The organism is Enterococcus sp. DIV1368f, from assembly GCF_051712245.1.
Lineage (GTDB): Bacteria > Bacillota > Bacilli > Lactobacillales > Enterococcaceae > Enterococcus > Enterococcus faecalis.
In genome coordinates this window covers 1-57,671 of the sequence record NZ_JBIOON010000001.1, presented here as the reverse complement: position 1 = coordinate 57,671, position 57,671 = coordinate 1, and the positions used below count along the sequence as shown (strand labels likewise).

The following is a 57,671-nucleotide window of genomic DNA, read 5'->3' as shown; positions in this document are numbered from 1 at the left end:
AGAAAAAAAGAACCTGAAAATGGAATGGACCATTTTCAGGTTCTTTTTCAAATTATTTCTCTGTGAAATAGTTTCCTGGGACTACGCTAATCGTTTTTGTTTGTGTATCCACATCTTCCACGTACAATAGCGAAGTATAGTCATCGATTGCACGACGGCCATTGAATTTTGACTCAGCAAAAACGGTAATGCCCACAAGTTCTGCTTCAAATTCTTCAATCATACTCTTCATACCATTGACGGTGCCGCCGCCTTTCATGAAGTCATCCACGACTAAAACTTTTGATCCGCGTTTTAAGCTGCGTTTTGAAAGTTCCATTTTTTCGATACGTTCTGAAGACCCTGATACATAGTTCACGCTCACCGTTGAACCTTCAGTAATCTTAGAATCGCGACGAACAATCACAAACGGAACATTTAAGTAATAAGACACAGCTTGCGCAATTGGCACTCCTTTAGTCGCAACGGTCATTACCGCATCAATTTGTTTGCCTAAATATTTAGAAGCAATAATCCGGCCCACTTGTCTTAATAAATTCGGTTCCCCAAGTAAATCTGAAAGATAAACATAGCCCCCAGGTAATAAGCGATCTTGTTCTGACAAACGATCACACAAATCCATAATCAACTGCTCCGCTTCCTCATAAGGAATTTCAGGGATAAAGCGGACACCGCCTGCAGCGCCTGGAATCGTTTCTAAAATACCTGTTCCACGTTCTTTAAATGTTTTTTTAACAATTGCTAAATCTTCACTAATGGAAGACTTGGCAGATTGGTATCGGTCAGCAAAATATGTCAAAGAAACCAATGTATGGGGATGATCTAAAAGATACTGGGTCATATCGATTAATCGTTCACTTCTCCGAATTTTCAAATTCGTCACTCCTTTTCATTCTATCGTTCCTTATTATAAGGGGTTTAACCGAAAAATTCGAGGATTTTTTTCAAATAACTGAAAATAGTTCGCCATTTCTTTTAAAAAAAAGAAATAAAGGAGAAAAACTTTCGTTTTTCTCCTTAGTTTCTTTGCATTTTTTGTTTTCGTTGGACCATAACAACCACTCGGCGATAAATATTGACTAATAAGAATAAACCAATAAAAATTAGGGTAATGCTTGCACTCGGTGGTGTTTCCAAATAATACGAGCTAGTCAACCCTGTCAGCATGCCAATCAAGCCCATAAACACACTGATGATAATCACCGTGTTGAAGCCTTTACCAATTCGCATACCTATCGCAGCTGGTAAGACCATAATTGCTGAAATTAACAAGGCTCCCGCGATCGGAATCATCACAGCAATCGCCACACCAGTAATTACATTAAAAAGCATCGACATCCAATGAATAGGTAGCCCATCAACATGAGCAGTATCTTCATCAAATGTTAAAACATACATTGGACGTTTAAATAACATAAACAATAGAACTAAAACTACGAATAAAATTGCCAACATAACCACTTGATCCCACGTAATCGTGACGATGGAACCAAATAAATACGATTGAATACTAGCAGCTGAATTGCCTCCTGTTAAATTCATCAAAACTAACGCCAAAGCCAAACCTCCTGACATTAAAATAGCAATCGAAATTTCTGAATAGGTGCTATAAATCATTCGTAAATATTCTAGAATGATTGCAGCCACAATCACGACAATTAAGGTCATTAAATTAGGATTCCAATTAAAAAAGAAGCCTAGTGCCACACCGGCTAATGACACATGTGAAAGGGTATCTGCCATTAAAGATTGTCGGCGAATAACTAGAAAGACGCCGAGCATTGGGGCAATCACTGAGATAAACAGTGCTGCTAAAAAGGCCTTTTGCATAAATGCATAAGAAAGCATTTCTGCCATACGATTCACTCCTTACCGCTAAAATGAACACTACCATTGTAGCGACGTTTAAGCGAATTAATTTTTTAATTCCTGCTTATTTTTTAAATTTTTCCAGCATTTCTTTAAGCCGTTCCTTGGCTTTCGTTATGATCGAGCCAGATAACGTTTTATTGGAAAATTTACGTATACGATTCTTCACTCATATGGAAGCAACGCCATTTCGAATCTTCTTTGCGGACAAGACGAATTTGACGATCTACATAGGTTTTGATATCTTCATGATCATGCGTAATCATCAAAATAGCTTTTCCATGTTCATGCGCACTGTGTTGCAACAATTGATAAAATTCGTTGCGCGATTGTTCATCCATACCTGTTGTTGGCTCATCTAAAATAAACAAATCTGGATCGGTCGCAAACACTCGTGCTAAACTAATTCGTTGCTTTTGCCCTCCAGAAAGCTCGCCAATTCGTTTGTGGCGCATTTCCCACATGTCCACTGATTTCAAAGCTTTTTCCACATGAAGATGATCTTTTTTCGTCAACGGTTTGAACCAACGATTTCTGGGAAAACGACCTGAACGTACTAATTCAATGACGGTGCTAGGAAAGCCCGCATTGAAAGAAGCGACTTGTTGAGGAATGTAGCCAATGCTGATTTTTTCACCAGCACTATTTTTTTTAGCGACCGTAATTTTGCCACTTGTTGGTTTTAATAACCCTAAGGTACTTTTGATCAGCGTTGACTTGGCAGCGCCATTTTCTCCTGTTAAAATAACGAATTCCCCTGGATCAACATAATAAGAAACATCTTCTAAAACAGGTTCATCATCATAATAGAAGGTTAAATTTTCGACTTCAATATAATGCATAAGTAGGCTCCTTTCTGTTGCCAGATTAATGAATGCTTTTTTGTAAAGCAGCGAGGTTTTCTTTCATGACAGACACATAGTTCTCGCCTGCTTCTTGTTCTTTTTGAGTTAAACTCTCTAAAGGATTCAATACAGCTAATTCGACGCCTGTCTCGTCTGCCAATGTTTTGGCTACTTTTGTAGAAGCCGATGCTTCAAAATAGATCACAGAAACATTGTTTGTTTTAATATATTTTTTTAATTCGGCTAAACGACTTGGCGAAGGTTCTTGGTCTGGAGAAATCCCAGCAATCGGTTCTTGGGTCAAGTCATATTGTTTCGCCAAATAGCCAAATGCAGCATGCTGCGTCACAAAGGTCCGATTTTTAGCGCCTGCAAATGCAGCTTGGTATTCCTTATCTAGCGCAGTCAATTTTTCCAAATAAGCAGCGGTATTTTTTTCAAATACGGCTTTTTTCTCAGGATATTTTTTGATAAGCGCATCCCGAATCGCTGTTACTTCTTTTTGCGCTAACACGGGATCTAACCAGACATGCGGATCCAGTTCGTGGGAATGGTTATGGCCTTCATGACCTTCTTCGCCAGATTCTTCCTCTTCTGTTCCTTGCATCAATTGAATGGATTGACTGGCTTCCACGATTGAAACTTTTTTCGTGTCCAAGTTTTCAATAACATTCGGAACCCAAGTTTCTAGCTCTTTACTATTATAAACAAAGACATCCGCATCAGTAATTTTCGCTAAGTCTTTTGCGCTTGGTTCATAATCGTGTGGTTCCGTTCCAGCTGGAATCAACAGCTCAACCTCTCCCTCATCACCAACGACTTGTTTTGCGAAGTCGTACATCGGATAAAAAGTAGTCATTACCGTGAGCTCTTTCTTCTCTTTTGGCGATTGTGTGGTTTGCCCACAGCTAGCTAAAAGAAAAGCACTGATTGCTAAAGTAACGCCGATTATCAAACGGCGGTAGATTTTCGTCATGTTCTGTCCTCTTTTCGATTTACCTATTATAAACCGTAATATTTACGATTTGCCAGGAATAATGTACCAAATGGATCACGGGACGTCAAGTAATAAATTTAAAAAAACAACAGAGCGTGGGACAAAAAAACCAAAGTGATTTTTGTCCCACGCTCTGTTGTTTTTATTTATTTCAATGTCCGAACCAAATAAACTTCTTCGCAAAAGCCTTTGAGTCCATTATAAATCCGTTGTGCTCGTGTTTTCTTTTCACATAAAGCAAAGACTGTCGGTCCACTGCCGCTCATCAACGCTGCATCAGCGCCGTACTTCAGCATGCGATCCTTGATTTGTTGCACGATCGGATGTCTGGCAATCGTGACACTTTCCAACGCATTGCCGACCGTTTGGGTCATCCCAGTATAATCACCATTTTCAATAGCTATTCTTAGTCCAGCAATATCTGGATGGTGCAATTCATCTACCGCTAAATCATTAAAAACAGTACTAGTGGATACACTAATTCTTGGTTTTACTAACACAATCCAACATTGAGGCATGGTCGGTAATGTTTCAATTTTCTCCCCACGTCCGTTTGCAAAGGCTGTTCCGCCCCTTAAACAATAAGGAACATCCATACCAATTTGGCTGCCAATTTCACAGAGTTCGTCCATCGTCAACCCCAGATTCCACAGTTTGTTCAAGCCTCGTAATGCTGCGGCACAGTCACTGCTACCCCCTGCTAAACCAGCTGCCACGGGGATACGTTTTTCAATATATATTTTAATTCCTTTATGAATATTATAGGTACGCTTTAATAAGTCAACTGCTTGATAGACATGATTCCGTCGATCCACGGGTAAAAAAGAGCTGTCCGTTTCAATACGAATGATGTCTTCTTCTAGATTTTCAAAAGTTAAATGATCGGCTAAATCTACACTTGCAAAAATAGATTCAACTTCATGATAGCCATCCACACGTTTATGCAGAACATCTAACCCAAGATTAATTTTCGCAGGAGCTCGTTCGATTATTTCCATCGGTTCCCTGATTCACCTTCCTTAATCTTTTGTCTACCAACATTTTAATCTTTTAGATTCTATCATATGTCCATGAAGAAGTACACCGAAGATTGCTCTTTCTCTGACGACAGATGGCTGAAATTAAAAAGAGCTTAGGAACGAAGGGCTCTTCCTTCACTCCTAAGCGGACTTTCTAAATTATACGGCTTGACCGATGAATTCGATTTCAACGGTGCGTGTTAAAACATCTGAATAGCTGTAAGATACACGTTCAAATGAGTTCTCGTCTGGATCCAAGTCAACAACAAAAACAGATGGATAAGTCTCCGTTAAGATTCCTTTACGTTCTGTTTGGCGCTTTCTTCCAGTCTGAGCAACTAACATAATTTCACTGCCGATACGGCCTTCCAAATCTTTCTTAATTGACGATAACGTTGTTGGCATTGCATTCACCTCGAGAAACATTATATCACTTTTTTAAAAAATTTCAAGTTTATCATACTAGAAGTCTGTTTGCAACTACTTTTGCTCGACAAACCGGCTGTTTTGTCGAATTTTTATTCATTTTCTAATGTATATTTCATTTTTGCTTTGGCACGATCATAGGCACTTCGGACAGCTGAAAAAGTTCCCCCACGTACTTTAGCAATTTCTTCTAACGTGTAGCCTTTTAAGTATGCGTTTAAAATTTGTTGTTCCAACGAGGAAAGACGTGTCGGAAAAGCTGCCAATTTTTCTTGAATCATTAATTGACCTAATGGGTCGGTAGCCGCTGTCCCCAAATAGTCCACTAACTCTTCACCAGCGCTTTCTAATCGTTGTTCCAGAGAAATAGACAAGGTATCTGTTCGCCGCTTATAGGCGCATTGATGGCGAATTAAGCTATGTACGTGATTTTCAAAATTTCGTTTAAAAAACTTTCCTAATGATGCTTGTTTTTCTGAATCAAATCGTTCTAACGTCCGAAAGAAGACAATTCGCCCTTCTTGAAGCCAGTCCTCAGTATCATAATCTTTTAAATAGTATTTTTTCATGCACTTATAAATCACTGGCTGATATTGCCCATATAAGGCTTGAAATTGTTCTTGGTCTCCTGCTAATGCTTGTTGAATCTGTTCTAACATAAAAAGCCCTCCTTTTCGATAAACGTATCGAATGATTTAGGAGAGCATAGCATGTTAGAAATTTATGACTTAAGCGAACATTTGTTTAATCTTTTTTTTGAGACAATTCTTCTAGCTTCTCAGAAAGTTTTGATAACTGCTCCACGTTCCATGGAGAATTTCGACGAAATTGCTGGAAATGGATATCTGTTGCATGAATGGCAATCGTCTTTTCTGTTTTCTGGACAGCTTTGTAAAGTTCATTGGCCGAAGTCCGCAATGCACCTTGTGAAAAGACCACCCATTGTTCAGCCAAATCACTCGTTGCGACTGTTACTTGCGTTAAACGATCATTTTTTTCACCAGCTAGACGTTCAATATAACTATCTGCTGTTTCATCTTCTTTGGTGAAAACCACGGTCAAAAGATACTTTTTGTACGTTTGCTGAATACCTGGGACTAATTGGGCATCAAAGACCACAATGATTTCCAACCCTTCATATTTGGCATAATTGGACAGACGACTAAGAAGCAGTTCACGCGCATCCTCTAAACGCTCTTGCTTTTTCAACTGGACCAATTCTGGCCAAGCACCAATCATATTATAGCCATCAACGATTAACAATTGTTTTTTCATACAATCGCCTTCTTCTATAATGGGTTGCGGCCACGATAGACTTCATACATTAGCAAGCCTGCAGCCACACCAGCGTTTAAGCTTTGAACGTGTCCAGTCATTGGAATCGTTAATAATTCATCCACTTCTTTATGAAGACCTTGACTCATGCCACGACCTTCATTTCCGATGATTAAGGCAATTGCGCCTTGTGTATTCCAGCGACGATAATCCGTCCCAGACATATCTGTACCAAAAATCCAAAATTGATTCTCTTTTAGCGTTGCAATACTTTGCGCTAGATTCGTTACACGAGCCACTGGAATATGTTCCACGGCCCCTGTTGACGCTTTGGTTACGGTTGGTGTAATTCCCACTGCACGATGTTTCGGAATGATAATACCGTCCACGCCTGTCGCATCAGCTGTTCGCAAAATTGAGCCAAAGTTATGTGGGTCCTCTAGACTGTCTAAAATTAGGAAAAATGGTGTTGCTGTCTTTTCTTTTGTTTGTTCCAATAATTCTTCTAAAGTTAAATATTGATACGCCGTGATTGCTAAAACCATGCCTTGATGCACGCCGTGATCACTCATCGTATCTAATTTTGCTTTAGGCACCCATTTAACTGGAACAGCCTGTTCTTTCGCTGCTTGTTTTAATTGCTCAATTTTCTCGCCACGAGCATCTTCTTGTAAAAACAATTTATTCCCGCGTCCTTGCTGCAACGCCTCAACAGTGGCATGGAAACCAAAGACAAAGTTATCTGCTAGCTCTTCTGAGGTTCCATCAGCACCTGCTGTCGCTGGTCGTGGGTTCCGTTCTTTTGAACGCTTATCTGAACGTTCTGGACGTTTCTTACCTTTTTTAAAAGGACGAGATTTTTCATTTTTCATTGGTTTCACCTACTTTCTTGATACACCAGTTAATTAATTCTTCTAAACGTTCTTTTTGTTGTGTTAAATGTAAATAACCCATCAAGGATTCGAAACCGGTCGCTACCCGATAGGTCGTCACATCAGCATTTTTGGCAAAGGTGTGACTTTTCGCATTCCGACCGCGTTTGTACATCACTTCTTCTTCCTCCGTTAGCATTTCTCCCGCTAACATCGCTTGCATTAAGCTTGCTTGGGCTTTTGCTGACACGTAATGTGTCGCCATGCGATGCAAAACATTCGGTTTCGTTTGTCCTAAGGAAACTAAATAATCACGAATGTAAATTTCATAAATCGCATCGCCAACATAGGCCAAAGCTAAACCGTTTAATTGTTTGTAATCTCTCATTCACTTCTTCTCCATCTCGTTCCTTGCGGAGTATCTTCTAAAACAATGCCTTGTTCTTTTAATAAATCGCGGATTTCATCACTTCGGGCAAAATCACGGTCTTTCCGTGCTTGGTTCCGTTCTTCAATTAACGCATCGACTTGTGCATCCACTAATTCTTCGTTTTTAAAGAATAAACCAAAAATAGCTAACCAGCCACTGAAAAGCTTATCCATCGCCACTAGAACTGGTTCCGAAACTGTCGCTTGTTCACTGTACTGATTCATCATCTTCGCTAATTCATAAACGACCGTAATCCCGTTAGCTGCATTGAAATCATCGTCCATTTCCGTAATAAAACGTTGTTCTAATTCGTTTAATTGAGCCAAATAGTGTTCATCCTCTGGCAAACTTGCGACCGCATCTGCTTGTCTAAAACGTAAATTTTCAAACGCATTTTTCAATTTTTGATAATTGGCTGCTGCCTCTTTTAGAGTGCTTTCGCTATAACGAATCGGGCGACGGTACTGGGTGGTGGACATAAAGAAACGTAAAATTTGCGGATCCACTTTTTGAATCATTTCATGAACAGTAATGAAGTTACCTAGGGATTTGCTCATTTTTTCATCGTCTTCACCAATTGTGACATAGCCGTTATGCATCCAGTAATTGGCAAAGGTATGGCCTGTTTTGGCTTCGCTCTGTGCAATTTCATTCTCATGATGTGGAAATTCTAAATCTTGTCCACCACCGTGAATATCAATCGTCTCTCCCAAGTGTTTTGTCGCCATGACAGAGCATTCAATATGCCAGCCGGGACGTCCTTTCCCCCAAGGAGAATCCCAAGAAATTTCATCTTCTTTGGCACTTTTCCAAAGAGCAAAATCCAATGGGTCTTCTTTTAATTGTTGTTCAACGCCAGTTCGTTGACTTGCCCCCACTTCTAATTCATCAATCGATTGATGGCTTAATTTACCATAATTAGGAAATTTACGGGTGCGATAATACACATCACCTGCGACCTCATAAGCAAAACCTTTTTCAATTAAAACTTCGATGAAAGCTAAGATATCAGGCATGTGGTCCATCACCCGAGGATGTAACGTTGCTGGTTGGACATTCAATGCTTGCGTGTCTTCTTCAAAGGCTTTGATAAAACGCTCCGCCACTTCCGGCGCAGTAATTTTCAATTCTTTAGCTGCCTTGATAATTTTATCATCGACATCTGTAAAGTTCGAGACATAATTCACTTCATACCCACGATATTCAAAATAACGACGAATCGTATCAAAGGCGATCGCACTGCGCGCATTACCGATATGGATATAGTTATACACGGTTGGTCCGCAGACATACATCCGAACTTTATGCGCCTCAATTGGCGTAAATACTTCTTTTTCTCTGGTCAATGTATTATAAATTTTAATCATGCCCTTTTTCCACCTTTCTTCCATTTAGACGAACGACTTTCGCAGGAACACCCACAGCTGTAGCATCTGCTGGGATGTCTGAAATAACAACAGCACCCGCCCCAATTTTTGAACGTTCACCAATCACAACTGGCCCTAAAATTTGAGCTCGTGCCGAAATCATCGCTCCTTTTTTCACTGTTGGATGGCGTTTACCCGTATCACGACCGGTCCCACCTAACGTCACTCCGTGAAACAAAACAACATCTTCTTCTATTTCCGCGGTTTCCCCAATCACAATGCCCATGCCGTGATCGATAAAAACCCCCGCTCCAATTGTGGCTCCGGGATGAATTTCTACGCCCGTTATGAAACGCCAAAATTGTGCATGAATCTTCGCCAACAAAAACAACTGATGCCTATATAAGAAATGAGACAAGCGATGCCAAAACAGGGCGTGCAAGCCAGGATACGTTAAAAGAACTTCTAGTGTGGTCCGCGCTGCAGGATCGTTTCTTTTAACAGCTGCGACGCTACGTTTCAACCAACTCATAGGGTGAACTCCTTTCTATTATACAAAAATAAAAAACGTCTTTTAAGCAACAAAAAAACGTTGCTTAAAAGACGCCCATGCGTGGTTCCACTTTTCTTCACAAGAACTAGCTCTTGCCTCGATACAGTTAACGCCTGCCGACGTCTTCGGTTACTTTTTTCACCGAAGCCACTCATAGATGCATTTCGACAAAAGATGCTCGCTGTTCTCACCACCCACAGCGTCTCTGAAATCCATCTGATTGTCTACTTCTTCTATTCTTTGTGTTTTTATAACACTTTATTTAAATGATCTAATGCTTTTTCTTTGCCTAATAATTCGATGGTTTCGCCTAATTCAGGACCATGCATTTGTCCAGAAACAGCAATTCGAATTGGCATAAACAAGTTTTTGCCTTTAACGCCGGTTTCTTTTTGGACGGCTTTAATCGCTGCTTTAATACTTGGCACATCGAAAACGTCCAAGGCTTCTAATTGTTCTTTAAACGCCTGTAACACAGTTGGCACTGTTTCTCCTTGCAAGAATTCTTTCGCAGCATCATCTAAAACTGGATGTTCATTAAAGAACAAGTTTGATAGTTCCACAATTTCAGCTGCATAACTCATTTGTGGTTGATACAAGCTAACTAATTGTTTTAACCATTCGATTTTTTCAGGAGATGGATTTTCTTCAACACGACCGTCAGCGACTAAATAAGGAATACACATATCTGTTAGTTCACTTAAGTCCATTTGTTTCATGTATTGATTGTTAATCCATTCTAATTTTTTCGCATCAAAGGCCGCTGGTGACTTGCTTAAGCGTTGTTCATCAAACAATTTAATCAAGTCTTCTTGTGAGAAGATTTCTTCTTCGCCAACAGGAGACCATCCTAGTAAAGCAATAAAGTTGAACATGGCTTCTGGTAAGTAACCTAATTCACGGTATTGTTCAATAAATTGTAAAATTGTTTCATCACGTTTGCTCAATTTTTTGCCAGTTTCTGAATTAATGATTAAGGTCATATGGCCAAAGACAGGTGGTGTCCATTCAAACGCTTCGTAAATCATTAATTGTTTTGGTGTGTTCGCAATGTGATCATCGCCACGTAAAACGTGAGAAATTTTCATTAAGTGATCATCTACTGCAACGGCAAAGTTATACGTTGGCATCCCATCGCGTTTTTGGATGACAAAATCGCCACCAATGTTATCTGACTCAAAAGTAATTTCACCTTTCACGATGTCATCAAATTTGTATTCTGTGTTACGTGGCACACGGAAACGAATCACTGGTTCTAGACCAGCCGCTTCTTTGGCTGCTTGTTCAGAAGGTGTTAAATTCGCACAAGTGCCTGCGTAGTGAGGCATTTCCCCACGAGCTTGTTGTGCTTCACGTTCTGCTTCTAATTCTTCTGGCGTACAATAACACTTATACGCACGATTGCTACTTAATAATTGATCAATCAATGGTTGGTAAATTTCTTTACGTTCTGATTGACGATATGGACCATATTCTCCCGGATGAGCAGGTGATTCATCCCATTCCATCCCTAACCATGCTAAGTTTTCCAACTGACTTTTCTCGCCGTCTTCGATGTTCCGTTTTTGGTCGGTATCCTCGATACGAATGATAAATTCTCCGTCATTATGGCGGGCAAATAAGTAGTTAAATAATGCTGTTCTTGCATTCCCAATGTGCAAGTGTCCAGTTGGACTTGGTGCGTAACGCACACGAACTTTCGTCATGTTCATTCCTCTTTCCATTTTTTAAAAACAGACGGTTTAACGTCGTTTTCAGTTATTTTTCCAATAAAGCAACGGCAATTGCGCCGATTCCTTCTTTTTTACCAACAAAGCCCATCGTTTCCATGGTCGTTGCCTTAATGTTCACTTGTGTGACCGCTAAGTGGCAACTCGCGGCTAGATTCTTTTTCATCTCTGCCAAGTATGGGCTCATCTTTGGCTCTTCCGCTAAAATTGTACAATCAATATTGCCAATAGTAAAGCCCGACCGCCCAACTTTTTCATTTACTTTTTTTAATAAGTTTACAGAATTCGCATTTTTGAACTGCGGATCGGTTTCGGGAAACAGTTGCCCAATATCACCCAGACCAGCGGCACCAAGGATTGCATCAATAATTGCATGTGTTAAAACATCGGCATCTGAGTGACCTAACAGACCTTTTTCATAAGGAAGAGTAACCCCACCAATAATTAAAGGTCGTTGCGGAACTAATTGATGAACATCAAAACCTTGACCGATTCGAATCATACTAAGTCCTCACTTTGCTTAATTTTTATCGTTTTTAGGATGGTTATCCTTGCGATCATTAATCCCGCGACCCGCATGCGCCGGTTTGGCAAAAATCATACGCCCAGCTGCGGTTTGTAAAGCACTTGTAACGACCACTTCGATTTGCTCATTCATGTAATGCTGGCCATCTTCTACCACAACCATTGTGCCATCATCTAAGTAAGCGACCCCTTGTTGACGCTCTGTTCCGGCTTTTACAACCATCACATTCATCGTTTCACCTGGAATCACCACTGGTTTCACAGCATTAGCTAAAGCATTAATGTTTAAAACAGGCACATTTTGAAATTCAGAGACTTTGTTTAAGTTGTAGTCATTGGTCACAACCACGCCATCTAATAATTTTGCTAATTTGATTAATTTACTGTCTACTTCAGAGATATCCTCGAAATCTCCGTCATACATCTCAACGGAGATACCTTCTTCTTTTTGTAAAGCATTTAAAATATCTAAGCCACGACGACCTCTCACCCGTTTTAAACTGTCTCCAGAATCAGCAATGTATTGTAATTCATATAAAACAAAGTTAGGGATGAGCAAAACACCTTCTAAAAAGCCTGTTTTAGCGATATCGTAGATTCTGCCATCAATGATGACACTGGTGTCTAAAATTTTGTATTTATGGAAGTTGTCTTCCACTTTACGTTCCAACATTTGTCCTTCGGTGTCTTCCGTATTTGCTTTCTTTTGGCGAGGTGTAAAAACTTTTTTCCACTCCTCAATCCGTGTTGTTCCCATTCGGAAACCTAAGTAACCCAGAATAATCATAACTAGAATTGGCAGTAAACTATTCACGACAGGAATTTGTAAGTTGTACATTGGAATGGAGATAATGACGCCAATTGTTAAACCAATGATGGCACCAATACTTCCAAATAATAAATAGGTTAAACTCATTTCATTTAAAGCTGCTTCGATTTTTTTGACAGCGGAAACAATATACTTTGCTAACCCTAAAGATAAAATAAAGAAAATAATTGCACCGATTAATCCGTTCGTAAAGTTATTGTTTAACCAACTGTTATTGCCTTGCTTAGCCATTTCCCAAGCCATTGGGAAAAGAGAAATTCCTAAACTTGCACCAGCAATGATCATCAGCAACGTGATGATTCGTTTTTGCATATAGCCATCCTCCTCGTTTATTTAATAAAGACGTCTAGTGTTGTGGGGCGTACAAAAATCATACGCCACCAACAACCTAAACGGATTATTTCTACTTTCATTATTTAAAAACTTTTCTTAACGTTTCACCAATTGTTGAAACGCCAATAATTTCAATACCTTCAGGCGCTTCCCAGCCACCAAGGTTATTTTTAGGGACATAGACTTTTGTAAAGCCTAGTTTTTGCGCTTCACGCACTCGTTGTTCAATACTATTCACGCGTCGAATTTCACCAGTTAAACCAATCTCACCAATGAAACATTCCGAAGATGAGGTTCCTTTTTCTTTATAGCTAGAAGCAATACTGATTGCTAACGCTAAATCAATAGCTGGTTCATTAATTTTGACTCCACCAGCCGCTTTTAGATACGCATCCTGGTTTTGTAACAAAAGGCCTGCCCGTTTTTCTAAAACCGCCATGATTAAAGAAACGCGATTAAAGTCCAACCCGGTGGTCGTTCGCTTGGCATTGCCAAACATCGTTGGGGTAACTAACGCTTGGATTTCCACCAAAATGGGGCGTGAACCTTCCATTGCTACCACAATTGAAGATCCGGTGGCTCCTTCTAAACGTTCTTCTAAAAAGACCTGAGAAGGATTCATAACTTCAACCAATCCATGTGTCTGCATTTCAAAAATACCAATCTCATTCGTTGAGCCAAACCGATTTTTGACAGCCCGTAAGATTCTAAAGGTGTGATGCTTATCTCCTTCAAAATAAAGAACCGTGTCTACCATATGTTCCAACATCCGTGGCCCTGCGATAGACCCTTCCTTCGTTACGTGTCCGACAATAAAAATGGCAATCCCATTCGTTTTTGCCAGTTTCAATAATTCGGCAGTTGTTTCTCGGACTTGACTGACACTACCAGCAACGCTGGTAACATCTGGCTGCGTCATTGTTTGAATCGAGTCAATAATGACATAATCTGGTTCTAATTTTTCAATGGCTCGTGATATTTCGTGCATATCTGTTTCTGCGTATAAGTAAAATGTCTCGTTGACGGTGCCTAAACGCTCCGCTCGTAATTTAATTTGCTCAGCACTTTCTTCACCAGAAACATATAAAACCGTGCCACCTGTGGCTGCTAATTGTTGCGATACTTGTAAGAGCAATGTTGACTTACCTATTCCGGGATCGCCACCGATTAAAACTAACGAACCTGGAACAACGCCACCACCTAAAACCCGATTCAGCTCCACTAATTCAGTTTTTACACGAGGCTCTTTTTTAGGTACGACTTCAGATAACCGTTGTGGTTGTGTCTTTTTACCAGTCAAACTTACTCTAGCACGACGATCAGAAGTATCTTGAATAACCTCTTCCACCATCGAATTCCATTGTCCGCAATTAGGACAGCGGCCGAGATATTTTGGAGACACATACCCACAGCTTTGACATTCAAATTGAACTTTTGCTTTTTTTGCCATGTAGAATCTCCTTATCTGTTGTTTATTTTAACATTTATTAAATGGTTTGAATAACGTTGCCTACTGAAAAAATGGGCTTTATTTTTGTCCAGACGAACCAAAACCGCCCGTTCTTTCTGCCTCGACTTGGTCATCATCCGCTAATAAAAACGGCTTAAAAATCCCTTGGCCAATTCGTTCACCTTTTTCAATGACAACATCTTCATATCCAAAGTTTAAAAATTGGAACATGATATGTCCTTCGTTATTCTCGTTATTATAATAATCACTGTCAATGACTCCGACACCATTCGCTAAAAGTAGGAACCGTTTTAGCGGGTTCGAAGAACGACTCACCAATTCTAAATATTCAGAATCAGGCATATACGCCTTAATTCCTGTTTTAACTAAAATTGGTTTGGGATTTTCTCCAGCTTGTTGTAACTTCCAAAGACTTGGTACAACGACCGTTTCGGCTGCTTGAAAATCATACCCAGCGGCGCCTTTTGTTGCTCGTTGTGGGACACTCAAGCCCTCTTCTTGATACTTAGAAATAATCTCAAAACCACGTTGTTTCATATTCATTCTCCCCTACTGTCTAAACTACTCCTATTTTACCATAATCTCTGATACTCTGGTTGTTTTTAGTAAGTTTCTCATTTCTAAAAGCCCAGTTAATCTAGACTACGCAAAAAAGAGGAGAATTTTTGTTTATTTTCCTTCTTTTAGTCTATCATCTTCTCTTAAAATAAACAGACCAAATCCCAAAAAGTCCCAAGATTCCCTCAAAAAGTTCACACTTTCATTAAACTTTCTTTACTATTCATTATTTAGCACTTTCTAGTAGCCGCTGATTTTGTTATAATGAGTGTCAAATTTTACTGTAAAAAGAAACGAGGCACTTATGAGAAACAAACTCCAACAGGCCAAACGAATTGTGATCAAAGTCGGAACCAGTTCTCTGATTTATCCCAATGGCAATATTAACTTAAAAGCAATTGATCAATTAGCCTTTACTTTGAGTGATTTAAGCAACCAAGGCAAAGAAATTATTTTAGTTTCTTCTGGCGCAATTGGTGTCGGACTGAATAAATTAAATCTATCTGTGCGCCCAACGACAATTCCAGAACAACAGGCAGTCGCTGCAGTCGGACAAGCAGAATTAATGAACATTTATAATCAGCGGTTTTCAACCTATAGCCAACAAATGGCACAAGTTTTATTAACTCGTGATGTTATTGAATATCCTGAAAGTCGCAATAATGTTACCAATACTTTTGAACAACTGTTAAAAATGAATATTATTCCTATCGTCAATGAAAATGATACTGTCGCAATTGAAGAATTGGATCACTTAACCAAGTTCGGGGATAACGATCAATTGTCAGCCATTGTCTGCCAAATTGTTCAAGCTGACTTGTTAGTTATGTTATCAGATATTGATGGTTTCTTTTCAGATAACCCTACTGTCAACAAAGAAGCCACGTTATTTTCTGAAATCAATGAAATTAATGAAGACTTGTTCCAATTAGCCGGTGGCAAGGGGAGCCGCTTTGGCACTGGTGGGATGTCTAGTAAATTAAAAGCTGCTGAACGTGTGTTAGCTAATCAACAGGCGATGATTTTAGCAAACGGAAAGCAGCCAAAAATCATCTTTGAAATTTTAGAAGGAAAAGATATCGGTACGTTATTTATTAAAGGAGGGCATGAAAGTGACTGATTTAAAGCAACTAGGGCAACAAGCTAAAGAAGCCTCTTATACGCTAGGCTTGATGGATACTCGTCAAAAAAATACTTTGTTAAACAAAATGGCCGCAGCCATTGAAGCCAATGCATCCCGCATTTTACAAGCAAACGCATTAGATTTAGAGCAAGCCGCTACCCACGGAATTTCTGAAACAATGCAAGACCGCTTACGTTTAACAGAAGAACGGATCACAGCGATGGCCGAGGGCATACGTCAAGTCGCTACTTTACCCGATCCAATTGGGGAAGTAGATAAAATGTGGCGCAATGAAGCGGGGCTGTTAATTGGGCAACAACGCGTGCCTTTAGGTGTTATTGGGATTATTTATGAATCACGGCCAAACGTGACAACAGATGCCGCTAGCCTTTGTTTCAAATCGGGAAATGCTGTTATTCTTCGAGGCGGAAAAGAAGCGTTTCATTCCAATCAGATATTGGTGACAATTTTACAAGAAGCGCTAATACAAGAAGCCGTTTCTCCCCATCTCATTCAATTTGTTGATGATACTTCTAGAGAAACAGCCCAACAACTTATGCGCTTAAATGACTACTTGGATGTCCTCATTCCACGTGGCGGCGCCAACTTAATCAAAACTGTTTTGACGACGGCCACTGTTCCTGTTATTGAAACGGGCACGGGCAATTGTCATATTTACGTGGACAAAGACGCCCAGTTAACAATGGCAACTGAAATTATTGTCAATGCTAAATGTCAACGCCCTTCTGTCTGTAACGCCGCCGAAACGTTATTAATTCATCAAGAAGTGGCTGAAGCCTTTTTACCAACAATTGAAAAAGCCTTGAAGGAGTTTCACGTGGAACTTCGGGCAGATGAACGTGCGTTAGCAATTTTTGAAGAAGCCATTCCAGCGACTGAACAAGATTGGGAAACGGAATTTCTCGACTTTATCTTAGCAGTGAAAGTCGTTGATTCTTTAGACGAAGCCATCCAGCATATTAATCGCTACAATACAAAACATTCTGAAAGTATTATTAGTGATAATTACTTTGCCACACAACAATTTTTACAACAAGTGGATGCAGCCGCTGTTTATGCGAATGCTTCAACTCGTTTCACGGACGGTTTTGAATTTGGATTTGGCGCCGAAATCGGTATTAGTACGCAAAAATTACATGCCCGTGGACCTATGGGCTTAGCAGAGCTTACTTCGACAAAATATGTTATTTATGGAAATGGGCAAGCACGTTCTTAGAAAGAAAAACCCTTGATTTAAAAATTAAGGGTTTTTCTTTCTCTTCTCCAATGTGCCTTTTTACACATGGAATTGTTCACAGTCCCACAATCTATTCTTGATATTTTTTTTGAATCCTCATTATACTTTCTACATACGCTTGTTTCACTTGGACTGGCTCTAAAATTGTCACTTCTTCACCAAAGCCCATAAAATAGTTGGCTAAAAATTGTGTTTCTGTTGGATGAATCTGTCCAACTAAAAAACACTGCGTGGGCGTTTCTTCCAACTGAATATTGTCAAAACGATGTTTATAAAAAAATTCTTTGCCCTTTTCTGTAATGATTGCTTTAAATGGAATCGTACGTGCCGTCGTTTGTTGATGGCGATACGATTCTTTCAGTTCTTCAGTCGTAAAATCCAGTGTTTGGTTTAACTGCTGAATAGCCTCCATAAAATCACAGCGGTAAGTACGCCAAGCCTTTTTAGTCACATCATAGCCTGAACAATACCAATACCCTTCTAAAATAGTTAACCGGGTTGGTAAGATTTTTTTCGTTGTTGCTTCATATCTGGTATAGTTAAACTGAATTACTTGTTGCGCCAAAATACAATGAAACAGCTGCTCTAAATTGCCTGGTGCTTCTACTTGTTCAATTCCTTCGTAATAGACGACCTTACTCATTTGACTGATTTTAAATTGGGTTGGTTCATCTAAAGAATGCAATAATTTTTGCTGAATTTGCTGATAGGAATGACCAAACGGTGACTCTGCGACTAATTTCAGTAATTGTAACGAAAAAAAGATCGCTAACACTTCATTTTCGTTAAAATAAATCGGCGGCAACAACGGTTTGTTTAAAACTCGATAGCCACCATAACGACCATTCTCCACATATAGCGGCACGCCTAAATTTTCCAAAGCTTCAATATCCCGCAAAGCTGTGCTTTTAGAAATCCCAAAAGTTTTCATTAACTGATTTAAATTAAACTGAGGATGGGTTCTCAAGAAAAAAAGTTCCTGATTTAAACGTTCTGATTTTTTCATTTTTCCCTCCATCGGTGTCACTTTTTGATACCTTTTATTGTTATGCTTATCTTATCAATCTTAGGAGGTTCAAACAATGAAAAACACACAATTTGCCCTTTTTATGGTCTTAAATGGACGAGCAACGGAAGCCTTGACGTTTTACCAAGAAGCCTTTGCTGGTGATATTCTTTTTAAAATTACTAATCAAGAATTTAAAGAGCGCTTAAATCCTTCTTTGACCATTCCCGCTGGCGAAGAACACTGGCTTTCTCACTCGATTTTACAAATGGACACTTTTCAATTACAACTAGCTGATAATCCTTTGTTTGCAGGAATGAATACCACGCCCACAGAGCAATTAACCCTCAGCTTAACCGTCGACAGCCGTCATTCTGCCAAAACAATTTTTGAAAAACTCACGTGCCATCCCGAATCCTGTATTATCCAAGAACCAATTGAAAATGAATTTGCAACATTTTATGCGATTGTGAAAGATCCTTTTGGTTTAGTCACTCAAATTACTCATGAAAAACAAGCAGATCCTACCAAGAAAGGACGTTAGCCGAAGAATGCGAACCTATGAATCAAAAGAAGCCTTGATTGAGGCCATTCAAATAGCTTCACAAAAATATTTAGCTGAATTTGCAGAAATTCCTGAAACACTTAAAGATCACCGAATTGAAACAGTAGCTAAAACACCTTCAGAGAACTTAGCCTATCAATTAGGCTGGCTCAACTTGCTGCTTTCTTGGGAAGAACAAGAACAACGTGGTCTGACCGTTCAAACGCCAGCTGAAGGTTATAAATGGAATCAACTGGGCGCTCTCTATCAATCATTTTATCAAACCTATGGACAAATGAGTTTAGAAAGTCAACTGATTGCGTTGCAAGACATCTTAGAAAAATTACTTCATTGGATTGACTCGCTTTCCGAAGACGAATTATTTTTACCTCAACAACGGGCTTGGGCGACCACCAAAGCACAATGGCCTCTTTGGAAATGGATTCACATTAATAGCGTTGCCCCTTTTACTAGTTTCCGAACGCAAATTCGCAAATGGAAAAAAGCGTGTCTTTAAAAAGTTATCCACATTTTTTCAAAAAAAGCTTGACAAGCATTTTTAAATTCTCCACAGAAAACTTTTTGGATGAAATTTCTTGTTTTTTCCAAAAAACTTTTCCACAGTGCTTATTTGTTCGACATTAAATCTTTGTAAATTCTAGAAAAAAGAAGATGAAAACGTTGTTTTAATAACGTTTTCATCTTCTTTCAACTTTAGAGGTTCCTTTACTTTTAGCAAACAGGACTTCTGAACTTACGTCTGTTTTTTTTAGCAACTCGAAAACTTATCCTTGTGGATAAACCGAGATAAAAAGCTTTTTTGTGGTTTTCAACAGAGTTATGCACAAAGTTATCCACAGGGTGTTTTCAGCAATTTTTCGGAGAATATTCGTTGTTTGATGTGGTGATTGGAAAATCGACTTCATATAACCGTTTGAGAGTCTTTTAATCCCTCGCTAGAAGCTAGCTTGAGTGTAGGAAAATCGTTCCCCCCCACCCTTAGGATCCTAATAAAATTTTAAAGTTTTTCTTCTATTGGTACATCAAATAAAGAGTATGATAAACTATAGGTACTTTCGAAAAATCAGGTGAGGTTATTTATGAAAAATAAAAGTAGGCAGTTTTTAAAAAACAACTGGCCTTATATGTTAGCCAGTTTCTTCATTCCATTTTTAATTATGGCAATTATCTATTTGAGTATTGGGATTTATCCAGGAAGTAGTCGCAGTGTTTTAGCCAGCGATGCCTTTTCTCAATTTTCAAATTTTCACGCAAGCTTTAACAATGTTCTTCATGGAAAACAAAGTCTTTTCTATACGTGGAATGCTTCTTTGGGACTAAACTACTTGTCCTTAATTTCCTATTATCTTGGTGGCTTATTTACGCCGCTCGTCTTTTTCTTTAACAATCAAAACATGCCTGATGCGCTCTATTTCCTAACGTTGTTGAAAATTGGGAGTGCTGGCTTGAGTTTTTGGTTCTTGGCAAAACAAACCTTTAAGATTCCTAAATGGTCCCATGTGACTTTAAGTGTGTCTTATGCGCTAATGTCCTTTATTGTGGCCCATTCAGAATTAATTATGTGGCTGGATGCCTTTATTTATCTGCCACTCGTAATTTTAGGAATTCATCGTTTAATGGACCAACGAAAACCGACATTATTGTTTGTCAGTTATTTCTTGCTTTTCATTACAAATTATTATTTTGGCTTTATGATTGGGTTGTTTTCCTTCCTGTACTATTTTGCACGAACGTTTACAGACTGGCAACGATATAAATCTCGAATCGTTGCGTATTTTACTACTTCTCTTTTAGCTGGTGGAGCATCCATGATTATGGTCTTACCTGCTGTCTTAGATTTACGAACCAATGGTGAAACTCTTTCTGAAATTACAACCTTTAAAACAGAAGCGACTGCCTTTTTAGATATTATTATGAAAAATATGATTGGCGTTTACGATACAACCAAATATGGGTCCATTCCTTTTATTTACATTGGGTTGTTGCCTTTGATTTTTTGTCTCTTCTATTTCGTTACGAAAGAAATTCCATTGAAAAACAAACTACTTTTTGGCAGTTTGTTTGTCCTATTGATTGCTAGCTTTTACATCACGCCCTTAAATTTATTCTGGCACGGTATGCATGCGCCGAACATGTTTCTTTTCCGCTATAGTTTCCTCTTTTCATTCCTAGTTATTTTGCTTGCTGGTTATGGTTGGGAAAAATTTGAAAAGGATGATCTCGGTGTCTTAAGCGGCTTGATTTTGATTCTTTTAGCAATTTTTGCTCTTGCAATGGGCACAAAAGGTGCTACTAGTTATACGTATGTGACTTTAACCTCTTTCGTATTAACGGCAACTTTTTTGCTATTATACTTTTTCGGGATTGCTTTTTATCAATTGAAAAAAGCGCCTATGCAATACTTAGTGATTTTGTTATTGCTGCTCGTTTCTGGTGAAGCAATCATTAACACACGGGCGATGGTCACTGGTATTTTAGATGATTGGAACTACGCATCACGTAGTTTGTATTCTGAACCTTATCCTGACTTAAAAAATCTAGTCGATCAAACAAAAAAAGAAAATGATACTTTTTATCGCTTGGAAAATTTAAATGGTGTTTCGGCCAATGACGGCATTAACTATGGCTACAGTGGCATTAGCATGTTTTCTTCCGTACGGAACCGACATTCTTCAACATACCTAAACGCCTTAGGTTTCCGCTCGCGAGGCACGAATTTAAATATTCGTTACCAAAATAATACCTTGTTAATGGATGCTTTGATGGGCATTAAATACAATATTGCTGAAAATAATCCAATGAAATTCGGCTTTGAACGACAAGCTGCTGCTGGTAAATATCAGCTTTATCGTAACGAAAATGCTTTGCCGTTAGGATTTTTAGCAGACAAAGAGATTTACAATGTTCGGCAACCTCTCAATGATAATTTAGGTAGTCAAACAAATTTACTAAATGCTTTAGCCAATACTAATGAACGGTATTTTACCTTTTATCAACCAACGATGACGCTTCAAAATAACGTGACAATTACGCAAAATACCGCTGGCGTAACTTTTACGGAGAAACAACATAACGTAGCCAAAGAGATTTCTTATACAGTCAATGTGCCCGCCAATACGCAAGCTTATTTGAGTTTATTCCCAACAGATTTTGCTCAATTGGAAAGTTCCACTGCGACGGTCACCGTGAACGGCTCAAGTCAGCAATCACAAATTGGCATTACTGGCCAATATTATAATTTAGGCTACTATCCAAAAGATACAACTGTTAACTTCAAAGTAAGTTTTTATGGAACCAAAGCAGTAAGTTTTGTTCAGCCGCAAGTGGTTGGCTTAAATACCAATGCATTTGAAAAAGCCATTTCCGCCGTGCAAGAAAAAGGCGTTGATTTAACCACTGGCAAACGCTCTGCTTCAGGTACCTTTACCGCCGACAAAGATCAAGTACTCGTCACTACAATTCCTTATGACAAAGGTTGGCGTGTCAAAATTGATGGCAAAAAAGTTACCCCAAAAGCCTTTAAAGATGCCTTTCTAAGCGTTCCTGTCAGCGCTGGAACCCATACTATTCAGTTCTCTTATTTACCAGAAGGATTGATTCCTGGCATCGTGTTATTCGTTCTATGTACTGGTGGTTTCGTTGCCTACGTAACCTTGATTCCTGCTAGACGAAACCGCAAAAAAGAAGACAAATAAAAAATCACGCGATGGCTAAGTCATCGCGTGATTTTTTTAAATTTCAGTCATTGCTTCTTCCACAAGCGAAACACTTTGATGTCTTCCTTTCGTAATCAACAAGGAAAGTTGCACAAATGCAAAGAGTACACTGGTCCGCTTAGGATAAGCAAAATAACGTGGTTGCCAACTAGTGACATATTGTTCTTTGCGCTTGCGTGTATCTTGAAACGCATAAATTTGATAACTATACTTGTAAAAAATATTAACAAAGCGTTCTTTTAAGAAAGAGTACTTGCTCTCCCCTACGTTAGCCAACGGCGCCATCCCAATATCAATTAATTGATAGCCCTGCTGTTGATAGGTTTCAATAAAATGAGTGAACAAATATTCTCTAGTAAAAGCAGGTGCGTCTGAACGAATACGTAACAAATCATAAGAAATACTTTTGCCTTTTTCCATTTCTTTTCCAGTAATGAAACCGATGACCGTTTGTTTCTGTCTCACCAAGCCCACGCTACTGCATTTCAAGTACTCGGGATCCAACCGTCCACCAATAAAGTAGCGCTCTTTTTGATTCCGTGACCAGTCTGCAGAAACTCGTTCTAACTCTTGATATAAGGCATCACTAATCGTTTCGGGATAAAATTCAAACTGAAAATCCGCTGCTTCTGCTGCTATTTTTTCAGTCACTGTTTCCGTCCAGGCTGTTTGATTCACTGTTGACGGCTCATCAAATTGAATCAAGCCTTCTTCCCCAACTTTCATAAATTCAAAGCCGCAATCGTGAAGATTCATAACATATTCTTCCGAGATACGATAAAAAACTAATTGATAACCTAACAAATCAGCTTGATCCATAAACGCCAGTGTCGCCGCTGTCCATTTCTCTCGTTGCCCAATTGGATCCGCCAAGACAAAGCATTTATTAAACTTCATTTGAAACCCAAAAAGTACTTGATCTTCGCCTTCTTCTTGGTAATAAAAATGACCATAATCCTTTAAATACAAAAATTGACTGCCTTCGTTGCCACCAAATTTTTCCAAAAAGCGTGTCAACCGCGCTTCCTCAAACCCCTCACCTAAAGTAACAGTTGTTTCGGCTAAATATTGATACAAAAAGAATAAACCAATCAAGGAAATACTTAAACCAATCAATCCGTTAAACCAAACATCATCTGACGGAAACAACAAAAAGTGATTGATAACTTGATTGCCACCAGCTGGTCGTGCGGCGTAATAGCCAGCAACCGCATAACCGATAAACAAGCAGCCAAACAAAATACTATCTACCGTTAAAGCGCCCCATGAATAAACAAACTTTTCACGATAAAATTCTTTACGAGCCAAAATAACCGCCAATAAAATAACAGCATAAACAGCAATCAACTGCCACGAAGTCGTTCGTGCCACCGTATTTACAATACAAAATCCTAGTAAAATAATTGTAGGCCAATAAGCTTTTTTCACTTTCATAGAAATGCCTCGAGCTAAACCTAATAACAAGAATCCTACAAATAAATTCAATGTTTGATCTAAAAAATTAAAAGAAAAGGGAAGTAACACTTGGAATAAACGACTGACATTCGACAAATTCGTCACAGTCGATAATAGAACCATCATAATTCCTGCAAAATATAACGCCGCCACCAAAATAAAATGCGCCACTTTTTGTGAAAATAACCGAGGTAAATTATCAAAAAATTGATTAACTTTCATGCCTGCTTGTTGCAAGAACAAAATAACTCCTGTCATAAAAGGCGTCACATAATAGAACAAACGATAATACAACAACCAGACAACCGCTTGTGATCGATCAATCCCTAATTGTGACAAGCCCAAAATCATTAAGACATCAAACGTTCCCATACCACCAGGAACCATGGTTAACATACCGATTAACGTAGCGATAACAAACATTGGGTAAACAGAAACCATCGAAACTGGCACCTGCATCAAGCGACCTATCATCAAGAAAGCAAACATCCCACCTAGCCATTGACCTAATGAAGCGCCGAATAATAGGAGCACCGCTTTTGGAAAAAATGTTTTAAACAATGTTCGCCGTTTTAAATACGTGAAAAACCAGAGCGCTGGCGCAATCAGGCTGCCCAATAATAACCAAACCCAATATTCACGAAAAACATTTTGGGTTCGAATAAAAAATAAATCAACAAACGCCACAAAAGATAAAATAGATAACCCTGAAATCAAGAACAGAGCAACTTTTGAGACCGTTGCTACAACCTTGCCCCGTGGTACATCTTTTCCGTAAAAATTAATCCGTAGCGTTGCCCCAACCACGCCGCCAAAACCCGCTAAGTTATTAATGGTATTGGTGACCCAAGCCGAAGTTAACCAATCCATTCGTTTCATTGGTGGCTTACCTTCTTTTTCCAATAATTTAACGACTACATAGTCATAAAGGAGCATCGGAATAACCCCTAATAGTCCTGCCAAGACCATACCAATTAAACGCCCCGTACTTTGTTGTTCCATCGTGGAAAAAATATCCGCCCAGGTCATGCCTTGAGCGATATGTGTCACTTGGTTAGCCACGAAAACTAATACAGAACCAAGAAAAATTAGTTTCAATAATAAACTGTGTTCTTTCAACCACTGCGTTAGTTGGCTAATATTTTTTTTCATCTTATAGCCTCTTTCATATCTCTTTTCTATTCATTTAACTTTCGTTTTATCGATTTTCTTCCATGGTAGCCTATTTGCTGAAAATTTTCCAGCACGGCTAGACATTTTGGCTGAATCGTATTGTTTTATTGAAAAAAAAAGAGTGAGAAAAAAATCTAAGACGATTTTTTCTCACTCTTTTAACTGTATTTTTTACGCCACTACTTCTGCGATAATCTCAATCTCCACCAACACATCCATCGGTAATTTAGAGATTTCAATCGTTGTACGTGCAGGATATTCCGCACTAAAATACTCAGCATAGACTTCATTGAATGCCGTGAAATCCGCCATATTTTGTAAATAGCATGTCGTTTTGACTACATGAGCAAAATCACTACCCGCTTCTGTTAAAATCCCTTGAATATTTTTCAGTACTTGATTGGTTTGTTCTTTAATCGTTGTCCCAACCACCTTGCCTGTTTCAGGATCCAGTGGAATCTGACCAGAAGTAATCAATAAACCATTCACAATTTTTGCTTGTGAATATGGCCCAATTGCTTGTGGTGCTTGCTTTGTTTTAATTGTTTTCATTTCTTTTCCCCCAGTAAATGACAAGTTGTTACTTTTTGTTATTTTATTTGTTTCTATTTTTCCATTGTACTGCAACCAATTTCGGAATGCTATCTTTTCTCAATTATTCCCAAGCGCTGATGCTGTGCCATCCTTTTGTAAAACAGCTTCAAAACCTTGACGCATCCTTTCAAGTCCCTCGTGTAGTTTTGCTTGCGAACAGCCAATATTTAACCGTAAAAATCGTTGCCCATTACCACCATAAATCGAGCCGTCCATAATGGCGACTTTCCCCACAGAAACTAAAGTCTCTTGTAAGCGGGCCACATCTGGAACTGCCGCTGATATATCCAACCACATTAAGTAAGTGGCTTCCAGCTCCGTCACTTTAATTTTTGGCAAATATGTCTGTAAAAAATCTTTCACGTAACGTTGGTTCTCCGCTAAATAATCATTCAACTCGTCAACCCAAGTACCACATTTTTGATAGGCCGTCATGGTTGCTAGCATTCCCAAAATACTTGTTGATGATAGACCATCGGCGTTTTTTAATTTGAGCTGAAAAGCGTCACGCAATTCGTTATCTGGAATTAAGGCGTAAGCAAAAATCAGCCCTGGAAAATTAAAGGTTTTCGTGCCACTGGTAATAATGGCAGATTTTTTATAATTAAATTGCGTAATTGGTCGATGAACATGGCCTTTATTAACGATATCCATATGAATTTCATCAGAAAGTAAAAACACATCATACTGTTGGCACAATGAAACCATTCGCTCTAATTCCCATTGCTCCCAAACACGTCCTGTTGGATTATGCGGGGAACATAAAAGCAAACAGCGATTTTCTGGTTGCGCTAGTTTTTTTTCTAAATCAATAAAATCAATGCTGTAGCGCTTCTCTTGATAAAGCAATTCATTTGCCACTACTTGCCGCTTATTTTCCTGAATAACTTTAAAAAATGCATCATAGGCAGGTGTTTGTAAAATAATGCCCTCCCCTTCGTTAGTTAATAATTGAATCAAAGCAGAAATCCCGTAGATAACGGTCGGGGTATACATAATCCAGTGTTCTTCAATCTTCGTCTGGAATCTTGTCTGGTACCACGTTTGAATTGCTTCTTTTAATTGCGGATGGTTCCACCTCGTGTAGCCAAATACGGGATGTTTCAAACGCTCCTGTAATGTTGCCAGAACTGCCTCTGGCACAGCAAAATCCGTATCGGAAATAGTGAAGGGAAGCAAGTCCGCTTCCCCAAATCGGTCTTCTACAAAATCCCACTGTGTACAATACGTTCCTCGTCGATCAATTGCTTTATCAAACGACACACTCTTCACCTTCTGTCTTTTTTCTAACCTAAAATCATCTCTAATTGATTACGGACCGTTGTCACTTTGGTTCCGATAATCACTTGTACATTCTGCGCATCTAAATGTACAACGCCTAAAGCCCCTAATTGCTTTAATTTGTCATCATCTACTTTATTAGCATCTGCTAACACTAACCGTAAACGCGTAATGCAATTATCAATAGCTTGAATGTTCTCTTGCCCACCCAAAGCCGCTAAAATCCCAGGCGCATCATAGCTACCCGTTTTCTTATATTGAACTTCTTGATCGGTATATTCAGTCTCATCTAAGACCTTGTCTCGTCCAGGTGTTTTTAAATCAAAGGTTACAATGACTGTTTTAAAGACGAAATAATAAACAACAAACCAGATAGCGCCGACAATGAGAACCCACCACCATTTTGTATAAGTTCCTTGTAACAAGCCAAAAATAACAAAGTCCAGTAGCCCGCCATCAGTGTTCCCAATCACAACACCCAATAAAGCCATTACCATGAAACCTAGACCAGTCATAATGACATGAAACAGCCATAATAATGGACTAATAAATAAAAATAAAAATTCAATTGGTTCTGTAATGCCAGTGATAGCCGTTGCAATCACACCTGAAAGGAGTAAGCCTTTAATCTTATGTCGATTCGCCGGAGCTGCAGTATGATACATCGCAAGTGCCGCCGCTGGTAAGCCAAAAATAAAGGTCGGCATTTTCCCTTGTGACAAGAAAGCTGTTGCGCTTGGTGAAATCGGTAAATTATTTTGCAATTCTGCATAGAAAATATTTAACGCACCAAACACTTCTTTGCCAGCCACCACCGCTGAACCCCCTGCTTCAGTAAAACGAATCATGGAAACCAAAATATGATGCAACCCAAACGGCAACAGTAGACGTTCCCCTGATCCAAACAGAAAAGGCCCAAAAATACCAGAACGTTGGATAAGTTGGCCAATCGCCATAATCATTAGCGCGAAAAGTGGCCAAACTAACGGAATTACTAAGCCCACGAATGCCATCACTAATGAAGTAATAATTGGTACAAACCGTGCGCCAGAAAAGAAGGCAAAACTATCTGGTAGTTGCACCGTATAAAATCGATTATGCAACTTATAGACAATAAGCCCAGCGATAATTCCACCAAGAACGCCCATTTCAATCGTTTGAATCCCAAAAACCATTCCTTGGCCGGCTTCCCGCAACTGCTCAGGATCCACGAGGCGATTCGTCTGCACTAAATAGAAATTAATCGCTAAATTCATCACCGTATAGCCTACGAAACCTGAAAACGCAGCAATTCCTTTTTCTTTCCGAACTAACCCCAACGGAATGGCCATTGCAAACATGACAGGTAAATAGGCAAACGCAAAACCACCAATTGTCGACATAAATTGGAAAATAATTTTTACTGCGGGCTTTCCTAAAAACGGGATCGTTTCAATCATGGATTCACTGGAAAAAGAACTTCCTAATCCCAACAAAATCCCCATAAAAGCTAATAAAGCCACTGGCAACATAAACGTTTTACCTAATCCTTGGAAAAACTCCCAGAAAGTCGCTTTCTTTTTCTTTACTGCCATTTCTTAACTCCTCCATTCATTCTTTACAAAACTAAAAATGATTGCGTTTACATTCATTGCCCTCATTATAACTAGCCCAAAACAAAGAAAAAAGAGGCTACACTTTTTCTGTATCCCCTTACATCATTTAGTATGGTGTTGCATAAAATTACCGCGGTTGCTTTGCCTCTGCGTACATTAATAAAACCGTATCGAACAAACAAATGACAGCAATTCTTGAACTTAAATCCACGCGCTGATGATAACGTGTCGTCCCTTTGGCAAATAACGTCGTCGTCGACAATTTTTCCAAGGTGCTTCCTTTAGTCGAAATCAAACTAATCATCGGCACCTGCTGTTCCTGTGCTACACGTGCATACGCTAAAATCCCCTTAGTTTCTCCTGTATAACTGACAAAAATGGCTAAATCCTGTCCATCCAGATTCTTAACTGCTGCCGCTTGTTCATCCCAATCAGATCGTGCATAGGCTTTTTTTCCTAAAAATGTTAGCTTTCGTGCAAAATCAGTACAAATAGGAAAACTGCCACCAACACCGAACACTTCAATCGTATTCGCACGCTCAATCATTTTAAGCATTTCCGCGACTTTGGCTTCATCCATTTGTTGAAAACTGTCTTGCACATTGGCGATCAACTGTTGCGTAATAGCTTGAAAACTACGACTATCGCTTTCTGTGCTCTCGCTCTGCACCGATTGGACGATTGCGTATTTTAATTCTTGGAAGCCTCGATAACCTAAGTGTTTTGCCGTTCGAGAAATAGTGGCTGTTGAGACAAACAACGCCTGCGCCACCTCATAAATGGTTTGTGAACTAATTTCCGTCATATGCGTCAAAATATAATCCAGTACTTGATTTTCAATTTTACTTAAATCATTTCGTTTCTTTTCTAACAAAGCGATTAATCCCTCAGTCGTCATCCAATCCCTCACTTTAAATCCTTTTTTATAATTATACACCAGAATATTCTGATTATTTCAATAAGAAAGTCCAAAATAACCAACAGCGGCTCCATCATTCGCCAGAGAAAAAAATCAGCCTTCCGATGGAGGTGTTTGTTGCGCTTTCTTGCTATACTCTGTATATAGAAAACAGGAAAAATTTGGAGGTAGTACGTATGAATAATCAACGACCAATGTTTATAAATATTCTTTTAGTGGTCCTTTTATTTTTAGTTGTCGGTTCACTCTTTAGTGCCGTTGTCGGTATCGTGGGAAGCTTATTGTGGCTAGCAGTAAAAATTTTAGTTCCCGTAGCGATTATCGTGTGGCTTGTTCGAACAATTTCGGGAAATAATGGCAACTGCCGCCGTCGTTATTAAAAAAAAACAGGTTTTCCTTTTCGGAAAACCTGTTTTTTTACTTCTTTTATCTAAAAGCATATACAATATTACTAATACCAAACATCATAAAGTAGAAGCCAACTAAGAAGCTTAAAGTTAGTGCTGAAGACAATGGATTAAATAATAACATTACACCTAAGATAATCCCTAAAACGTCAACAATTAATGTGAACCAGAAGTAACCTGTGCTTACTCGTTTAGCAAAATCTAAAGTAAATAAGCCGAAAATTGAGTCGAATAAAAACCAAATTGCAAAAACAAATGGTAACACAGCGACACCAATATTTAAGTTAAACAATAAGTAAACACCAATGAGGATATCAATAATCCCTAAGATGATCGGTGCATAAGCTTTGTAGCCTAGCAATTCTTTCATACGATTACGTACAAAAATTTCGAAAATCCCTTTAATAATAGCAAAAATCGCAAAAACCATCACAATGGCAATTAAATTACCGGCAGGATTTTGGAAAGAAATTAATGCAGTCAGAACAAATAGAATTCCTAATACTAATGAACCCCAGTCCATTCCATGATGTTGTCGTTGTTCCATGACACTCACTCCTCTATAAAATAATTTATTACACTTATTATGTTACTACTATTTTACAAGGTGTCAAATATTTTCATCGTGCTTTCTGAAAACCATTTCAATGATAACTCCATTAAAAACAACGTATCACTTGATTGTCTCTTTTTTGGTGCACAATTGTGCCTTTTTTGTATAAATAAGTCCCTCGTTTTCCCACAAAAAAACCGCTACTTTTTCATCTAGTTTATAAAAAAGTAACAGTTATAAATTATTTTTTCTTTTTCCCAATCGAGAGAATCCCTCTTTTTATGACATCAAAGAAACTCAAAGATTGGACCATATGATCTGGGTCAATATATTCACGAATAGCTCGTAACACTCGCTTCGGCTCTTTTGAAGCAAACGTATACGTCCCATTTTTCTTGGTTTGAATCGCATAACGAGGAATCCATTTTCCTTTGAACATTACTGAAGCCAACACGTAATCGACTTCTTCCCACGGAATTTGGATAAACTTACGTGGATCTTTGGCATGGTAAAATTCAAACCCGCGGTCACCTATCATAATTTGTCCATAATCTGTTAATCCTGTAAATGCCGTCGCATCTATAACTAAATCAACTTTTGTGTTTAATGATTGTACCATGTTATCTGCTCCATTTCATTCGACTAATTCCTCTTTATTATACGTTTCTTTCCTGATCGAAACAAACAAAATTACATCTTTGTTTAAAAAAGCGGAAGAAAAGTTTCTCGACTTCTCTTCCGCTTTTTTTGATTAGAAGTAATAAACTTACTTCGTCATTCTTATAATAAGCCGATTAAGTGGCCGACTACGCCGACTACGAATAAACCAAGAATGATAACGATTGGGCTAACTTTTTTCTTCAATAACCACATACATAAGAATGTAAGTAGTAATGGTGCTAGACCTGGAATCAATTGATCTAAGTTATCTTGTAAAGTAGTAACTTTCGTTGGTGAAAGCGCCAAGCCTTGGTTCACTTGTTCAAAGGCTTTATGCATTCCTTCACCGCCAGCAGGAAGTTTATCCCACTCGATATAAGCACCTTTGTCTAACTTAACTTGTGAGACAATTGGTAAGAACTTAATCGATACCCAACGTTGAACCAATGCGGCCAGTACGAACATCCCTAAAATAGAAGCACCTTTTGTAATATCTTGTAGTAAACCACCTGAAAGGTCATCAGTAATTTTAGAACCTGCTTTGTAACCAAATTCTTGTGTATACCACATGAATGACCAACGAATTAAGTTCCAAGCAACGAAGAATAAGATTGGGCCTAAGATGTTACCACCCATTGCTAAGGAAGCACCTAAAGCTCCTAACATTGGACGAACAGTAAACCAGAAAACTGGGTCACCGACACCGGCTAAAGGACCCATCATCCCAACTTTAACCCCTTGAATCGCTACGTCATCAACTGGTGCGCCATTGGCACGTTCTTCTTCCAAAGCTAATGTTACACCAAGAATTGGTGAGGCAATGTATGGGTGTGTATTAAAGAACTCTAAGTGACGTTTTAATGCCGCTGAACGTTCTTCTTTCGTTTTATATAATTTTTTGATTGCTGGAATCATTGAGAATGCCCAGCCACCGTTTTGCATACGTTCGTAGTTCCAAGAACCTTGGATAAATGTTGAACGCCAAGCTACAGCTAAACGATCTTTTTTAGTTAATTGAATTTTTTCTGCCATTTTCTTTGCTCCTCCTTCAGAATTAGTAGTCGTTTAAAATATCGCCTAATGGGTCGCCAGAGTTGCCTCCGCCATTTGAGTTAGAAGAACCGCCCATTTTAGATAAGTTCAAGTAAATAAGAGCTAAAGCGACACCTAAAGCACCTAATGCGATTAATGTTAATTGAGAAATCGCTGCGACTACGAAACCGATAATAAAGAATGGCCATACTTCTTTTGTTGCCATCATGTTGATTACTAATGCATAACCTACGGCAACGACCATACCACCACCGATAGCCATACCATCAGTTAACCAAGCTGGCATTGATTCTAAGAAATTACGAACAGTGTCAGCAGGAATGAATAGTAACGCACCTGCTGGAATCGCAATACGAATACCTTGTAAACATACAGCGAAAATGTGTAACATTTCAACTTGTTTAATGTTGCCTTTTTCAGCAGCCGCATCCATCATGTGAACGATTGGAACCGCAACTGTCCGAACGATCATTGTTAAGAACAAACCTGCAACCGCTAAAGGAACTGCGATGGCAATCGCTGAAGGAACACCTTTAACACCTTGGCCACCTAAAACTAAAATAATTGCTGAGGCAACAGATGCTAAAGCGGCATCCGGTGCAACGGCAGCCCCGATGTTCGCCCAACCTAACGCGATCATTTGTAAAGTACCACCTAAAACAATTCCGGCTTCTAAATTACCAGTAACTAATCCGATTAATGTACATGCTACTAACGGTTGGTGGAATTGGAACTCATCCAAAATCCCTTCCATACCAGCTAGAAAGGCAACGAGTAAAACTAAAATAATTGATATAACAGACATGATAAGCCTCCTATTTTGATTTGTATTTGGCGAGTTACGCGTTTGCTAACTCATTTTTTGCTTTTTTCAAAATTTCGTCCATATTCGCTTTTGAATCATTTGGCACTTTACGCACATCAAATTTGATGCCTTTGGCTTTTAATTCATCAAACGTATCAACGTCTTCTTGACCCATTGATAATACTTTGCTTACAACGACTTTTCCAACAGAGTGAGCCATTGAACCAACGTTTACTTCTGGGATTTCTACGCCGCCTTCAACCACTTTTAAGACGTCTTCAGGATTTTCAAATAATAATAATGCTTTTGTATTGCCAAAACGTGGATCTTTTGCTACTTCAATCATTTTACTAATTGGAATAACATTGGCTTTTACTCCTGGAGGAGCTGCTTGTTCGATTAATTTCTTACGTAAGTCATCTTTTGCAACGGCATCAGAAACAACAATAATTCTGTTTGGTTGTGTTGCTTTTGTCCAAGCTGTTGCTACTTGACCATGTAATAAACGTGAATCAATACGTGCTAGCACAAATTTAATTTTGCCATCGCCAACAACTGTACCTGGTGGTAACGAACCTTTTGGCTGTGCATCTTCTGTCGCAGCAGCTTTTGGTGCTTCTGCTGGTTGTAACTCTTCTGGTTTAACTTTGACACCATCTTTTGCTGTTTCAAGAATGTGTGTCGCAATTTCTTGTGCTGATTCCATAGAGAAACGAGAAGCATATGCTTCAATAACCATTGGTAAATTCATACCTGCAACGATTGCCCATTTGTCTTTATGATCTTCTAACAATGAGTTCGCTTGGTTAAATGGTGTTCCTCCCCATAGGTCAACTAAAAATAGTACTTCGTCTTGATTGTCAAACGATGCAATGGCTTCTTGCATTTTTGCTTTTACATCATCGGGACCTTCGCTAGGCATTAACGTAACTGCTTTTACATTTTCTTGTTCGCCAAAGATCATTGCACCAGATTGCAAGATCCCTTCAGCAAATTCACCGTGACTTGCTAGGATAATTCCTACCATTTTTATACCTCCTGTATAATTGATGTTTTTTTTCATGGTTGTACTGCTAAACGCTTTCACTTTTTGAAAAAAATCAGATAAATCAGATTCTGACAAAAATAAATGAAAAAATTTCAATAGTTCTTGATTTTTTTCAACATCAGCACTTGCCTTTATCAATACAGTTCATGAAGCAATGATGTTGGTCCTAGGCCACCACATCCTTTCAATGTCTTTCGTCTGTAAAAATTAACGTCAGCTGGCGTTATTTTCTTTGCTACGCTCTTTTTTCAGTAAATCCATCAAATTCACTTGGCTGTCTGCTGCGACTTTTCGAATTTCCAATTCAATACCTTGTTCATTTAAAAACAGAAATGCTTTTAAATCGTTGGCATCCACTGCGACTGCATTCGTAATCATTCGCTTGCCTGTGCTGAAACTCATTCCGCCAATATTCACAGAAGTTAGTTGTACACCGCCTTCGACCACTCGTTTCACGTCCAAAGGATTAGTGAATAACAACATGGCTCGAAACGAATCAAAACGAGGATCAGGGTAAACATCAATCATTTTTTGAACAGTGATGACATTTACTTTGACACCAGGTGGAGCAGCTTGAACTAACAAGGCTTTTCTCAAATTGTCATGAGCAACGGAATCACTAACCACTAAAATGCGATTAATGTTCGTCAATTTTGCCCAAACAGTTGCTACTTGGCCATGAATTAATCGATCATCAATTCGAGCTAAACGAATATCCATTACCATCGGGAATGCTCCTTTAAATTCATTTTTAAAGGTTAGGACCTTTGTCTTTTTACTTAAAAATTTTAGGTAAAAAGGGACACCTTATTATAAGCAAGTTTCGTGCCAACTTTAGTGTATCGGTTCGAAACCTAGAAAATTATAGGTTTTTTTAAGAAAATCAAAAAATCGATACACTAATAAATAGTGTATCGATTTTTCTGTATTAATCTAGTGTATCAATTTCGGTGATTTTATCTTCGATACACTGGGCATTTTTGACTAACTGTGCGATAAAATAAACTTCTTCTGCTGGAACATCCATATTAAGAGCTTCTTCCATAGTCTCAATTGAGGCCACAATCACTGGATAAATTGGTTCTTGAACCAATCGACCAAGTTCCTTTTCTGAAACCGTCAGTGTATCATTCCGTAAAATACGCTCCAACATGCCCGATGTGTGCATAATCAAATTGATATAAAATGTGTACTCTTCTGGCATCGTTAATTGGGTTTGGATATTTTTAGCGAATGACCACAACAGCTCAATGATTTTTTTTCCATTAATGAAAGTGAAACTTTGCTCCATATATTTTAGACAAATTTCTTTTGCTGCCGCTTCGTCCAACGGCTTATTCATTACTTCTTCTTTCCGCTCTGCTAGTAATTGCTGAATAATTTTTTCTGCTTCACCGGAAAAGAAATTTTCCATGGAAATATAAGGAACTCCAATTTTGGGATTGGTAATCCCAGTTGTCGCAATAATTTCATAGTCTTCTTGAATTTTAGGCAAGACTTCTTTCATATTTACAATGGACAAAGGAATCACTTCTAAATGCCAGTCTATTTGTGGCAAGACAGCTTCCTCAATCAGCTCTTTCATTCGGCGCGCAGTTCCTTCTCCAGAAGCGCAGATAGCAATAATTGCTCTTGTTTTCCAATTTTCAATGATTTGTTTCGTTTCACTTTGGCGAATATCGGCATAGCCATGAAAGTTTTTTAAAGACTCGTGAAGTGTTTCCAATTGCGTATCAATTAATGCGGTTTTGCGGGCCGCTTCAAGAACAATTGGCGTGGTCACCATGTCTACTGTCCGCACATCAATGCCTGTCTGGCGTACAATTTCTTCTGAAAACGTACTTAATGAACCCATATCCACCAATAATAGTACGCCATTCTCTTCATTCACTTCACCAACTGCTTCAACGATTTTACGCAAAGCTTCTTTCGGTGGCATATCTAAAGGCATATCCACAGCCTTCAAATTATCAACATTTAACAATTGAGAAACCACTTGTACCATACTGCTAGCGGTACTATTTCCGTGCGCAGCCACGACAATGCCAATCCGGCCAGCCTCAGGATTTTCTCTTAAAGAAATGAGCAAAACAGCTAAATAGTAACTTTCAGATTCAGGAATCTCCATCTGATAACTACTTTCAATAATATTTTTAATTTCTTTTGCTGTTTCAAACTCTGTTGGATAATCTAAAACCATATTTCGAATACTTTCATTTAAAGGATGCTTAGGATCTTTGCCTAATTGGATGCGTTTCAAGAAAGAACTAATGTGTAAACTCATTGCATAGATAAAGTTGGGTTGAAACGAATACGATAACCGCTTCGCTGCAAAATTATAAATTTTCTTAGTGACATCAATAATTCGTTGGTCAACAATTTCAGCCAATTTATTTTCTGTATCAAAGGTGAATCCATAATCTTTGTAGAAAGATTTTAAATGAACATTGATATCCGTTGTAATAAAATTATTAATTAGTTCTTGGTCCAAGCCGTCTGCTTTTAAGAGAGCCGCTTTATCTCCAATAATCTCATATAGATTGTAAGGCAATTCATAGGCATCTGACTGAATAGCTACTAAAGATTCATTTGGTGATACCACTAATTGCGGTTCCAGATATTTCGATAACTCCGACAATACTTCTCGATTACTGGCAAGTTGCATAATGCCTTCTTTAATATTGTCCGTTAATTCGTCCATCGTAATCATTAATTCCTCTTGTTCCATCTGATTAAGGAACCCTCGCGCAGTCACAAGTTGCACATTCGATTTTAGCTGACCGACATTTCCATAAGAAACACTTCCGATTAACGCTTTGACCACATCTTCTGACAAAGAGATTCGCCGTTGAATCCGCGCTGCTTCCATTGAAACCATCACTTTTAGGAGGTCAATTTTTTCTTTCGCAGGACGGTCACTAAAGTTCGGTAATTGAATGATAATCGGAATGCGTCGCACAAAAGTATTCAATAAAGAAGAAGTAGGATTTTCCGTCGTAGCACAAATAATCCGAACATCCGCATGATGTGATTTCACTGTTTCACCTAAACGCGCGTACACGCCGTGATCCATAAAATAAAAAATCATTTCTTGTCCTTCGGGTGGTAACCGATGTACTTCATCTAAAAACAGAATGCTGCCATCTGCTTCATCAATAATCCCTTCTTTCGCTTTCGTAGCGCCTGTGAAGGCCCCTTCTACATACCCAAATAAATGCGACATCAAAAGTTCTGGATTATGCGCATAGTCTGCACAGTTAAACACCACAAACTCTTTTTCTTTGGCCACAATTTGGTTCAGCTTCGCAAATTGAAACATGGCATGAGCAAAATAAGTTTTCCCAGAACCTGTTGGTCCAGTAATTAAACAATTCAAGCCTTTTGGCGGATATAAAATCGCTGCTTTGGCTTGTTCAACCGGCGTTTTCATGCTCCCAGCTGAACCGATAATTTTTTTAAAAATATCTTCAACTTCTGGGGTTTTGCTGGTCGTGACTACTGGTTCAACCAATGGTTCGATAAAAGTTTTTGTGGAGTGATCCATTGATTTTTCCCGATAACTTTTAACTGGCTTGGTTAATGGTCGATGCTGAAACGCCACCTGCGCGACATATTTTACTGGTCGACCAGATAATTTTTTCAAGCGCCCTTCACGAACCAGTTGATTCAAATCTTTACTAGCATTGGTCCGCTGAATGTTTAAACGTTCTGAAATTTCTTGTGTCGTGACTCCCGCATCACTTGTTAAGGTCATTGGCGTTAAATTCTTCGTTTGCTCTTTAACATATTGATAGATTTTTTCAATCCGCTTCATTTTTGATGGCTCCTTTAATCGATACACTAATTAATTTACATGATACAGTGTATCATTAAAAAAATACACTAAAAACCCTTTCATGAAAAAAATTTCTGTTTCACATGAAACATTTTAAAAAAGCGCCTTTTTTCTATAAAAAACCCACCTTTTTATTCGTTTCTGTAAAAAGATTGAAACTCCTTGAAAAAAGGTTCTGTAGCCGATATAATGCAGAGAGGTTCAAGAATATATTAAAAGCGAGGAAAACAATTGATTACTGTTAATGATGTAAGTTTACAATTTCCAGATCGTAAACTTTTTGAAGAAGTGAATATTAAATTTACTCCTGGCAACTGTTACGGCTTAATCGGCGCAAACGGTGCAGGAAAATCAACGTTTCTTAAAATTTTATCAGGTGAGATTCAACCGACAACTGGCGTGGTTTCAATGGGTCCTAATGAGCGACTAGCAACGCTGAAACAAAATCACTTTGACTACGAAGACTACACTGTTTTAGAAACTGTAATTATGGGACATAAACGTCTTTACGAAGTAATGAAAGAAAAAGATGCTATCTATATGAAAGAAGATTTTTCAGATGAAGATGGGATTCGTGCCGCAGAACTAGAAGGCGAATTTGCTGAACTTGACGGTTGGGAAGCAGAACCTGAAGCAGCTGTTTTACTCCAAGGGCTAAACATTCCAGAAGAATTACATGATCAAAAAATGAGCGAATTAACAGCTGGTCAAAAAGTCAAAGTATTATTAGCTCAATCTCTTTTTGGTAAACCAGATGTCTTACTATTAGACGAGCCGACAAATGGTTTAGACACCCGCTCAATCAATTGGTTAGAAGAATTTTTAATCAACTTTGAAAATACCGTTATCGTGGTTTCCCATGACCGTCATTTCCTAAACAAAGTCTGCACCCACATGGCAGATTTAGACTTTAGTAAAATCAAACTTTACGTTGGTAACTATGATTTCTGGTTGGAATCAAGCCAACTAGCGACAAAATTGCAAGCACAATCTAATGCCAAAAAAGAAGAACAAATCAAAGAATTACAAGACTTTATCGCTCGTTTTAGCGCCAATGCCTCAAAATCAAAACAAGCAACGTCTCGTAAAAAAATGTTAGATAAAATTACCTTAGATGACATTCAACCTTCCTCTCGTCGTTATCCATTCGTTGGTTTTACACCAGAACGTGAAATCGGCAATGACTTATTACAAGTTGAAAATGTCTCTGTAACGATTGATGGCAAAAAAATCTTAGATAATATCTCGTTCAACTTAACAAAAGATGATAAAGTGGCATTCATCGCTGACTCAGATATTACAACGACTACGTTATTCAAAGTGATTATGGGCGAAATTACTCCCGATACAGGTTCTGTTCGTTGGGGCGTTACAACTAGCCAAGCTTATTTACCAAAAGACAACAGCAAAGACTTTGAAAAGCCATTAACCATTTTAGATTGGTTACGTCAATTTGCTGGTAAAGAAGAAGATGACAATACGTTCTTACGTAGTTTCTTAGGTCGGATGTTATTCTCTGGTGAAGAGGTACTAAAACCAGTCAATGTTCTTTCCGGAGGCGAAAAAGTGCGTGTCATGCTTTCAAAATTAATGCTTTCCAAAGCCAATGTCTTAGTTTTAGATGATCCAACGAATCACTTAGACTTAGAATCAATCACTGCATTAAATGATGGGTTGATGGCTTTCACTGGTTCAATTCTTTTTGCTTCACATGACCACCAATTTATCCAAACATTAGCGAACCGAATTATTGCTGTTTCTGATAAAGGGGTCATTGATCGGGCAGAAACAACCTATGATGAATTCTTGGAAAACCCAGAAATTCAAAAACAAATGGACGTTTTATTCAGTTCAGATTATTAAAAAATGAGGTCGGGACAGAAGCGTTTAACTCCGAGAAATAAGAAGGAATTTCCAAAAATTGTTCTATAATTTTTGGAGACCAAGTAGGTATTGTTCATCATCGAATCACTACGTTCTTCGTGATTCTCAACAATTTCGGCTTATTTCCGAAGGACCTTCACCAAGTAGGTACGATGATTTCATCTGTTCATGCTTCACAGTGAAACATCGCAACTCTTAGAGCTGTAGCTCTTTTGAAGGCTGTACTGTGACGAGACGCATGTCGAGAAAACACCTTAGAAGTTGTTGAGATCGGAGCAACGCGTAGTGTTGCTTCTGTTCCCGCCGTTTATCAATTTTTAAGCCTGGGACAAAAATCCAAAGTGATTTTTGTCCCAGGCTCATTTTTTATTTTCTTTTTTCACCAAAAGAAAACACAGCAATACAACCTATTCCAGTATGACTAGTAATGGTGGGGCCTAGAGGATAAATCAGTATCTCATTAACTTCTATTTCTTTTTCAATTAATTCTTTGACTTTTTCCGCGTCATCTTTCGTTCCCGCATATGCAATCAATAGTGTTTGTTTCATTGGCTCTACAATGCCTTGAATCGTTTCTTGCGCAATCTTTTGCAAGGACTTGTTTCGTCCACGAGTTTTACCAACGGATGCTAGTTTACCCGCCGCATCCACGCGAATAATTGGTTTAATGTTCATTAAGCCACCAAGTGCTGCCGCTGTTTTAGAAATCCGTCCGCCACGTTCTAAATGTTTTAAATCATCTACCGTTACCCACGAGTGAAGTTTCATTTTTTGCTCTTCAAGATAGGCAACAACTTCTCCTAATGAATGACCATCTGTTTGTAATCGAATGGCTTCTCGGACTAACATCCCTTGACCTAAGCTAGCTGCTTTTGTATCAATAATATGAATTTCTACATTATCGTACTCTTCTTTTAACATCTCTACTGATTGCAACGCACTTTGATAAGAGCCACTTAACCCAGATGAAAAAGCTAAATAAATCACCGGTAACCCTTGCTCCACAAAAGGACGGAAAAATTCATTGTAGCGTCCTACATTAACTTGAGAGGTAGTGGGCATACTTCCATTTTTAATAGCCGTTAAGAAGTTCTGATAATCAAACGTTTCGCCTAAATCATCGCGATATTCTTTCCCGTCAATTTGAATATTCATGCTAATAAAAGGTACTTGGTTTTCTTTTAAGTATGTATACGGCAAGTCACAACAAGAATCTGTCACTAATTGATAATTCACGGACAATTGCCCCCTTCATGTTTTCTTTTATTTTACCATAGTTTTTCATTTTTATATAAAATTAAAAAAGAACGTAAAGGCTGAATTGGCATAAGCCATCCTTTACGTTCCCTTAAAAATCTGCTTAAATTTGTGCCCAAACGCTTTCTAAAACGTTCGTTTGGTTACGGTCTGGACCTACAGAGAATGTTGAAATGCGCACACCAACTAATTCTGAAATCCGATGCACATAGTTACGAGCATTAGCTGGTAAATCAGCTAAAGTTTTGCAACCAGTGATATCTTCAGACCAACCTGGTAATTCTTCATAAACTGGTTTACAGCGGCTTAATTCTTTCAAGCTTGCTGGATAATGATAAATTAATTCACCATCAAGTTCATAAGCTGTACAAATTTTCACCGTTTCTAAACCACTTAACACGTCAATCGAGTTTAATGACAAGTTTGTAATCCCTGATACACGTTTTGAATGACGCATAACTACTGAATCAAACCAACCGACACGACGCGGACGTCCTGTTGTTGTTCCGTATTCTTTACCGACACGACGAATGGTTTCTCCTGTTTCATCAAATAATTCTGTTGGGAATGGGCCGTCACCGACACGTGAAGTGTACGCTTTGCAGACACCAACCACTTTATTAATTTTTGATGGACCAACGCCACTACCGATAGTTACGCCACCAGCTACTGGATTAGAGGAAGTAACAAATGGATAGGTTCCTTGATCGATATCCAACATGACACCTTGTGCCCCTTCAAATAAAACCCGTTTTCCAGCATCTAATGCATCATTTAAAATAACCGAAGTATCTGTAACATATTGTTTAATTTGTTGTCCGTATTCATAGTATTCTTCAAAAATATCATCAAATTCAATGGCTTCGCTATCAAACATTTTAACGAATTGACGATTTTTTTCTTCTAAGTTAATTTTCAAACGTTCCGCAAAAATTTCTTTATCCAATAAATCAGCGATACGGATTCCCACCCGTGCTGCTTTATCCATGTAGGCTGGGCCAATTCCTTTAATCGTTGTCCCAATCTTGTTTTCACCTTTCGCATCTTCTTGCAATTGATCCAATTTAATATGATACGGCAAGATGACATGGGCACGATCTGAAATACGTAAATTATCAGTGGCAACATTATTTTCTTTTAAATAAGCTAATTCTTTTACTAAAGATTTTGGATTCACAACTACGCCGTTACCAATTACACTAATTTTTTCTTTATAGAAAATCCCTGAAGGAATTAAATGTAATTTATACGTTACGCCGTCGAATTTAATGGTATGTCCGGCGTTATCTCCGCCTTGGTAACGAGCGATCACTTCTGCGTTTTCACTTAGAAAGTCTGTAATTTTTCCTTTACCTTCGTCGCCCCATTGCGTTCCAACAACTACTACTGATGACATTCGAACACCTCGTTCATAATTTTTTTGTCCTGAATCATTGTACCAGTAAAACCAGTCCCTTTCAAGGGTAAAAATCGAATATTCTTTCACAATCAAAAGCGTTTCTGTCAAAAATACGAACATTTTTAGTTATGTTTTTGTAAAATAATAAAATATACGAATATTGTTCGTGTTTTACTCTCTGATTTTAATCCCTTAATAAGCAAAAAAACGAACTCAAAAAATGAGTTCGTTTTTTTAAAATTCTGTCCTCGGCGAAAGCGAAGAAAATTTATTATATTCTTTAATGAAAAGTAATTCGACCGTTCCACGCGCACCACTACGGTTTTTCTCAATGATGACTTCTACAACATTGTCAACTTCTGGTGGCTCATGATCACCGTCTTCTCCTTCACCACGATCGTAGTAATCATCACGATAAAGAAAGGCAACGATATCGGCATCTTGCTCAATGGAACCTGACTCACGAATATCACTTAACACAGGACGTTTATCTTGACGTTGTTCCACGCCACGAGAAAGCTGTGACAAAGCGATAACCGGGACTTTTAATTCTTTCGCTAATTTTTTTAATTGACGTGAAATATCAGAAACCTCCTGTTGGCGGTTCTCTTTTCCAGTTCCTTCAATCAATTGTAGGTAGTCGATCAAAATTAGACCTAAGTTGCCTTTTTCTTGTGCTAATTTACGACATTTCGCACGAATTTCGGTAATTTTAATCCCTGGTGTGTCATCAATATAAATATTCGCACGGGACAAACTACCCATCGCAATAATTAAGTTTTGCCATTCTTCTTCAGATAATTGCCCTGTTCTTAAATGGCTGGCCTCAATGGATCCTTCTGCACAAAGCATCCGGTTCACTAATGATTCTGCCCCCATTTCTAAACTAAAAATAGCGACAGCTTTATCTGTTTTGGTGCCGACATTTTGGGCAATATTTAATGCAAAAGCGGTTTTCCCTACCGCTGGACGGGCCGCTAAAATAATTAGCTCTTCCGCTTGCAAGCCGGCAGTCATTTTATCCAATGCTTGATAGCCTGTAGGTAAACCAGTAATCTCTTCATCATTTTGATATAATTGGTCAATATTCGCAATAGTTGTATTTAGAACATCTGAAATTGATAAAAAGCCACTACGATTCCGCTTTTCGGAGACTTCTAAAATGCTTCGTTCTGCATCATCCAAAATAGATTCAACATCTTCACCTTGCTCAAAGCCTTTAGTTACAATCTCTGTAGCGGTTTGGATTAAGTTGCGCAGCAACGATTTTTGTTCAACAATTTTTGCATAATAAATGACATTGGCAGCTGTCGGCACAGCTAAAGCTAAATCTGACAGATAACTTAGTCCACCAACATCTTCTAACAAATTCTCTTGTTCTAGGCGATCTTTGATTGTTACCACATCAATCGCTTCATTTCGGTCGCTTAAGGTCATCATCGTTTGGAAAATCAACTGATGACTACGACGATAGAAATCTTTAGGTTCCACATATTCCATCGCTTCTATTAGCACATCTGCATCTAAGAAAATAGAACCTAAAACGGCTTGTTCCGCTTCAATATTTTGTGGCGGTACCCTATCTTGCAATAATTCATTCATTTTGTTCTCTCCCACGATGTCTTACTTTCTGGTTCATTTAGTCTATCCATTTTAACACAATTTCATTAAAAAAAGTACATTTTTTCTCTGCTGATTTCTCTATTTTTAGTTCACTTTCCAATTTTAAAAAATATACAATTAATAAAAATATAATACTTTCGTTAATTCAAATTGTTGTGTATTTGATTTTTAAATATTATAAAAAATAATTTGAGTAATTTATTTTGCATAAAAAAGAAGCCGGAGAAATCGGCTTCTTTTTTATCGATTGTATTATTCCGCTACGACATGAACCTTAATTTTCGCTGTAACTTCATGATGTAGTTTGACTGGTACGTTAGTGTAGCCTAGAGAACGAATTGGGTTGGCTAATTCGATTTTTCGTTTATCCAATTTTACATTGTATTGTTTGTTTAAGGCTTCTGCAATTTGTTTTGAAGGAATTGAGCCAAATAAACGGCTATCTTCTCCAGCTTTTGCCTTGATCTCTACAACAGTCTTTTCATCTTCTAAAAAGGCTTGCATTTCTTTTGCTTGTGCTAAAACTTCTGCTTCATGTTTTTCTTGGGCTTTCTTTTGACCCGCTAATGCACTCATGCTTCCTTTATTGGCTTCTTTCGCATAGCCGTTTTTAATTAAAAAGTTTTGGGCGTAACCAGTTGGCACTTCTTTTACGTCCCCTTTTTTTCCTTTTCCTTTAACGTCTTGTAAAAAAATGACTTTCATTTCCTTCACTCCTGTTCATACATTTCATTAATATTTTGACGAATTACATCAAGTAGTTGCTCTTTTACTTCTGCTACTGTTACGTTTGATAATTGTACTGCCGCATTAGTAAAGTGACCGCCACCACCTAAATTTTCCATAATAATTTGGACATTAATTGAACCATTACTCCGAGCACTAATGCCAATCTGTTGATCCGTCCGCTTGGTAATGACAAATGCTGCATTAATCCCTGCCATAGAAAGTAATGTGTCCGCTGTTTTGGCAGCTGTGACACTATCATATTCTTTGTCTTCACTCCCTGCAACAACGACGGTATCTTTTGTGACATATTCGCTTTTAGAGATTAAATTGTTCATTTCCAGATAGCTTGTAAGATCAGAACTTAATAGATATTGTACTAAAGATGAGTCTGCTCCACAAGTTCGTAAATAACTAGCCACATCAAATGTTCGCGCCGTCGTTCGTGTATTGAAACTTTTCGTATCAACCACAATTCCCGCCAACATCATGGTTGCTTCAAAGGCCTGCAGTTTATTTGCGCTATTACTTTGGTATTCGATCAATTCTGTGACTAATTCTGAAGCAGAAGAGGCAGAAGATTCAATATAAGAAAGCAAGGGTTTTGCTGGAAATTCGTCTCCTCGTCGATGGTGATCAATGATTACTACTTTATCAAAACGCTCATAGAGCTCTTGTGAGATCGATAGAGACGGTTTATGGTAATCTACCATAACTAATAAGCTACTTTCTTTCTTGCGCTTCATGGCCTCTTTAGGACTAATAATGCGCTCTTCTAATTCTGGGTACTCTTTAATCGCCTCTAACACTCTTTTGACATCGGGAATGATTTCATTTTCATCTAAAACAATCCACGCTTTTCGATTATTAAACGAGGCTAAACGAGCAACACCAAATGCTGAACCTAACGCATCCATATCTGGATAACGATGGCCCATAATATAGATGTCAGCAGATTCCGCAATAATTCCCTTAATTGCCATGCTCATTGCGCGAGAACGTACTTGGGAACGTTTCGTCGTTACTGCCGTTTTTCCACCAAAAAATAACGGCTTCGCTTCATCTTTAGCTTCTTTTACAACCACTTGATCACCACCACGAACTAAAGCTGTATCTAGGTTCGTTTGAGCCGTGGTCCCGGTTTGATCTAAGGTTGGCCCCCCATAAGCAATCCCCATGCTTAACGTAATGGCTACTTCATGGTTAGCTGATTCCTTACGGATCGTATCCAAAATAGAAAATTTTTCGTCCATCATTTTTTGAATATCTTCCCATTGGGCAATGAAAAAATAACGTTCTGCGTTGATTCGCTTATAAAAAACTTTGTATTGGTCCATCCAATCAGAAACCATCGTCGTAATGAAACTATTCAAATAAGAAATTTCTTTCTCGTCCATTGTATCGGTGACATCATCATAATTATCGACAGACACAATGCCAATAGCCGTTTGCATTTCGACTTTTTCTTGATACAAATTACTTTCTTTAGTGATATCTTCAAAAGTAATTGTATGTTGTTCTTTATTGACGCTAAAGCGATAGGTATTTTCGTCAATCGTAAAGATATCTTGGTTTCGTTCTGCTAATTCTAAATAAGACGTAACTTGGCTAGCGGTTAACGTTAGCTGATTGTCTTTATTAAAAATAGAAGCAGCATAAGGATTAAGCCATTCTACCGCGCGTGTTTCCCCGTTATACGTAATAATCCCCACAGGTACTTCATTCACAACATAATCCAACGATTGTTCAGCAATGGAACTTGCTTCTTGAATCTTTTCTACGTTCGTAATTTCTACATCTCTAATCAACAGCCGAATAACCACTAAGAGAAAGATATCTAATGCGATAATTACCGCCAATAGCAGCCATTTATTTGTTAGTAAGAAATAGAGGAGAAATTCTACTAAGAGAAGACCCACAACAATTAAGAAACCGTTTTTTTGAATTCTCTTCTTTTGCATTTTTTTGCCTCCAATCTTTCTGCAGACCTTTGAGGCGACTTGTTCCAACGAGCGTATTGCTCTGGTGATTCACTAGTTATTTCATCCCTTATTTTATCACAAAACACTTCATTCTGCGAACCTTGTTATGTTTCACGTGAAACACTAGTCAAGATAAAAAAGAACCAAAGAGCAAGCTCTTTGGTTCTGGAAATTGTCATAAAATTATTGTTCGTCACTAACGAATGGTAATAATCCCATGATACGTGCGCGTTTAATAGCAATCGTTAATTTACGTTGGTTTTTAGCGCCAGTACCTGTAACACGACGTGGTAAAATTTTGCCACGTTCTGAAATGAATCGTTTTAACAATTCAGTATCTTTATAATCGATGTATTCGATGTGGTTTGCTGCGATGTAGTCGACTTTCCGACGTTTACGTCCGCCTCTTCTTTGTTGTGCCATTCTTGTTCCCTCCTATCAAATTCGTTTAGAATGGTAAATCATCATCTGAAATGTCGATAGATGAACCTGAGCCACCAAATGGATCAGAATCTTTATCGAAATCAGGCATACCGTTATTGTTTTGCGACTGAGAAGATGATGGATTGAAACTATTGTTGTTGTTATTAAATCCAGAACCGGCATTGTTATTACCAAAGCTACGATTTTGTGATTGATAACCATTTTCGTTGTTATTAAAGCTACCGCCGCCAGTTCCTCTTTGTTCTGAAGCAGAACGAGATTCTAACAATTGGAAGTTTTCACAAACCACTTCAGTTACGTAGACACGTTGACCTTGTTGGTTCTCGTAATTACGAGTTTGAATTCTTCCGACAACACCTAATAATGTACCTTTACGGGCATAATTAGCCATTGTTTCTGCGGGTTTACGCCAAATCACACAGTTGATAAAGTCTGCTTCACGGTCACCATTTTGATTCGTAAAGTTACGGTTTACAGCAAGTGTAAAGGTCGCAACAGCTGAACCACTAGCGGTGTAACGTAAGTCAGGATCTTTTGTCAATCTTCCGACTAATACAACGTTATTAATCATTCAAAACATCTCCTTTCGTCAATAAATGTTTCATGTGAAACAAATTATGCTTCTACCTTCACGATCATATGACGGATAATATCGTCATTGATTTTTGCTAAACGATCAAACTCGTTGATTGCGCCAGCTGTTGATGGAGAAGTAACATTAACGATATGATAGATGCCTTCACGGAATCCGTTCATTTCATATGCTAAGCGGCGTTTTTCCCAATCTTTAGATTCGATAACTTCTGCTCCGTTATCTTTTAAGATTGTGTCGAAACGTTCTACTAAAGCAGTTTTTGCTTCTTCATCAATGTTCGGACGAATAATGTACATGATTTCGTACTTCGTATCTTGACTCATTGATTTTCACCTCCCTATGGACTTCAAGGCTCTTAGTTGGCTAAGAGCAAGGAGAACATACCTAAAAAGGTAGTTCACAATCTCTAATTATATGCTAATTGATGGACAAAAGCAAGAAATAGTTTTGAAAAGCCCCAATAAAAAAGTTTCGCCAACTGGCGAAACTTTTTTATGTTATTCTTCTGTTTCTGATGTTGTTTCGTTTTCTGTTGTTTCTACAACTTCAACGATTTCTTCTTCCACTTCTTCTGGTTCTACAACAGCCATTGTTACCACTTTGGCACCATCTTCCATTCTCATTAAACGAACCCCTAATGTTGCGCGTCCTGTTTGAGAAACAGAATCAACGTTAAAGCGGATAATGACGCCTTTGTTCGTAATCAATAAGATATCTTCATCCCCATTGACCGTGGTTAAACCAGCTAATGGACCATTTTTCTCAGTGATATTTGCTGTCTTAATCCCTTTACCGCCACGTCCTTTAACTGGATATTCAGAAGCTTTTGTACGCTTACCATAACCATTTTCAGTAATGACTAGGACTTCTTTATTTTCATCCAGAATCGCTGCGCCGACCACATAATCATTTTCGCGGAGACGGATTCCACGAACGCCTGATGCTGTCCGGCCCATATCACGTACAGTATTTTCATCAAATGTGACAGAGTATCCTGCATGTGTTCCGATAATCATCTTCTGATTGCCATTAGTCGTTACTACGTTAACTAACTCATCATCTTCTTTTAAGCTAATGGCGATTAATCCATTACTACGGATATTAGAAAAGGCTGTTACGGCTGTCCGTTTGACAGTTCCTTTTAAGGTTGTGAAGAACAAGTATTTACCTGCTTCCGCTTTGCCCTCAACAGAAATAATCGCTTGAATTTTTTCTGCAGAATCAATTCCCAGTAAGTTAATTACTGGAATTCCTTTTGCTGTTCTACCGTATTCAGGGATTTCGTAACCTTTTGCTCGGTAAACTTTCCCAGTGTTCGTAAAGAATAATAACGTGTCGTGTGTTGAACAAGAAACTAGGTTTTTCACGAAATCATCATCATGAACGCCCATCCCTTGGACACCACGTCCGCCGCGGCGTTGCGCCCGGAATTCGGAGTTTGCCATCCGCTTAATGTAGCCGTTATTGGTTAATGTAATCACGACTTCTTCTTCTTCGATTAAATCTTCATCTTCAAGACTTAGGACTTCACCTACTAATAGTTCTGTACGTCGTGCATCACCAAATTTTGTGCGAACGTCATTTAACTCTGTTTTAATGATTTCAATGACGCGTTCTGGGCGGGCTAAAATGTCCTCTAAGTCCGCAATGAATTTCAATAGCTCTTGATATTCATTTTCAATTTTGTCGCGTTCTAAGCCTGTTAAACGGCGTAAACGCATATCTAAAATCGCTTGCGCTTGACGATCTGAAAATTCAAAGCGTTCAATTAACGTTGCTTTTGCTTCATCATCTGATTGTGACCCACGGATAATGGCAATGATTTCATCGATATGATCTAAGGCAATTCGTAGACCTTCTAAAATATGCGCCCGTGCTTCTGCTTTGTTTTTGTCAAAAATCGTCCGGCGAGTAATGACTTCTTTTTGGTGCTCGACGTAATTTTCTAAAATACGTTTCAAGCTTAAAATTTTCGGTACACCTTTTTCAATGGCTAACATGTTAAAACCAAAAGATGTTTGTAAGGCAGTCATTTTGTACAAGTTGTTTAACACAACAGAGGCACTCACATCTCGACGAACATCGATGACGATCCGCATGCCTTCACGAGAAGATTCATCCCGCAAATCAGTAATTCCTTCAATTCGTTTATCTCTGTGTAATTCAGAAATTCGTTCGATTAATTTGGCTTTATTCACCATATAAGGCAATTCAGTTACTAAAATACGTTCTTTTCCATTCGGCATTTCAGTCAATTCAACTTTTGCACGAACAGTAATCGAACCTTTCCCTGTTTCATATGCTCGACGAATCCCTGATTTCCCCATCACTAAACCGCCTGTTGGAAAGTCTGGTCCAGGTAACACTTCCATCAATTCATTCGTCGTTACATCAGGATTGTCCATCAATAAACTTGTTGCATCAATCACTTCACTTAAATTGTGTGGTGGAATATTTGTTGCCATCCCCACCGCAATCCCCGTTGTTCCGTTAACTAGTAAGTTTGGAAAACGAGCAGGTAAAACTACTGGTTCTTGTTCTGAATCATCATAGTTTCCTTGGAAATCGACTGTATTTTTGTTAATATCTCGTAGCATTTCTAAAGCAATTTTACTCATACGTGCTTCGGTATAACGCATAGCGGCAGCGCCGTCACCATCGACAGAACCGAAGTTTCCGTGGCCGTCAACTAACATAGCCCGATAACTAAAAGGTTGTGCCATCCGCACCATTGATTCGTAAATCGCAATGTCCCCATGGGGGTGATATTTACCCATAACATCCCCAACAATCCGGGCTGATTTTTTGTGTGGTTTATCAGGGGTTACCCCTAATTCGTTCATTCCATATAAGATTCGGCGATGAACAGGTTTTAAACCGTCACGAACGTCAGGTAACGCGCGGGCTACGATAACACTCATTGCGTAGTCAATGAAAGATTCTTTCATTTCGCTGGTCAGATTGACGTCTTGAATGTTTTCTTTAATTTCTTCACTCATGAATTTTTTCCCCTCTAAATATATGTTCTAGCGTCTCTTACAACGTTGCGACACATTAAATATCCAAGTTTTTCACGTAATGGGCATTTTCTTCGATAAACGCACGACGTGGTTCCACACGATCGCCCATTAGCATTTCAAAAATTTGGTCAGCTTCAATGGCATCATCGACACTCACTCGCGCCATTAATCGTTTTTCTGGGTCCATTGTTGTTTCCCAAAGTTGATGATCATCCATTTCACCCAACCCTTTGTAACGTTGAACACTTGGTTTTGGTGAAGCAGGTAATTCTTCTAACACTTTTGCTAGTTCCTCTTCAGCATGTTTGCCCGGTTGAACGTAGGTGATGTTTTTCCCTTGTTTCACACCATATAGTGGTGGTTGGGCAATATACACATAACCAGCTTCAACAATTGGCCGCATGAAGCGATAGAACAAGGTTAATAACAACGTTCGAATATGCGCACCATCGACATCGGCATCGGTCATAATCACTAGTTTGTGATAACGTGCTTTAGAAACATCGAAATCTTCGCCGAAGCCTGTTCCCATAGCTGTAAATAATGACCGAATTTCTTCATTGGCTAAAATTTTATCCATGCTGGCTTTCTCAACATTCAAGATTTTCCCACGAATTGGTAAAATGGCTTGGAATTCACGGCTACGGCCTTGTTTTGCTGAACCGCCGGCCGAGTCTCCTTCGACGATAAATAATTCGCATTTTTCCGGATCTTTACTTGAGCAATCAGCCAGCTTCCCTGGCAAGTTGCTAATTTCTAACGCGCCTTTACGACGGGTGACTTCACGGGCTCTTTTAGCGGCTAAACGAGCTTTTGAAGCCAACATGCCTTTTTCGACAATTTGTTTGCCGACTGTTGGATTTTCCATCAAGAATTTTGTAAAGTATTCTGAGAATAAACGATCCGTGACGGTCCGTACTTCTGAGTTTCCTAATTTCGTTTTGGTTTGTCCTTCAAATTGAGGATCTGGATGTTTGATGGAAACCACTGCGGTTAAGCCTTCACGAACATCTTCCCCAGTTAATTTTTCATCGTTTTCTTTCATCAATTTTTGTTTACGTGCATAATCATTAATCACACGTGTTAAAGAAGTTTTAAAACCAGATTCATGCGTTCCGCCTTCATAAGTATGAATATTGTTGGCAAAACTTAAAATATTGGAGTGGTAGCCATCTGTATACTGCATTGACACTTCCACTGTAATATCTTGTTGCTCTCCTTCAATGAAGATTGGCTCTGGGAAAATAACGTCTTTATTGGCATTTAAATGCTCAACATAACTCTTAATCCCGCCTTCATAGTGATACTCTTTTTTATCTTCTTGTCCTTCACGACGGTCTTCAATTGAAATGTGTAAGCCTCGATTTAAAAAGGCTAATTCACGAACCCGTGTTGCTAATTTATCAAAATCATAAACGGTTGTTTCTGTAAAAATTTCAGGATCTGGAATAAAGTGAACAGTGGTTCCGTGACGATCCGTTTCTTCGATAACTTTTAGGTCATCAACAACCGCACCACGACGATATTCTTGGTAATACACTTTGCCATCTTTATAAACACGAACATCTAAACTGGTCGATAAAGCATTAACAACAGAGGAACCAACACCGTGCAAGCCACCTGATACTTTATAGCCGCCACCGCCAAATTTCCCGCCGGCATGTAGCACTGTAAACACTGTTTCCACAGCTGGGCGACCTGTTTTGGCTTGAATCCCGACTGGAATTCCACGACCATCATCGATAACAGTAATACTATCGTCTGGTTCGATAATTACTTGAATTGATTTAGCAAATCCTGCTAAGGCTTCGTCGATAGAGTTGTCAACGATTTCCCATACTAAGTGGTGTAACCCTTCGCCACTAGTAGAACCTATGTACATACCAGGACGTTTCCGGACAGCTTCTAAGCCCTCCAAAACTTGAATCTGACTAGCGTCATATTCTTGCGCACGTTCTCTCATGTTTTTTTCTTCTTCTGTCATGTCGCTGAATTCCTTTCTATCTTGCCTTGTTGAACATAAAAAATATCTGGTTCAACTGTTAGCTTGTCTTTTATGTGATCTAAACTAGTTGTCGTTAAGAACGTTTGAACTTTGCCTTCAATCGTTTCTAACAAGTGAATTTGACGTTCATTATCTAATTCACTCATGACATCATCTAGTAATAACACAGGATATTCTCCTGTTTCTGAATGCATCAAATCAATCTCTGCCAATTTAATACTTAAAGCTGTCGTCCGCTGTTGGCCTTGTGAGCCATACGTTTGAACATTTTGACCATTGACAATAAATAGCAAATCGTCACGATGAGGGCCTAAAAAAGTATTCGCTTTAAACAATTCACGCTTACGATTGTTCATTAATTGTTGGAGCAATTGATTTTGAAGTGCTTCTAAGGAAAGATCCGTGTTGTCAATTGGGATGCTTGATGCGTAGTCAATGGTGAGCGTTTCGCGTCCATGACTAATTTTTTGATGGAGTAAGTTTGCCCAGTGTTCTAATTTTTTAAGAAAACCTAACCGAGCGTATAGAACTTTCCCGCCAAATTCAGCTAGCTGCTCTGTCAAAATATCCAGATAAACAGTATCTGTTTGTTTCTTTTCAGCTAGTTGTTTTAGGTATTGGTTCCGTTGCTTTAAAACAGACTGATATTGGACAAGATCATAAAGATAAATAGGACTCACTTGTCCGAGTTCCATGTCAATAAATTTCCGGCGGACTTGAGGTGAGCCTTTCACCAAAGATAAATCTTCTGGGGCAAATAAAATAACATTCAGTTGCCCAATGTACGCACTGAGCCTTTTTTGCTCAATGTGGTTAACCTTGGTTTTACGTCCTTTGTTGGAAATTAAAATTTCCAACGGTACGGTGCCTGTCTTTTTTTCAACCACACCGCTAATTTTAGCTGCTGCTTGTTCCCAGCCAATTAATTCTTTTTCATTGCTGGTTCGATGACTTCGTGTCATTGCTAGAACATAAATGCTTTCTAACAAGTTGGTTTTTCCTTGGGCGTTTTCGCCTAAAAAAAGATTTAACGTTTTTGGAAAATCTAAGCTGACTGTTTCATAATTACGATAATGCTGAAGTGTCAGCTCATTCAGCCGCATCGTCGGACTCGTTTCCGTTTTTCACCATAAAAAAAGTACCTTCTTCAGGTATCTCAATCATCATGCCCGCATAAAGTTTCCGTCCGCGACGATTTTCCAACTCGCCATCAACAAACACGCTATTGTCTGCCAAATACCATTTGGCTTGGCCGCCACTACCAATGACGTTGATTTCTTTAAGAAACTGACCAAGCGTTATATACTCAGTTGCTAAAACAAACGTTTTTTTCAATGTGCATCCCTCTTTTTTCTAATACGTTCTCATATATATTATACCCTTTTTCATAAGAGAAAACAAATTTATCTGTCTAATTTTCATTCTAAGCAATTTTAATTCTAAATGACCGAAAATATTATTAGGATAAAAAAACTCTTAAAAAGCATTTTAAAACGGAAATTGATATTTTCTTGAGAAAAAAGGGGCCTGATTTGGCAGAAATGACGAGTAGCGTTTAACTAAAAAACAATTAGGGGTAACTCAAAAGACAAACGAAGAGGGCGTGCATTGAAGAAAAGTAGCTTGTAGAGGTCTGAGCGTCGTTTTAAGCAACGTGAACTTCTTTCACTAGGAAATATTCATAAAAAAATGAACAGCCCTTAAACGAAAAATTAAAGGGCTTTTTTCTTTATCCCCGAAAAAAAAGGCAGAATTTATTCGTCAAACGATAGTTCAAACATTCACAATATAATTAGCGTAAAAGCTATTACGATTTTAAAAAGCTTATCTAGCAGCGTTTATCGGCTTTAAATAGACGACAAAAAAGAACCTTCGGCGATCATAGTGATTTTCCGAAGGTCTTTTTTAAACATGATTAATTTGTACGAACCGGTGTAATTAGTTGAATGAAATCTAGTTCTGTTTCGGTTGGCTCCAATGTAAACGGACGAATTGGAGAAAGGAATTTCACGGTAATATTCATATCGCCAAACGCTCGCAACGCATCTTTCATATAATCTGGGTTGAAAGAAATATCCAACGCTTCACCAGAAACATTTTCATAGTTTAACGCTTCTTCGACTTTTCCAATTTCAGGTGAATTTCCATATAAAACAACAGAATCTGGTGAAATTGAAAGGCGAACAATATTGTTACGTCCTTCATGAGAAAGTAAAGAGGCACGTTCGATTGCTGAAAGCAATTCTGGTACATAAAATTCAATTTGCGTGTTATGGCTAGTTGGAATTAAACGGTTGGTATCAGGATAATTTCCTTCTAACAAACGAGAATAGAAGTACATTGTTTCTGTTTTAAATAGCACTTGGTTTTCCATAATGCTGATTTCAACCATTTCTTCTTCATTGGTTAATGAACGAGAAAGTTCAGTTAAACTTTTTCCTGGAATTACAATGTTAAAGTCTTCTACTGCTTGTTCTGTCGGGATCACACGTTGACTTAAACGATGTGAATCTGTCGCAACGGCAAGTAATTTTTGATTTTCTAAAATAAAGTGAACCCCAGTTAAAATTGGACGACTTTCGTGCATCGATACAGCAAAACCTGTTTCACTAATAATTTTTGTCAATAAATGAACAGGTAATTTCATTTGGTTTTGAGTATCAATTACTGGTAAGTGCGGATAATTATCCGCATCTAATCCATTAACCGTAAAATCAGCTTTTCCTGAAGTAATTGCAACTTGATTGTTATCTAGAACTTCCATTGTGAACATATCTTCTGGTAATTTACGAATAATTTCGCCAAAGAAACGAGATTGTAAAACGATGCTACCTGTGCGTTCAATGGTCATTTGAGCTTTTTCATCGTCTTTACTTAAAAAACTTTCAATTGAAATATCCGCGTTACTCCCAGTAAGTGATAAGCCATCTTCTGATAAGACAATTTTAACACCTGTTAAGATTGGAATCGTTGTTTTAGAAGAAATTGCTCGTTGAACAGTTTGTAATTCTTGTAAAAAGACACTTCGTTTGACCGTTAATTTCATAATGTAAACTCCTTTTTAAGTATTTTCAATACGTTCTAATTTTGTACGCCACTGTTTTGTATATTATATATAAATAAATAATAAAAGTAATAGGGCATGTTGATTCTGTGGAAAAGTCAAAAAAGCATTGATTTTACTGAGTTATCCACTTGTGTATAAGTTGTGGATAACTTTGTTCTTTTTTGTTTAGTTTTCCACATCCTAAGAGTTCAATAAATTTTTAATTTCACTGACTTCTTTTTGAATCGCTGGATCTTTTTCCAATAATTGCTGAATCTTTTCGTGCGCATGAATCACCGTTGTATGATCTTTGCCGCCAAATTCGGCACCAATTTTTGGCAAGGAATTGTCGGTCATTTCTCTAGCAAGATACATTGAGATTTGACGAGGAACCACAATTGTTTTCACCCGTTTTTTCCCTTTTAAATCCTTAAGTGGCACATGATAATATTTGGATACTTCTTCTTGAATTTGTAAGATGGACAATTGATTTTTACTACCAACTGATTTTAGAGATTTCAAGGCGTCCGCCGCTAAACTAGTGGTAATATCTTCTCCATTAATAGTTGCAAAGGCTTGAACGCGGACCAAAGCACCCTCTAATTCACGGATATTAGAATCGATTTGACCAGCAATATAACTTAGTGTATCATCCGGAATTTCTAAACGCTCGGCATCTGCTTTTTTGCGCAAAATTGCAATTCGTGTTTCTAAATCAGGCGGGGTGATATCGACAGACAAACCCCAAGCAAAGCGAGAAACTAATCGTTCAGGTAATTTTGGAATATCATTCGGCGGGCGATCACTTGTTAAAACAATTTGTTTATTTTCATTGTAAAGATCGTTGAAGGTATGGAAAAATTCTTCCAATGTTGCTTCTTTTTCCGCCAAAAATTGAATATCATCGACTAATAATAAGTCAACATTGCGATATTCTTTCCGAAATTGTTCGGATGTCTTTGTTTGAATTGAGTTGATAAATTCATTCGTAAACGTTTCGCTACTAACATATTTGACTTTGGCATCTGGTTGATTCACTAACATTTGATGACCAATGGCATGCATCAAATGGGTTTTCCCTAACCCTACACCGCCATAGAAGAAAAGGGGATTGTAAATCGAACCCGGATCCTCGGCAACAACAAGCGCTGCAGCGTGAGCCATTTGGTTTCCTTTACCAATAACGAAGGTGTCGAAAGTGTACTTAGGATTAAGCATCGCTTTTTTACTTTGTTCACTAAAAACAACTTCTTCTTCGGCAGGTTCTTCGAGTTCTTGTGCCAGTGCTGCGTCTTTTTCATCGGCAACAACAAAATGGGGCATCACTTCTGCACCGGTCAATTTAAATCCAGTTTCGACAATTTTTGCCGAAAGATTTTTTTCCCAGTAATCACGATGAACTGCAGAAGGGACTTCTAGCCACAATTGATTGTTGTCTAATTTCAAAGGGCGTGTGGTTTTAATCCAAGCATCAAAACTTGGCGCCGACAAAATCGCTTGATAGGCTTCTTCAAGGCTATGCCAAAAACTTTCCACGTCGGGCAT

The 57,671-nt window shown here is 38.5% G+C and carries 51 protein-coding genes and 1 other annotated feature; of the genes, 7 read left to right on the top strand and 44 right to left on the bottom strand.

The features are described 5' to 3' along the window. Positions 1-52 precede the first annotated feature (52 nt). The 17 genes from purR to IGL07_RS00175 all read right to left on the bottom strand — a co-directional run bounded on the left by purR (position 53) and on the right by IGL07_RS00175 (position 15,084). Complete coding sequence (purR, locus tag IGL07_RS00255) at positions 53-874, bottom strand: pur operon repressor (RefSeq protein ID WP_002381336.1); 822 nt, start codon at positions 872-874, stop codon at positions 53-55. 143 nt (positions 875-1,017) lie between these two features. After that, entirely contained in the window at positions 1,018-1,857 is an 840-nt protein-coding gene (locus tag IGL07_RS00250; RefSeq protein ID WP_002383493.1) for a metal ABC transporter permease, read from the bottom strand. Positions 1,858-2,018: 161 nt separating this feature from the next. Continuing rightward, on the bottom strand, positions 2,019-2,711 hold the full coding sequence (locus tag IGL07_RS00245; protein ID WP_002356064.1) for a metal ABC transporter ATP-binding protein: 693 nt from the start codon (positions 2,709-2,711) through the stop codon (positions 2,019-2,021). A 25-nt stretch (positions 2,712-2,736) separates the two neighbouring features. After that, on the bottom strand, positions 2,737-3,690 hold the full coding sequence (locus IGL07_RS00240; RefSeq protein WP_002364579.1) for a metal ABC transporter substrate-binding protein: 954 nt from the start codon (positions 3,688-3,690) through the stop codon (positions 2,737-2,739). Positions 3,691-3,857: 167 nt separating this feature from the next. After that, positions 3,858-4,709 (bottom strand): 4-(cytidine 5'-diphospho)-2-C-methyl-D-erythritol kinase, encoded by an 852-nt coding sequence (gene ispE / locus IGL07_RS00235; RefSeq protein WP_002379846.1) that lies wholly within the window; start codon positions 4,707-4,709, stop codon positions 3,858-3,860. Between the two features lie 180 nt (positions 4,710-4,889). Continuing rightward, entirely contained in the window at positions 4,890-5,135 is a 246-nt protein-coding gene (locus tag IGL07_RS00230) for a Veg family protein (protein WP_002356060.1), read from the bottom strand. A 113-nt stretch (positions 5,136-5,248) separates the two neighbouring features. After that, entirely contained in the window at positions 5,249-5,815 is a 567-nt protein-coding gene (locus IGL07_RS00225) for a sigma-70 family RNA polymerase sigma factor (RefSeq protein WP_002356059.1), read from the bottom strand. Between the two features lie 85 nt (positions 5,816-5,900). Next, positions 5,901-6,431: an NYN domain-containing protein gene (locus IGL07_RS00220; protein WP_002356058.1), complete on the bottom strand. Its 531-nt coding sequence runs from the start codon at positions 6,429-6,431 to the stop codon at positions 5,901-5,903. Between the two features lie 14 nt (positions 6,432-6,445). Then, entirely contained in the window at positions 6,446-7,303 is an 858-nt protein-coding gene (rlmB, locus tag IGL07_RS00215) for a 23S rRNA (guanosine(2251)-2'-O)-methyltransferase RlmB (protein ID WP_002378685.1), read from the bottom strand. Then, positions 7,293-7,691 (bottom strand): Mini-ribonuclease 3, encoded by a 399-nt coding sequence (locus IGL07_RS00210; RefSeq protein WP_002356056.1) that lies wholly within the window; start codon positions 7,689-7,691, stop codon positions 7,293-7,295. The genes rlmB and IGL07_RS00210 overlap by 11 nt, the downstream gene beginning before the upstream one ends. Continuing rightward, the gene (gene cysS, locus IGL07_RS00205; protein ID WP_002359235.1) at positions 7,688-9,100 is read right to left on the bottom strand and encodes a cysteine--tRNA ligase; all 1,413 of its coding nucleotides are present in this window, start codon (positions 9,098-9,100) and stop codon (positions 7,688-7,690) included. The genes IGL07_RS00210 and cysS overlap by 4 nt, the downstream gene beginning before the upstream one ends. After that, entirely contained in the window at positions 9,093-9,632 is a 540-nt protein-coding gene (epsC, locus tag IGL07_RS00200; protein ID WP_002356054.1) for a serine O-acetyltransferase EpsC, read from the bottom strand. The genes cysS and epsC overlap by 8 nt, the downstream gene beginning before the upstream one ends. 64 nt (positions 9,633-9,696) lie before the next feature. Next, positions 9,697-9,903 (bottom strand) — a binding site (T-box leader). After that, positions 9,902-11,359, bottom strand: a complete 1,458-nt coding sequence (gltX, locus tag IGL07_RS00195) for a glutamate--tRNA ligase (protein ID WP_010707928.1) — start codon at positions 11,357-11,359, stop codon at positions 9,902-9,904. (Overlaps the previous feature by 2 nt.) A gap of 52 nt (positions 11,360-11,411) precedes the next feature. Continuing rightward, positions 11,412-11,885, bottom strand: a complete 474-nt coding sequence (ispF, locus tag IGL07_RS00190) for a 2-C-methyl-D-erythritol 2,4-cyclodiphosphate synthase (RefSeq protein ID WP_002367570.1) — start codon at positions 11,883-11,885, stop codon at positions 11,412-11,414. A gap of 18 nt (positions 11,886-11,903) precedes the next feature. Then, a complete protein-coding gene (locus IGL07_RS00185) occupies positions 11,904-13,049 on the bottom strand; it encodes a PIN/TRAM domain-containing protein (protein ID WP_002368622.1) in 1,146 nt (381 codons plus the stop codon). 100 nt (positions 13,050-13,149) lie between these two features. Further along, on the bottom strand, positions 13,150-14,520 hold the full coding sequence (gene radA / locus IGL07_RS00180; protein ID WP_002356050.1) for a DNA repair protein RadA: 1,371 nt from the start codon (positions 14,518-14,520) through the stop codon (positions 13,150-13,152). 78 nt (positions 14,521-14,598) lie between these two features. After that, entirely contained in the window at positions 14,599-15,084 is a 486-nt protein-coding gene (locus IGL07_RS00175; protein ID WP_002361472.1) for a dUTP diphosphatase, read from the bottom strand. A gap of 319 nt (positions 15,085-15,403) precedes the next feature. Here IGL07_RS00175 and proB point away from each other — a divergent pair, with 319 nt between their 5' ends. Continuing rightward, complete coding sequence (gene proB, locus IGL07_RS00170) at positions 15,404-16,219, top strand: glutamate 5-kinase (protein ID WP_002389550.1); 816 nt, start codon at positions 15,404-15,406, stop codon at positions 16,217-16,219. Continuing rightward, complete coding sequence (locus tag IGL07_RS00165; protein WP_025189447.1) at positions 16,206-17,459, top strand: glutamate-5-semialdehyde dehydrogenase; 1,254 nt, start codon at positions 16,206-16,208, stop codon at positions 17,457-17,459. The genes proB and IGL07_RS00165 overlap by 14 nt, the downstream gene beginning before the upstream one ends. 91 nt (positions 17,460-17,550) lie before the next feature. On the opposite strand, the gene IGL07_RS00160 is transcribed toward IGL07_RS00165, so the two are convergent. Next, entirely contained in the window at positions 17,551-18,498 is a 948-nt protein-coding gene (locus IGL07_RS00160; protein ID WP_002385468.1) for a helix-turn-helix transcriptional regulator, read from the bottom strand. Between the two features lie 64 nt (positions 18,499-18,562). Here IGL07_RS00160 and IGL07_RS00155 point away from each other — a divergent pair, with 64 nt between their 5' ends. The 3 genes from IGL07_RS00155 to IGL07_RS00145 all read left to right on the top strand — a co-directional run bounded on the left by IGL07_RS00155 (position 18,563) and on the right by IGL07_RS00145 (position 22,746). Further along, the gene (locus IGL07_RS00155) at positions 18,563-19,030 is read left to right on the top strand and encodes a VOC family protein (protein WP_002383505.1); all 468 of its coding nucleotides are present in this window, start codon (positions 18,563-18,565) and stop codon (positions 19,028-19,030) included. Between the two features lie 7 nt (positions 19,031-19,037). After that, positions 19,038-19,547: a ClbS/DfsB family four-helix bundle protein gene (locus IGL07_RS00150; protein WP_002378680.1), complete on the top strand. Its 510-nt coding sequence runs from the start codon at positions 19,038-19,040 to the stop codon at positions 19,545-19,547. Positions 19,548-20,130: 583 nt separating this feature from the next. Beyond that, entirely contained in the window at positions 20,131-22,746 is a 2,616-nt protein-coding gene (locus IGL07_RS00145; RefSeq protein ID WP_002370603.1) for a YfhO family protein, read from the top strand. Positions 22,747-22,782: 36 nt separating this feature from the next. Here IGL07_RS00145 and mprF read toward each other — a convergent pair whose 3' ends face one another. From mprF to IGL07_RS00120, 5 genes are all read right to left on the bottom strand, one after another. Continuing rightward, a complete protein-coding gene (mprF, locus tag IGL07_RS00140) occupies positions 22,783-25,374 on the bottom strand; it encodes a bifunctional lysylphosphatidylglycerol flippase/synthetase MprF (protein WP_002370602.1) in 2,592 nt (863 codons plus the stop codon). A 192-nt stretch (positions 25,375-25,566) separates the two neighbouring features. Continuing rightward, entirely contained in the window at positions 25,567-25,947 is a 381-nt protein-coding gene (locus tag IGL07_RS00135) for a RidA family protein (protein WP_002356039.1), read from the bottom strand. A 99-nt stretch (positions 25,948-26,046) separates the two neighbouring features. Beyond that, positions 26,047-27,261 (bottom strand): MalY/PatB family protein, encoded by a 1,215-nt coding sequence (locus IGL07_RS00130; protein ID WP_025189446.1) that lies wholly within the window; start codon positions 27,259-27,261, stop codon positions 26,047-26,049. Positions 27,262-27,275: 14 nt separating this feature from the next. Further along, entirely contained in the window at positions 27,276-28,844 is a 1,569-nt protein-coding gene (gene malX / locus IGL07_RS00125) for a maltose/glucose-specific PTS transporter subunit IIBC (protein WP_010816944.1), read from the bottom strand. A 148-nt stretch (positions 28,845-28,992) separates the two neighbouring features. Next, positions 28,993-29,763 (bottom strand): MurR/RpiR family transcriptional regulator, encoded by a 771-nt coding sequence (locus tag IGL07_RS00120; protein WP_010711865.1) that lies wholly within the window; start codon positions 29,761-29,763, stop codon positions 28,993-28,995. A gap of 197 nt (positions 29,764-29,960) precedes the next feature. On the opposite strand from IGL07_RS00120, the gene IGL07_RS00115 reads away from it, so the two are divergent. Further along, positions 29,961-30,164, top strand: coding sequence for a hypothetical protein (locus IGL07_RS00115; RefSeq protein ID WP_002381332.1), 204 nt, complete (start codon positions 29,961-29,963; stop codon positions 30,162-30,164). A 46-nt stretch (positions 30,165-30,210) separates the two neighbouring features. Here IGL07_RS00115 and IGL07_RS00110 read toward each other — a convergent pair whose 3' ends face one another. The 7 genes from IGL07_RS00110 to IGL07_RS00080 all read right to left on the bottom strand — a co-directional run bounded on the left by IGL07_RS00110 (position 30,211) and on the right by IGL07_RS00080 (position 38,124). Continuing rightward, the gene (locus IGL07_RS00110; RefSeq protein ID WP_002356034.1) at positions 30,211-30,738 is read right to left on the bottom strand and encodes an HdeD family acid-resistance protein; all 528 of its coding nucleotides are present in this window, start codon (positions 30,736-30,738) and stop codon (positions 30,211-30,213) included. A gap of 247 nt (positions 30,739-30,985) precedes the next feature. Further along, entirely contained in the window at positions 30,986-31,363 is a 378-nt protein-coding gene (locus IGL07_RS00105; protein WP_010816943.1) for a DUF956 family protein, read from the bottom strand. A gap of 161 nt (positions 31,364-31,524) precedes the next feature. Beyond that, positions 31,525-32,436, bottom strand: a complete 912-nt coding sequence (locus tag IGL07_RS00100; RefSeq protein WP_002356032.1) for a PTS system mannose/fructose/sorbose family transporter subunit IID — start codon at positions 32,434-32,436, stop codon at positions 31,525-31,527. A gap of 22 nt (positions 32,437-32,458) precedes the next feature. Further along, positions 32,459-33,262, bottom strand: a complete 804-nt coding sequence (locus IGL07_RS00095; protein WP_002356031.1) for a PTS mannose/fructose/sorbose transporter subunit IIC — start codon at positions 33,260-33,262, stop codon at positions 32,459-32,461. Between the two features lie 34 nt (positions 33,263-33,296). Continuing rightward, entirely contained in the window at positions 33,297-34,289 is a 993-nt protein-coding gene (locus IGL07_RS00090) for a mannose/fructose/sorbose PTS transporter subunit IIA (RefSeq protein WP_002356030.1), read from the bottom strand. Positions 34,290-34,523: 234 nt separating this feature from the next. Beyond that, on the bottom strand, positions 34,524-35,036 hold the full coding sequence (locus tag IGL07_RS00085) for a mannose/fructose/sorbose PTS transporter subunit IIB (RefSeq protein WP_002385473.1): 513 nt from the start codon (positions 35,034-35,036) through the stop codon (positions 34,524-34,526). Between the two features lie 202 nt (positions 35,037-35,238). Then, positions 35,239-38,124, bottom strand: a complete 2,886-nt coding sequence (locus IGL07_RS00080) for a sigma 54-interacting transcriptional regulator (RefSeq protein ID WP_002415226.1) — start codon at positions 38,122-38,124, stop codon at positions 35,239-35,241. A gap of 252 nt (positions 38,125-38,376) precedes the next feature. Between IGL07_RS00080 and IGL07_RS00075 the strand changes: the two genes are divergently transcribed. Further along, the gene (locus tag IGL07_RS00075; RefSeq protein WP_010816942.1) at positions 38,377-40,008 is read left to right on the top strand and encodes an ABC-F family ATP-binding cassette domain-containing protein; all 1,632 of its coding nucleotides are present in this window, start codon (positions 38,377-38,379) and stop codon (positions 40,006-40,008) included. Between the two features lie 387 nt (positions 40,009-40,395). Here the strand turns inward: IGL07_RS00075 and IGL07_RS00070 are convergent, their stop codons facing one another. The 14 genes from IGL07_RS00070 to dnaA form a co-directional block, all read right to left on the bottom strand. Continuing rightward, a complete protein-coding gene (locus IGL07_RS00070; RefSeq protein ID WP_002359214.1) occupies positions 40,396-41,265 on the bottom strand; it encodes a DegV family protein in 870 nt (289 codons plus the stop codon). A gap of 124 nt (positions 41,266-41,389) precedes the next feature. Next, entirely contained in the window at positions 41,390-42,682 is a 1,293-nt protein-coding gene (locus tag IGL07_RS00065; protein WP_002376293.1) for an adenylosuccinate synthase, read from the bottom strand. A gap of 237 nt (positions 42,683-42,919) precedes the next feature. After that, positions 42,920-44,287 carry a replicative DNA helicase gene (dnaB, locus tag IGL07_RS00060; protein WP_002381331.1) on the bottom strand — a complete coding sequence of 456 codons (1,368 nt, stop codon included), beginning with the start codon at positions 44,285-44,287 and terminating at the stop codon, positions 42,920-42,922. 273 nt (positions 44,288-44,560) lie between these two features. Next, positions 44,561-45,013 (bottom strand): 50S ribosomal protein L9, encoded by a 453-nt coding sequence (gene rplI, locus IGL07_RS00055; protein WP_002356023.1) that lies wholly within the window; start codon positions 45,011-45,013, stop codon positions 44,561-44,563. A gap of 5 nt (positions 45,014-45,018) precedes the next feature. Next, a complete protein-coding gene (locus tag IGL07_RS00050) occupies positions 45,019-47,043 on the bottom strand; it encodes a DHH family phosphoesterase (protein ID WP_002363542.1) in 2,025 nt (674 codons plus the stop codon). A gap of 156 nt (positions 47,044-47,199) precedes the next feature. After that, positions 47,200-47,439 (bottom strand): 30S ribosomal protein S18, encoded by a 240-nt coding sequence (gene rpsR, locus IGL07_RS00045; protein WP_002356021.1) that lies wholly within the window; start codon positions 47,437-47,439, stop codon positions 47,200-47,202. 25 nt (positions 47,440-47,464) lie between these two features. Further along, positions 47,465-48,031 (bottom strand): single-stranded DNA-binding protein, encoded by a 567-nt coding sequence (gene ssb / locus IGL07_RS00040; protein WP_002364599.1) that lies wholly within the window; start codon positions 48,029-48,031, stop codon positions 47,465-47,467. Positions 48,032-48,075: 44 nt separating this feature from the next. Further along, positions 48,076-48,378, bottom strand: coding sequence for a 30S ribosomal protein S6 (gene rpsF, locus IGL07_RS00035; RefSeq protein WP_002356019.1), 303 nt, complete (start codon positions 48,376-48,378; stop codon positions 48,076-48,078). A gap of 174 nt (positions 48,379-48,552) precedes the next feature. Further along, positions 48,553-51,054: a DNA gyrase subunit A gene (gyrA, locus tag IGL07_RS00030; protein WP_002383521.1), complete on the bottom strand. Its 2,502-nt coding sequence runs from the start codon at positions 51,052-51,054 to the stop codon at positions 48,553-48,555. A 55-nt stretch (positions 51,055-51,109) separates the two neighbouring features. After that, the gene (gene gyrB / locus IGL07_RS00025) at positions 51,110-53,059 is read right to left on the bottom strand and encodes a DNA topoisomerase (ATP-hydrolyzing) subunit B (RefSeq protein ID WP_002359210.1); all 1,950 of its coding nucleotides are present in this window, start codon (positions 53,057-53,059) and stop codon (positions 51,110-51,112) included. After that, complete coding sequence (recF, locus tag IGL07_RS00020; protein ID WP_002356016.1) at positions 53,056-54,183, bottom strand: DNA replication/repair protein RecF; 1,128 nt, start codon at positions 54,181-54,183, stop codon at positions 53,056-53,058. The genes gyrB and recF overlap by 4 nt, the downstream gene beginning before the upstream one ends. Next, positions 54,170-54,415: a S4 domain-containing protein YaaA gene (yaaA, locus tag IGL07_RS00015; RefSeq protein WP_002356015.1), complete on the bottom strand. Its 246-nt coding sequence runs from the start codon at positions 54,413-54,415 to the stop codon at positions 54,170-54,172. The genes recF and yaaA overlap by 14 nt, the downstream gene beginning before the upstream one ends. 580 nt (positions 54,416-54,995) lie before the next feature. Next, a complete protein-coding gene (dnaN, locus tag IGL07_RS00010; RefSeq protein WP_002356014.1) occupies positions 54,996-56,126 on the bottom strand; it encodes a DNA polymerase III subunit beta in 1,131 nt (376 codons plus the stop codon). Between the two features lie 201 nt (positions 56,127-56,327). Then, complete coding sequence (gene dnaA / locus IGL07_RS00005) at positions 56,328-57,671, bottom strand: chromosomal replication initiator protein DnaA (RefSeq protein ID WP_002356013.1); 1,344 nt, start codon at positions 57,669-57,671, stop codon at positions 56,328-56,330.

Excerpts from the sequence above, each read along its gene's own strand:
- IGL07_RS00250 (WP_002383493.1), bottom strand. The coding sequence starts at position 1,857 with ATGGCAGAAATGCTTTCTTATGCATTTATGCAAAAGGCCTTTTTAGCA.
- IGL07_RS00245 (WP_002356064.1), bottom strand. The coding sequence starts at position 2,711 with ATGCATTATATTGAAGTCGAAAATTTAACCTTCTATTATGATGATGAA.
- IGL07_RS00240 (WP_002364579.1), bottom strand. The coding sequence starts at position 3,690 with ATGACGAAAATCTACCGCCGTTTGATAATCGGCGTTACTTTAGCAATC.
- ispE (WP_002379846.1), bottom strand. The coding sequence starts at position 4,709 with ATGGAAATAATCGAACGAGCTCCTGCGAAAATTAATCTTGGGTTAGAT.
- IGL07_RS00230 (WP_002356060.1), bottom strand. The coding sequence starts at position 5,135 with ATGCCAACAACGTTATCGTCAATTAAGAAAGATTTGGAAGGCCGTATC.
- IGL07_RS00225 (WP_002356059.1), bottom strand. The coding sequence starts at position 5,815 with ATGTTAGAACAGATTCAACAAGCATTAGCAGGAGACCAAGAACAATTT.
- IGL07_RS00220 (WP_002356058.1), bottom strand. The coding sequence starts at position 6,431 with ATGAAAAAACAATTGTTAATCGTTGATGGCTATAATATGATTGGTGCT.
- rlmB (WP_002378685.1), bottom strand. The coding sequence starts at position 7,303 with ATGAAAAATGAAAAATCTCGTCCTTTTAAAAAAGGTAAGAAACGTCCA.
- IGL07_RS00210 (WP_002356056.1), bottom strand. The coding sequence starts at position 7,691 with ATGAGAGATTACAAACAATTAAACGGTTTAGCTTTGGCCTATGTTGGC.
- cysS (WP_002359235.1), bottom strand. The coding sequence starts at position 9,100 with ATGATTAAAATTTATAATACATTGACCAGAGAAAAAGAAGTATTTACG.
- epsC (WP_002356054.1), bottom strand. The coding sequence starts at position 9,632 with ATGAGTTGGTTGAAACGTAGCGTCGCAGCTGTTAAAAGAAACGATCCT.
- gltX (WP_010707928.1), bottom strand. The coding sequence starts at position 11,359 with ATGACGAAAGTTCGTGTGCGTTACGCACCAAGTCCAACTGGACACTTG.
- ispF (WP_002367570.1), bottom strand. The coding sequence starts at position 11,885 with ATGATTCGAATCGGTCAAGGTTTTGATGTTCATCAATTAGTTCCGCAA.
- IGL07_RS00185 (WP_002368622.1), bottom strand. The coding sequence starts at position 13,049 with ATGCAAAAACGAATCATCACGTTGCTGATGATCATTGCTGGTGCAAGT.
- radA (WP_002356050.1), bottom strand. The coding sequence starts at position 14,520 with ATGGCAAAAAAAGCAAAAGTTCAATTTGAATGTCAAAGCTGTGGGTAT.
- IGL07_RS00175 (WP_002361472.1), bottom strand. The coding sequence starts at position 15,084 with ATGAATATGAAACAACGTGGTTTTGAGATTATTTCTAAGTATCAAGAA.
- proB (WP_002389550.1), top strand. The coding sequence starts at position 15,404 with ATGAGAAACAAACTCCAACAGGCCAAACGAATTGTGATCAAAGTCGGA.
- IGL07_RS00165 (WP_025189447.1), top strand. The coding sequence starts at position 16,206 with ATGAAAGTGACTGATTTAAAGCAACTAGGGCAACAAGCTAAAGAAGCC.
- IGL07_RS00160 (WP_002385468.1), bottom strand. The coding sequence starts at position 18,498 with ATGGAGGGAAAAATGAAAAAATCAGAACGTTTAAATCAGGAACTTTTT.
- IGL07_RS00155 (WP_002383505.1), top strand. The coding sequence starts at position 18,563 with ATGAAAAACACACAATTTGCCCTTTTTATGGTCTTAAATGGACGAGCA.
- IGL07_RS00150 (WP_002378680.1), top strand. The coding sequence starts at position 19,038 with ATGCGAACCTATGAATCAAAAGAAGCCTTGATTGAGGCCATTCAAATA.
- IGL07_RS00145 (WP_002370603.1), top strand. The coding sequence starts at position 20,131 with ATGAAAAATAAAAGTAGGCAGTTTTTAAAAAACAACTGGCCTTATATG.
- mprF (WP_002370602.1), bottom strand. The coding sequence starts at position 25,374 with ATGAAAAAAAATATTAGCCAACTAACGCAGTGGTTGAAAGAACACAGT.
- IGL07_RS00135 (WP_002356039.1), bottom strand. The coding sequence starts at position 25,947 with ATGAAAACAATTAAAACAAAGCAAGCACCACAAGCAATTGGGCCATAT.
- malX (WP_010816944.1), bottom strand. The coding sequence starts at position 28,844 with ATGGCAGTAAAGAAAAAGAAAGCGACTTTCTGGGAGTTTTTCCAAGGA.
- IGL07_RS00120 (WP_010711865.1), bottom strand. The coding sequence starts at position 29,763 with ATGACGACTGAGGGATTAATCGCTTTGTTAGAAAAGAAACGAAATGAT.
- IGL07_RS00115 (WP_002381332.1), top strand. The coding sequence starts at position 29,961 with ATGAATAATCAACGACCAATGTTTATAAATATTCTTTTAGTGGTCCTT.
- IGL07_RS00110 (WP_002356034.1), bottom strand. The coding sequence starts at position 30,738 with ATGGAACAACGACAACATCATGGAATGGACTGGGGTTCATTAGTATTA.
- IGL07_RS00105 (WP_010816943.1), bottom strand. The coding sequence starts at position 31,363 with ATGGTACAATCATTAAACACAAAAGTTGATTTAGTTATAGATGCGACG.
- IGL07_RS00100 (WP_002356032.1), bottom strand. The coding sequence starts at position 32,436 with ATGGCAGAAAAAATTCAATTAACTAAAAAAGATCGTTTAGCTGTAGCT.
- IGL07_RS00095 (WP_002356031.1), bottom strand. The coding sequence starts at position 33,262 with ATGTCTGTTATATCAATTATTTTAGTTTTACTCGTTGCCTTTCTAGCT.
- IGL07_RS00090 (WP_002356030.1), bottom strand. The coding sequence starts at position 34,289 with ATGGTAGGAATTATCCTAGCAAGTCACGGTGAATTTGCTGAAGGGATC.
- IGL07_RS00085 (WP_002385473.1), bottom strand. The coding sequence starts at position 35,036 with ATGGTAATGGATATTCGTTTAGCTCGAATTGATGATCGATTAATTCAT.
- IGL07_RS00080 (WP_002415226.1), bottom strand. The coding sequence starts at position 38,124 with ATGAAGCGGATTGAAAAAATCTATCAATATGTTAAAGAGCAAACGAAG.
- IGL07_RS00065 (WP_002376293.1), bottom strand. The coding sequence starts at position 42,682 with ATGTCATCAGTAGTAGTTGTTGGAACGCAATGGGGCGACGAAGGTAAA.
- dnaB (WP_002381331.1), bottom strand. The coding sequence starts at position 44,287 with ATGAATGAATTATTGCAAGATAGGGTACCGCCACAAAATATTGAAGCG.
- rplI (WP_002356023.1), bottom strand. The coding sequence starts at position 45,013 with ATGAAAGTCATTTTTTTACAAGACGTTAAAGGAAAAGGAAAAAAAGGG.
- rpsR (WP_002356021.1), bottom strand. The coding sequence starts at position 47,439 with ATGGCACAACAAAGAAGAGGCGGACGTAAACGTCGGAAAGTCGACTAC.
- ssb (WP_002364599.1), bottom strand. The coding sequence starts at position 48,031 with ATGATTAATAACGTTGTATTAGTCGGAAGATTGACAAAAGATCCTGAC.
- rpsF (WP_002356019.1), bottom strand. The coding sequence starts at position 48,378 with ATGAGTCAAGATACGAAGTACGAAATCATGTACATTATTCGTCCGAAC.
- gyrA (WP_002383521.1), bottom strand. The coding sequence starts at position 51,054 with ATGAGTGAAGAAATTAAAGAAAACATTCAAGACGTCAATCTGACCAGC.
- gyrB (WP_002359210.1), bottom strand. The coding sequence starts at position 53,059 with ATGACAGAAGAAGAAAAAAACATGAGAGAACGTGCGCAAGAATATGAC.
- recF (WP_002356016.1), bottom strand. The coding sequence starts at position 54,183 with ATGCGGCTGAATGAGCTGACACTTCAGCATTATCGTAATTATGAAACA.
- dnaN (WP_002356014.1), bottom strand. The coding sequence starts at position 56,126 with ATGAAATTAACGGTCAAACGAAGTGTCTTTTTACAAGAATTACAAACT.
- dnaA (WP_002356013.1), bottom strand. The coding sequence starts at position 57,671 with ATGCCCGACGTGGAAAGTTTTTGGCATAGCCTTGAAGAAGCCTATCAA.